Raw genomic sequence first — 56,935 nt, forward strand, 5'->3', positions numbered from 1 at the left:
GGTACTCCTCGAGGTCGCGCCGGGCCTTCTCGCAGCCGCAGTCCGTCATTTCTTCACTCCCGTGGCGGCGGTGTCGATGCCGCGCTCTCTCGCGTAATCGGCCAGCAGGTCACGCAGCATCCGCCTGCCTCGGTGCAGACGGCTCATGACCGTGCCGATGGGGGTTTTCATGATGTCGGCGATCTCCTGGTAGGCGAAGCCCTCGACGTCGGCGAGGTACACCGCCAGCCGGAAATCCTCGGGGATCGCCTGCAGGGCGTCCTTGACCACCGACGCCGGCATGTGATCGATTGCTTCGGCCTCGGCCGAGCGGGTGCTGATCGCCGTCGTGGATTCGGCGCCGCCGAGCTGCCAGTCCTCCAGCTCGTCGATCGCCCCTTGGAAGGGCTCGCGCTGCTTCTTCCGGTAGGTGTTGATGTAGGTGTTGGTGAGGATCCGGTAGAGCCACGCCTTCAGGTTCGTGCCCTGGGTGAAGCTCTTCCACGACGCGAACGCCTTGACGAACGTCTCCTGGACGAGGTCGGCGGCGTCGGCCGGATTGCGCGTCATCCGCATCGCCGCGGCGTACAGCTGGTCCATGAACGGCAGCGCCTGCTGCTCGAACTGCGTACGCGTGTCCTCGACGGAGGCTGGCTGGTCAGACATCACGCGCCAGTCTACGGCGGCGATCTCCTCGACGACCTGTGCGTCGGGCCGTTCGAGCGTGGCGATCATCCCGGCTCCTCTCGGTGGTTCGTTAGGGTAGAACCCGATGACACCGCCCGGGTATTCCCCCGACTCCGACGTCCGCGCGTGGGCTGCCCCGACGGCGGAGGGTCCGTTGCGCGCCGTCGTGACCGTCCCGGGGTCGAAATCCCTCACCAACCGCGAGCTCGTCCTCGCCGCCCTGGCCGACGGCCCGAGCCGGCTGACCGCGCCCCTGCACAGCGACGACTCGGCCCGCATGATCGATGCGCTGCGGGTGCTCGGCGTCTCGGTCGAGGCCGAGCCCGGTGAGGGCGATTTCGGCGACGATCTCCTCATCACCCCGACCTGGCCCCTGCACGGCGGCGGCGCGGTCGACTGCGGTCAGGCCGGGACCGTCATGCGCTTCATCAGCCCCGTCGCCGGCTTCGCCGACAACGACGTCGAGGTCACCGCCCACGAGACGGCGCTGCACCGCCCCATGGGCGCGATGATCCGGGCGCTCCGCGACGTCGGGGTCGACATCGACGACGCCGGCCACTGGTCGCTCCCCTTCCTCGTGCGCGGCCGCGGGCACGTCCGCGGCGGCGAGGTGACGATGGACGCCAGCGCCTCGAGCCAGTTCGTCTCCGGGCTGCTCCTGGCCGCTCCCCGCTTCGACGTGGGTCTGCACCTGATCCACTCCGGCGGCCGGCTTCCGAGCATCCCGCACATCGACATGACCGTGGAAGCCCTCGCGCGCCGCGGCGTCCACGTCGAACGCCCCGCGCCCGGCGAGTGGGTCGTGCCCGCAGGTCCGATCCGGGCGAAGGATGTCGCGATCGAGCCCGATCTCTCCAATGCCGCCCCGTTCCTGGCCGCGGCGATGATCGCGGGCGGGTCGGTCTCGGTGACCGGCTGGCCGCTGCACTCCACCCAGCCGGGCGCCATGCTGAGCGACATCCTCTCCCTGATGGGTGCCCGGGTGGTCCGCCGCGGAGGTGCGCTGACCGTCACCGCCGGCGACGCGATCGCCGGCGTCGACCTCGACCTGTCCGCGGCGGGCGAGCTGACCCCGACCCTGTTCGCCCTCGCCGCGTTCGCCGACGCCCCGACGACCCTTTACGGCATCGGACACATCCGCGGGCACGAGACCGACCGCATCGCGGCGCTGGTGGAGAACCTCCGCGAGCTCGGCGGTGAGGCGCACGAACTCGACGACGGCATCCGCATCGTTCCCCGGCCGCTGCGCGGCGGACTGTGGCGCGCGCACCACGACCACCGCCTGGCGACGACCGGCGCCCTCATCGGTCTGCGCGTCGCCGGGGTCGCGGTGGACGACATCGGCACGACCGCGAAGACCATGCCGCAGTTCCCGCAGCTGTGGCAGCGCATGCTCGCCGGTTCCCGCGGCGACGCCGCGGAGGGATGACCACGCCGTGAGCTGGCTGGACGACGCCGACGATGACGACGACCTCGCCTTCGACGAAGCCGACGTGCGCGTCCGGCCGAATCCGAAGGCCAACCGGCCACGCACCAAGCGCCGTCCGGCGCACGCCGACGCGCAGATCGGGCGGGTGCTCGGCGTCGACCGCGGCCGCTACGCCGTCCTCGTCGACGAGGACGGCGCCGACGAGCATGAGATCGTCGCGATGCGGGCGCGCGAGTTGCGGAAGGTCCCCATCGTCACGGGAGACCGTGCGCGCCTGGTCGGCGACACCTCCGGCGACGAGGGCACCCTCGCCCGGATCGTCGGCATCGAGGAGCGCTCCTCGCTCCTGCGTCGCAGCGCCGACGACACCGATCAGGTCGAGCGGGTCATCGTCGCCAACGCCGACCAGATGCTGGTCGTCGTCGCGGCGGCCGACCCCGAGCCGCGGGAGCGCCTGGTCGACCGCTATCTCGTGGCCGCGCTCGATGCCGGAATCCGTCCGCTCCTCGTGGTGACCAAGACGGATCTGGCCGACCCGGCGGAATTCCTCAGCCACTTCGAGGGACTCGACCTCGAGGTGTTCACCAGTGCCCGCGGCGAGATGCCCGTCGACCGCATCGGCGCGTCGCTCGCGGGCCATGCCACGGTGTTCGTCGGCCACTCCGGCGTCGGCAAGTCCACCCTGGTGAACGCGCTCGTCCCCGACGCGCGCCGAGCCACCGGTCACGTCAACGAGGTCACCGGGCGCGGGCGCCACACCTCCAGCTCCACCGTGTCGCTGCGCTACCGCGGGGAGGGGGGACCCGGCTGGGTGATCGACACCCCGGGCGTCCGCTCGTTCGGGCTCGGGCACGTCGACCCCGCGAACATCCTCCGCGCCTTCACCGAACTGGCCGAGGTGGCCGACGAGTGCCCCCGGGGGTGCACGCACCTTCCGGACGCCCCCGACTGCGCTCTGATCGAGGCCGTCGCCGAGGGGCGACTGGGCCCCACCGGCCCGGCTCGACTGGACTCCCTGCAGCGGCTCCTCGCGACCTTCGCCGATCGCGGTGATCGGACCGCACCGCGGCATCCCGTTCGTCCTAGGCTGGAGCCATGACGCGTCTGGAACCCGGAGACCTCGCCCCCGACTTCACCCTCAACGACCAGGACTCCTCGCCGGTCTCGCTCGCGGACTTCCGCGGCCGCGGCGTGGTGCTGTTCTTCTACCCCGCCGCGATGACGCCCGGATGCACCACCGAGGCGTGCGACTTCCGCGATTCGCTGGCCCCGCTCCAGGCCGCAGGATATGCCGTTCTCGGCATCTCGCGCGACGACGCCGCGACGCTGCGGCAGTTCCGCGAGCGCGACAGCCTGACCTACCCCCTGCTGAGCGACCCCGACCACTCCGTCCACGACGCCTACGGGGCGTGGGGCGAGAAGACGAACTACGGGAAGACCGTGCAGGGTGTCATCCGCTCGACGTTCGTCATCGACGAAGAGGGGCGCATCGCTCACGCTCTCTACAACGTCAAGGCCACCGGCCACGTCGCGCGGGTGCGCAGCATCCTGGGTCTGGCCGCCTGAGACGACTCCGCCTCAGGCCTCTGAACCCGCATCGTCCGCGGCATCCTCGCGGGGTGCCGACGTGCGCGTCGCCCAGATGAGGGTCGCGAGCACGACGAGCGCCGGCACCGCCAGCACGAGCGCGGAGAAGGGCTGCGCGTAGGCTCCGGTCGCGGCTCCCAGGGCGACGGCGAGGATCAGCAGCTGGGTGACGATGCCCCCCGATCGTCCCCATGACACCCGTCGCCACGTGGCCCCGGCGAACGCGAGGACGATCGCGGCACCGGCGAGGGTGAGCACGAGGAGGGCGAGCGCGGTCGAGAGAATCCCGGTGTCTCCGCCGACCAGCGCGACAACCTGCCATCCGACGAGGATCAGCAGTCCGATCCCCTCGAGAGCGAGCAGGAAACCGGCGATCCGGTGGGCGATGATGTCGCGCATGAACCTCTCTCGTTCCGGGGGGCGGAAGGAAACCTGGCCGAAACCACGACGTCGACTCTTGATTCCCTTCATATGCTATGGGACCATTGAACAAGCCGTGTGCTCCCACAGCGACGTGGGGCGAGCTTCCGCTCGCACCCCGACAGGGTATCGGCCCCGGAATCCGGGACATACCATTCCCCCACCCCTCTGCAACAAGGAGCACCACCATGGATTGGCGCGACAAGGCCGCCTGCCTCACCGTCGACCCCGAGCTGTTCTTCCCCGTCGGGAACACCGGCCCCGCCGTCGACCAGATCGAGAAGGCCAAGTCCGTCTGCGCCCGGTGCACCGTGACCGAGACCTGCCTGCAGTACGCCCTCGAGAGCGGTCAGGACTCCGGCGTCTGGGGCGGCCTGTCCGAGGATGAGCGTCGGGCCCTCAAGCGCCGCGCCGCGCGCGCCCGTCGCGCCAGCTGACCCCCGCCCCTTCGGCCCGCCGCGCACAACGGCGGGTTCGAAACACGACACCCCGTCGCATCGGGCGCCCCACCGGCGCGTCCCGCCGGATCCCCGCCGTCGTGAACGCCCGGCGGCGTGAGGCCGACCGTCGCGGGGCGCCTCAGCCCTGCATCCGCTCGATGTAGCGGAGGGGGATCTCGATGGTGACCTCCGTGCCGCTGCCGACCAGCGTGTGCCAGTCGATGGTGCCTCCGAGCTCTCCCTGGATGAGCGTCCGCACGATCTGCGTGCCCAGTCCCCGGCCGACGAGACCCTCCGGCAGGCCCACGCCGGTGTCACGGACGCGCACTTCAAGGCGCTCGTCCGTGCGATCGGCGAGGATCTCCACGTCGCCCTCCTGCCCGGCGAGGCCGTGTTCGACGGCGTTGGTGACGAGTTCGGTGAGAGCGAGTGCGAGCGGGGTCGCGTAGGCGCTCGGAAGGGTGCCGAACCGCCCGGTGGAGCGCGTCCGCGCCCGGGTGTTCGGCGCGGCCGCGACCTCGGCGACGAGCTTCAGCACGCGCGCGAAGACGTCGTCGAAGTCGACGCTCTGCGTGAGCCCCTCCGAGAGCGTGTCATGCACGACGGCGATCGCCGACACGCGCCGCATCGCCTGGGTGAGCGCTTCGCGGGCCTCCTCCGAGTGCGAGCGCCGCGCCTGGATGCGCAGCAGCGACGCGACGGTCTGCAGGTTGTTCTTCACCCGGTGGTGGATCTCGCGGATGGTCGCATCCTTGGTGATGAGCTCCTGCTCCTGGTGCCGGAGCTCGGTGACGTCGCGGCAGAGCACGATCGCGCCGATCCGGGTCCCGCGGTCGCGCAGCGGAATGGTACGCAGCGACACCGTCACCCCCTGCGCCTCGATATCGGCGCGCCACGGTGCACGGCCGGTCACCACGAGCGGCAGCGACTCGTCGAACTCGCGCCGGGTGGTGAGGATGCGGGTGGTGACCTCGACCAGCGACTCGCCCTCCAGCTCGTCGTCGAATCCCATCCGGTTGAACGCCGACAGCGCGTTCGGGCTGGCGAAGGTGACCACGCCCGCGGGGTCGATGCGGATGAGCCCGTCCGAGGCGCGCGGCGCCCCCCGGCGCGGGGCGGTGGGCGTGGACAGATCGGGGAAGTCGCCCGAGGCGATCATGCCGAACAGGTCGTCGGCGCAGTCGTTGAAGGTGATCTGCTGCCGGGACGGCGTGCGCGTCTCGCCCAGGTTGGTGTGCCGGGTGAGGACTCCCACGGTCTCGGTCACCTCGCCGGTGCGACGGACGATGGGCACGGCGCGCACGCGCGTGGGTGTCTCCTCGAACCAGTCGGGTGAGGCCGAGTCGACGATGCGCGCCGACACGAAGGCATCCCGCACCTGCGTCGCCCACTGCGGACGCACCCGGTCGCTGACGATGTCGCGGTAGAACAGCGTCGCCGCACCGCTCGGCCTCGTGTGCGCGACGGCGACGAAGGAGTCGTCGGAGGTCGGCACCCAGATCACGATGTCGGCGAAGGCGAGGTCGGCCAGGAGCTGCCCGTCGCCGGCGAGACGGTGGAGCCACTCGACATCCTCCGCCCGGGAGCGGCCCTGCGCGTACACGAGATCACTGAGTGTCGACACGGCTTCCAGCCTAGAGGCGGCGACGAAGACGGATGCTGCGCCTCAGCGCACCTCGGAGGCGGCGACCCTGCCGCGGCGGGCCGCGCGCCCCTCGCCTCCCTGAGCCTGCCGGCGATCGGGGCGTGGCGCGCGCCCCGATTCGGCAGAACCCGCGCGCCGCGCGCGCTCTCCACGGCGCGAGGCGCCGGGATGCGGCGGTGCGAGCGTCTCGCCGACGAACCGGCGGATGGCGGCGGCGAACGGCGAGCGCGGAGCCACCTCGGCGATCGGTCGCGCCGACAGCAGCGCCGCGTCCGCGGAACGGGCGTCGTAGGGCACGAACCACACGTCGCGGATCCCGGCGAACCGGTCGAGGGTGCGGCGCACCTGCCCGCGCGCGTCGATTCCCAGGGAGCCCGGGCGGAGGCGGTTCGCGAGCACCGCGACCGGGGTCGACCCGACCGTCGCGCGCAGTTCGGTGTAGCCGCGGAGGAACCGGGCGATGCCGACGGGGTCGGCCGCCGCCACCGCCACGACGCGGTCGGCGACCTCGAGCGCGGCCAGCGTCGCGGCGTTGCGCCGTGGTCCGTCGAGGTCGCTGACGATCTCCTCGTCGCGCTCGAGGGAGGCGGCGACGTCGACGACGGTGACCTCCGCCCAGGCCCGGCACGCCTCCAGCGCCGCCGTCACGCGGGAGTGCGAGAGCTCGGGCCACCGCGACGGTCGATTGATGCCGGTGAGCACGCGGACCGAGCTGCGCCCGAGCGGCGCACTGATGCGTTCAAGCTCCGCCACGGTGAGCTCGCCCCGACCCGCGTGACGACAGGCCGCAGCGAAGCCCGGTCCCTCGTCGGCGAGACCCAGGGCCAGGGCCAGGGCGGGCGCGTGGGTGTCGGCGTCCACGAGGGCGACTCGTCGCCCGCCGCGGGCGAGTTCGAGGGCGAGTTCGACCGCCACGGTGGAGCGCCCCGGCGACCCTGCGGGACCCCAGACGGCGATCACCCGCGGCGTGGGCTTTTCTCCACCCGCGCCGGGGTCGGCGGGGTCGGCGGGCGCGGCGGGCGCGGCGCGCGTCAGCTCGGCGAGGGTGAGCGTCTCGGCGATCCGCCACCCGGGGTCGGAGAGGGCCAAGGCCGAGGACAGCCCGTACGCGTCGACGAGGGGGCGGTCGGCGTCGTGGGCGCACAGTGCGAGGATCCGGACGCCGTGACGGTCGCAGAGCGCCACCGCCGCGGCGGTCAGAGTCCGTCGATCGGCCTGGAGGAGGACCGCCTCCACCTGTCCGAGCGCGGCCGCGGTCGTGCGTGCGTCGCTGCCGTAGGCGGCATCCTCACCGGCGAGCGCGAGCGCATCGGCGGCGACCACCGCCACCACCTCGACTCCCTCCGGCGCGAGCTCGTGAGCGATCGCTGCACCCCGCGGCTGATCCACCGCGACGAGGACCCTCATTGCGAGCCGCCGACGGCGGGTACGACCGAGAGCGCCGATTCGTCCGACATGGCCTCGAGCACGACGGCGACGTCGGCACGCGGGATCACGATCTCGAGAGCCGCCGCGCCGCCGCCGATCATCGAGTCGTCGCGCGTGACCGAGGCCACGGTGGCGTCGGCGACGAGGATGCGCGGCACGTCGTAGGTGCCCGGTTCCACCAGGGGCGCCGCCCAGACCTCGACCACCGACCCCGGCTCCACCGCCGCGGGGACATCGACCGAACTGCGCAGGACGACGGTGGTGGTACGGACGGCCTCGCTGGACTCGATGGCACTGCGGGGAACGAGCTCGTCGGAAGCGATGGTGCGCGTGGCCACCATTCCCTCGGTCAGCGATGTCCGCCACGAAGCCGGATCCAGATAGGCGTCCTCGAGGGCGCCCAGGGCGACCTCCTCGACGCGCACGTCCTCGGCCGAGACGACCTCGCCCGAGACGATCGTGCGCGCGGCGACGAAGACGGGCACCGTCTGCCGCGCGGAGGACACGACGAACCAGACGCCGGCGACGGAGGCGACGATGAGGAGGATGCCGAGGAGGAAACGCGCATCGGCCCAGAAGGCGCGATGGCGGCGGCCGGTGTCCACTGCGGTCATGGATTCATGGTCGCTCAGACGCGAAAACGTCCCCGCGCGTTATCCACAGCCGGCGTTATCCACAACGCCGCGCGGGCTCTGCCGTACGGCGGGGGGCGGGACGATAATGGGGGGCATGCCCGAATCCCCGTCTGCAGACGTGCGCATGCTCGCGCCCGCGCAGGTCGCCGAAGTGCTGGGGATCTCGGTCGACGAGGTGATCGCCCTGGTCCACGAGCGGCGCCTCCGCGGCGCCCGGGTGGGCGCTCCGGCCCGCTGGCGCGTGGAGGAGCAGAGCGTCGCCGAGTACCTCGACGACCAGGCCGAAGAGGCGCGTCGCATCGCCCTGTGGCACCAGTCCCAGGAGGCCAGCTTCCCCGAGCTGTGGGGAACGGGCTTCGTCCGCAACCCCGACTGATCCCGGCAGCGTCAGAGGACGCTCAGCCCGTCCTCGGCCCGCACCCATGCCAGAGCGGCGAAGGGCACCATCCGGTACCCCGTCACCTCCCCCGTCCGTCGCGGCGAGCCGGGGTCGTGCAGGGCGATGTCGAGGTGGTCGGCTCCGGCTCGGTCGATCGTCCCGGTCATCCCCCGTCCGGATGCCAGCTGCAGCGCCACTGCTGCGCGGCGGCGCACCAGATCACGGATGACGAAGCCGAACGTCATGCGACTCGACAGCCCGGAGCCTGCCCCGGCGTCCGGGCGGGCCGTGCGCAGGAGGTCGGGTTGGGTCATCCTGATCCCGACGATCGCCGTGAACGGGACGAGCGTGACCCCGGCCCGTGGGCGGGTGTCGCGAAGCGCCACCCAGTCGGCGCCGACGCCGACCGGTGCGGCGGTGACCGTCGAGCCGTCCGTCAGCTCCCACGACACGGCATCCTCGCCCGCCGGCGCCGGGAGGGCCGCAATGCGCTGACGCATCTCGAGGCGGGAGAGCCGCAGCCGCTCGGCCTCGGTGTCCAGGGCGGCGCGCTCGGCCTCCCACTCGGAGGCGAGCTGGTCTTCGAGGTCGTCGAAGAAGCGGTCCCATCTCACCCCGTGAGAGTAGAGCAGAACGTGAGGACTCGATGAGAACTTATCCCCAGGGCCCATCCGGGCTCTTTCTGGGAGTTGTCCGTGTGTTCTACTTTCGGCAACCGATGTCCTGACGAGATTGGCGAGAGATGGCACCGACGCCGCCGGCACCGGCCCGTGCACCCAAACCACCCACGGGTGCGCGAGAGCTTTCGGAGTACTTCGCGCCTCAGCGCACCTCCACCGAGGCCCTGCCCGATCCGCAGGTGTTCATCGAGAACCTCACCCGCGGGGTGCTGGAGGTCTTCGCCGGAGTGCGCGAGGTCGAGCAGCTCGCGCGCTGGCTGACCGAGGACGCCTACCGGAAGCTGCTGACCCGGGCGAACCTCGCGGCCCGTGCGCGCAGCGCCCGCGGGGTGCCCGCCAAGCGGCCCGTGCACCAGATCCTCACGATCCGCCACTCCTCCCCCGCCGACGGCATCATCGAGGGGGTCGTCGTGGTCGCCGGCCCGGCGCGCACCCGCGCGGTCGCGGTGCGCCTGGAGGGCATGGACGGCCGCTGGCGCACGACGTCGCTCGCGCTGCTCTGACTTCTCGCACCGCCTACTGGCGGTAGGACGACAGGAAGTTCCCGAGCCGCTCGATCGCTTCGCTCAGCACCCTCGCTTCGGGCAGCGTGACGATGCGGACATGATCGGGTGTCGGCCAGTTGAAGCCCGTTCCCTGCACCAGCAGAACGTGCTCGGCGACGAGGAAGTCGTAGACGAGCTTGGCATCGTCGCGGATCTCGTAGACATCGGGATCGAAGCGCGGGAAGGCGTAGAGGGCTCCCGCCGGACGCACGCACGTCACCCCGGGAATGGCCTCGAGCCCTTCCCATGCCGCATCGCGCTGTTCGTGCAGTCGCCCGGTGGGGGCGATCAGCGCATCGATTGACTGAATCCCCGAGAGGGCGGCCTGCACGGCGTGCTGGGCGGGGACGTTGGGGCAGAGCCTCGTCGAGGCGAGGAGGGTGATCCCCTCCAGGAAGCCCGCCGCGTGATCCTTCGGACCCGTGATGACGAGCCAGCCCGAACGGTACCCCGCCACGCGGTAGGTCTTGCTCAGCCCGTTGAAGGTCAGGCACAGCAGGTCGGGCGCGACGGCCGCCATCGGGATGTGCTCGGCGTCGTCGAAGACGATGCGGTCGTAGATCTCGTCGGCGAGGAGAAGCAGGGAGTGCTCGCGCGCGATGTCGGCGATCCCCTCCAGTACCTCGCGGGTGTAGACCGCGCCGGTGGGGTTGTTGGGGTTGATCACGACGATCGCCTTCGTGCGCTCGGTGATCTTGGAACGGATGTCTTCGAGGTCGGGCTGCCACCCCGCCGACTCGTCGCAGTGGTAGTGCACCGGCGTCCCGCCGCCGAGGCTCGTCATCGCGGTCCACAGCGGGTAGTCGGGCGCGGGGATGAGCACCTCGTCGCCCTCGTCGAGCAGCGACTGCATCGTCATCGTGATGAGCTCGGACACCCCGTTGCCGAGGTAGACGTCATCGGGGTCGACCTGCGGGAACCCGGGGGTCTGCTCGTATCGGTAGACCACCGCCAGCCGGGCGGACATGATGCCCCGGCTGTCGCTGTAGCCGTGGGCGTGCGGGACCGCGTCGATCATGTCGCGGACGATCTGGTACGGCGCCTCGAAGCCGAACGCCGCCGGATTGCCGGTGTTCAGCTTCAGGATGTTGTGACCCTCGGCCTCCAGACGCTGAGCCTCCACCAGTGCCTGGCCGCGGATCTCGTAGAGAACGTCGCGGAGCTTGCGCGATTGGTCGAGCGGTCGAAGGAGGGTCATCGGTTCAGGATAGCGGCGGCCGATCGGCCGCCCTCGACGGTCGGTGCCGTCCAATCGCCCGCCCGTGGACCGAGCGGGACCGTCAGCGCTTCTTGCCGGCCGCGCGGCGCTCCGCGCGGTTCTGCGGCGAGGGCTGCTGGGTCCCGGCGTCTCCCCCGGTCCGCTGTCCGAACGCCCCGCGCGGCGCTTCGGCCTGCGGCGGCTCCGCGACGGCCGTCGCCGCGGCCGCGGCCTGGCGGATGCGGTTGGTCGCCGCCTGCTGCACCTGGCCGCGCTCGTTGCGCACCTCCACCTCGCCGGCGTCGTTGGCTGCGGAGTACTGCAGCCGCTCGCCCTCGACAGGCACCGCGCCCAGGCCCTTGGCTTCGACCTCGGCGGGCTGGTCGCCCTCCCCGGCGCGACGGACCTCGACCTCCAGGTTGTAGAGGTAGCCGACCGACTCCTCCTTGATCTGGCCCATCATGGCCTGGAACATCTGGTAGCCCTCGCGCTGGTACTCGATCAGCGGATCGCGCTGCGCCATCGCGCGCAGGCCGATGCCGTCCTTGAGATAGTCCATCTCGTAGAGGTGGTCGCGCCAGCGGCGGTCGAGCACCTGCAGCACGACACGGCGCTCCAGCTCCCTCATCGCCGGGGACCCGAGCGACTCCTCGCGGTTCGCGTAGGCGATCCTCGCGTCGGAGAGCAGCTCGCGCTTGAGCACCTCAGGGGTGATCCGCCCCTTGTTGCCGGCCTCGGCCACGACCTCGTCGATCGTGACACCCACCGGGTAGAGGGTCTTCAGCTCGGTCCACAGCGCGTCGAAGTCCCAGCTCTCGGTGTGGCCCGACGAGGTGTGGTCGTCGATGACGGCGTTGATGGCGTCCTCGATGAAGTGCTGCACCCGATCGGCGATGTCGTCACCCTGGAGGATGTGACGCCGGTCGGCGTAGATCGCCTCGCGCTGGCGGTTCAGAACGTCGTCGTACTTCAGCACGTTCTTGCGGATCTCGGCGTTGCGCGCCTCGACCTGCGACTGCGCGCTCTTGATGGCGCGCGAGACCATCCCGGACTCGATGGCGACGTCGTCGGGGAAGTTCGTCCGGGCCATGATCGCCTCGGCCGCTCCCGACTGGAACAGTCGCATGAGGTCGTCGGTGAGCGACAGGTAGAACCGGCTCTCCCCCGGGTCGCCCTGTCGGCCCGATCGACCCCGCAGCTGGTTGTCGATGCGGCGCGATTCGTGGCGCTCGGTGCCCAGCACGTAGAGGCCACCGGTCTCGACGACCTTCGCCGCCTCCTCGGCGACGCGGTCGCGCACCGCCTCGTACACCGCGTCCCACTCGGCCTCGTACTCGTCGGGCGTCTCGACGGAGTCCAGGCCCTTGGCCTTCATCTCCTGCACGGCGAGGAACTCGGCGTTGCCGCCGAGCATGATGTCGGTGCCGCGGCCGGCCATGTTCGTCGCGACGGTGACGGCGCCCAAGCGCCCCGCGCGTGCCACGATCTCGGCCTCGCGCGCATGGTTCTTGGCGTTGAGCACCTCGTGCTTGACGCCCTTCTTCGCAAGGAGGCGGGAGAGGTATTCGCTCTTCTCCACGCTGACGGTTCCGACCAGCACCGGCTGACCCTTGGCGTGACGCTCGACGATGTCCTCGACGACCTGGGCGAACTTGGCCTCCTCGTTCTTGTAGACGAGGTCGGACTGGTCCTTGCGGACCATCGGCTTGTTCGTGGGGATGGGGACGACGCCGAGCTTGTAGGTCGACATGAACTCGGCCGCTTCGGTCTCCGCGGTACCGGTCATGCCCGAGAGCTTGTCGTAGAGGCGGAAGTAGTTCTGCAGGGTCACCGTGGCGAGGGTCTGGTTCTCGGCCTTGACCGGCACGCCCTCCTTGGCCTCGATGGCCTGGTGGATGCCCTCGTTGTAGCGTCGCCCGACGAGGATGCGTCCGGTGTGCTCGTCGACGATCATGACCTCGTCGTTCATGACCACGTAGTCGGTGTCGCGCTTGAACAGGGCGAGCGCCTTGATGGAGTTGTTCAGGAACGAGATGAGCGGGGTGTTCGCCGACTCGTAGAGGTTGTCGATGCCGAGGTAGTCCTCGACCTTCTCGATGCCGGGCTCGAGCACACCCACGGTGCGCTTCTTCTCGTCGATCTCGTAGTCCACGCCCGGCTCGAGCGTGCGCGCGATCTTGGCGAACTCGGTGAACCAGCGGTTGGCCTCGCCCGACGACGGTCCCGAGATGATCAGCGGCGTCCGCGCCTCATCGATGAGGATCGAGTCGACCTCGTCCACGATCGCGAAGAAGTGGCCGCGCTGGACGAGGTCCTCCTTCCGCCAGGCCATGTTGTCGCGCAGGTAGTCGAAGCCGAACTCGTTGTTCGTGCCGTAGGTGATGTCGGCGTTGTACTGCTCCCGCCGCACCTGCGGGTTCTGGCCCGAGACAATCGTTCCGGTCGTCATTCCGAGGGCGCGGAAGATGCGGCCCATCAGTTCGGACTGGTAGCTGGCGAGGAAGTCGTTGACGGTGATGACGTGCACGCCCTTGCCGGCAATGGCGTTCAGGTATGCGGGGAGGGTCGCGACGAGCGTCTTCCCCTCACCGGTCTTCATCTCCGCGATGTTGCCGAGGTGGAGGGCGGCGCCGCCCATGAGCTGCACGTCGTAGTGCCGCTGGCCGAGCGTGCGCTTCGCCGCTTCCCGGACGGCGGCGAACGCCTCGGGCAGCAGCTGGTCGAGGGTCTCGCCGGCCTCATGGCGGGCACGCAGCTCGGCGGTCTCGCCGCGCAGCTCCTCGTCGGTGAGCTGCGCGTAGTCCTCTTCGAGGGCGTTGACCGCCTTCACGATCCGCTGCAGCTGCCGCAGGATCCGGCCCTCGCCGGCGCGGAGCAGTTTCTCGAGAGGATTGGCCACGCAAATCTCCATACTGTCGGGCGAACCTCCCCATGTTATCCACCCGTGACCTTGGCGTGGGCTGGGCGCGGAGCGCGGCGGTGGAGATGTTGCCGGGTATGCATATACTCGAGCCGCCCCTGCAGCGAGAGCGAGTGACGGATGTCGGTACCGCAGAGCCTGCTCGCGATCCTCGACCAGGGTCCGTGCTACGGCTACCAACTGCGCGCCGAGCACGACCGGCGCACCGGCGCCGATCAGCCGCTGAATGTCGGACAGATCTACCGCACCCTCGAGCGTCTCGAGCGCGACGGACTCGTCGTCCGCGGCGAACCCGACGCGCAGGGCCACATCTACTGGAGCATCACCCCGGCCGGGTCGGCATCCGTCGCGGAGTGGTTCGGTTCCCCCGTCCCGCGGGCCCGGGCGGGACGAGAGGATGTCGCGGCGAAGGTGGCGCTGGCGGCGAGCCTCCCGGGGGTCGATGTCGACGGTGTCGTGTCGGCGCAGCGTCGCTCCACCACGGCCGAACTGGCCCGGGTGCGCCAGGAGGCGGCCGCCGCCGCGGAGGACGGCGCGCTTCCCCGCTCCCTCGTCCTCGCCGCCCGCCGGGAGGCGCTCGAGGCCGAGCTGCGGTGGCTCGACCATGCCGGTGAGGTGCTGGCGCAGCATCCCGATCATGTCCTGGCGGTGGCCCTCGCGACCCAGCGTCCGCGGCGCGGCCGTCCGCCGCGCCCGTGACAGCACAGCGGGTTACGCCCTGGGCGAAGCCTCCCCTCCTCGACGGCGTTCCCCAGCCGTTCTCCAGCGGTCCGCTCGAGCCGGAACCGTAGGATCGGACCATGGCCGGATTCTGGGGCAGTCGCAAGAAGGAACGCGAAGAACTCGCGGCGCAGGACGCCGATCTCGCGCGGCGGGCGCAGTCCGCTCTGGTCGCGACCGACGAGCGCATCCGCGTCACCACCGACGAACTCGCCTTCGCCGAGGCCGAGCTCGGCGCCGGTCCGACCTCCGACCTCCGCGAGGCGCTCGAGGCCGTGCGCACCCACATGGGCGAGGCCTTCCACCTCCACCAGCTCAACCACGACGAGATCCCCGACACCCCCGAGGAGCTCCGCACCCGCAACGCCCGGATCGTGCAGCTGTGCGAGTGGGCCGAGGAACTGCTGGATGACCGCACCGAGGCCCTCGCCGAGCCGATCGCCCGCGCCCGGCGAGCGCCGGAGATCATCGCCGGTGTACGGCGCGACGCCGAACGACTGCGGGGCCGCCTGCCTCAGGCCCGCGAGACCGTGACCCGTCTCGGCGCCCGCTACTCCGCCGACGCCCTGCGACAGATCGAAGCGAACCCGGCCGAGGCCGAGCAGCTGCTCGGGTTCGCCGAACACAGCGCGGGCATCGCCGAGCGGCGCCGCGAAGCCGGCCAGCGCGAGCAGGCCAACCTGGCCCTGGAGGCCTGCACCGAGGCCGTGCGCCGCGCCGAGACCCTGATCGACGCCGTCGAGACCTTCGAGGTCGAGGCGCTGCGCGCCGAGTCGACGCTCGCCGCGGTGGTGGAGGACTCGCGCGGCGACCTCATCGCCGCGCGCACCGCGCCGCAGACCGCGGGCGTCGCCGAGGCGATGGGCGAGCTGCAGGCGGCGCTGGCGGCGCTTCCGGCCGCGGGCGTCAACACCGACCCGTTCGCCCAGCTCACACGCCTGCGCGCGGCGAACATCGCCCTCGATGAGGCCGTCGCGAAGGCCCGCGAGCGCGCGGCGCGCCCGATCCCCGACATCGCGCATGTGCGGCACTCCATCGACGACGCCGACCGGCAACTGGCCGTCGCGCGCGACGTGATCGCGGGCCACCGGGGATGGATCGGCGCCGACGCGCGCACCCGGATCGCCGAGGCCGAACGCATCCGCATCGATCTCGACCGCTACCTCGGCACCTCCGCCTCCGCGGCGATCGACATCGACGAGGACCACCGCGAGCAGGCGATGACCATGTCCCGCCGCGTCGCGCACCTCGCCAGCGAGGCCCTCCAGCTCGCCCAGCGCGACATCGACTCCTCCCGTCCGCAGAACGGTCCCGACCAGTGGGGCGGCGGCTGGGGCGGCGGGCGAGGCAACAGCGGAGGAAGCGGCCTGATGGGCGGCATCCTCGGCGGCCTCGTGATCGGCAGCCTCCTCGACGGCTTCATCGACTGACGCCACCGCGGCTCCGGCGCGGTGCCGAACGAGCGGATGCCCCGGGCTGACCTTCGCCCGGGGCATCCGTCTTCCCGTCAGGGGGTCAGGAGACCAGCTCCGCCGGCTGCGCCTGGGTGGTCAGCGAGATCACGCCGTAGTCCCATCCCTTACGCCGATAGACCACGCTCGGGTGATCGGTGCGCACGTCGATGAAGAGGAAGAAGTCGTGCCCGACGAGTTCCATCCGGTCGACGGCGTCTTCCACCGTCATCCATTCCGCCTCGAATTCCTTCGTGCGGATGACCACGGGGGTGTAATCCTCCTCGTCTGCCTCGCTGTTCACGATCGGCACCTCGCCCGTCGCGACGGCGCGGAGAACATCGACGGAGGCGGGCTCGACGTCGATCCCCGCCAGTGAGCCGGTCCCCTTCTCGAACTTCGGGCCCCGCGGATGGTTGCGCGCATCCACCCGCTTGTCCTTGGCACGGCGCAGCTGCTCGCAGAGCTTGTCGACCGCGAGGTCGAGGGCGGTGAACTTGTCGGCATCCGTCGCCTCGGCCCGCACCAGCGGGCCCTTGCCCGTGACGGTGAGTTCCACCGTGTGGTCCTCGATGTGACCGTTGCGGTACGTGCGGTGGGTCACTTTGACGTCCAACCGCTGCGCCCGCGGCGCGAGGTGTTCGATCCGGGGCGCCTTCTCCTCGACGACCGAGCGGAACCGATCGGTGATACCGACCCCCACGCCGACGATGCTGCTCTCCATGTCAGACCTCCTTGATCCGGTCCGCCCGGACAAGGGCGGACCATCAGTCGCCTCTGTTTACACGGCAGTGTGCGTGTGTCCCCAACGTAGTGCCGGGGCGCCGATGTGTCACGCGTGACGGGCGTTCGATCACCTGTGAGTTCCCGACGTGCGTCGAGGCGTGGCGGCGACGGTGGCGGCCGCGACGACGGTGAATCCCGCGGATCGGAGGGTGCGCGCGGCCTCGAGGAGGGTCGCGCCGGTGGTGAGGACGTCGTCGACGATCACGACGGGGCGGCCACGCACCGCCTCGGCGTGTCGGGCGCGCACGCGCATGCTCCCCGAGACGTTGACCGCGCGAGCCTCGCGGTCGAGCCCGCGTTGGTCGGCGGTCACCCGGTGAGGCGCCAGCAGCGGGATGCCACGGAAGCCGGCGCGATGCAGGAGAAGGGGTGTGACGGCGAAGCCGCGACGGCGGAACGCGGCACGCGAGGACGGCACGGGAACGAGCACAGCGCCCTCGGGGGGACCGGCGGCACGCACGGCTGCCCGCAGCGCCCGCCCGAGCGGCGAGGCGAGGCCCGTCCGCCCGTCCTCTTTCAGACAGCGGATGACGCGGGCGGGCACCCCTTCGAAGACGAGCGCGCTGTGCGCCCACACCCCGTCATCGAGGCGACGGCGCGCCGCCCGCGGAGCGAGTGCCCCGCGGCATCCCTCGCACAGCGCCACATCCTCGAGGTCGCACCCGGCGCACTCGACGGGGAGGACGAGGGCGAGGGCGTCGGCGAGTGACGTGCGGACAGCAGCGGCGAGGGTGGCGGACCGGGAGGACGGGCTCGGCATGCGGCCAGCCTGGCGCGCCCGTCGACGGGGAAGCCGGCCCGCGGGCCGATCGGTGGACAACCCGCGGCCGGGCCGGCCTGGGGAGGAATCAGCGCGGCGACCCCTGCTGGGTGGCGAGCACCGTGACGCCCTCGGCCGTCTGGGTCCAGTTCGCACCCCGCCGGATGAAGAGCCCTCCCTGATCGGTGTGGACCCGCAGGGTCGAGGCGGAGTTGCCGCCGGCCAGCGTGTCGGCACCGGAGGGCGCCGCGGATTCGGTGCCCTCACCGCCCACGACCTGCTCGCGCAGACGCGGCTCGGTGCCGGCGTCGACGAGGGCTGCGACGGAGGAGTCGTCCAGCCACGCGACGGACGAGACCGGTCCGTCCAGATCGCCGAGGACCGCGGGGTCGCCCAGACCGCTCGGCACCCCGTCGCCGTCGCGGATCACGCCGGCGACGCTGAGAGTGGTGCGTCCGCCCGCGGTCACCGCGGCGGCCATGCGCGTGCCGTCGCGCGAGAGCGCCATCGCCGAGATCGTCGCCGCCCCGGGCCACGCGCCTGCGATCTCGATCACTCCGCTCGGAACGATGGCGCGAAGCGCCGTCGGCGAGGTCGCGGGCACGCTCCAGACGTACCCGAAGGGGTCGATGGTCGGCGCGAGGAGCCCCGGGCGCTCGTCGAACACCTGGACGTCGCCGTCGGCATCGACCCGGCCCACCGACGCGTCGGTGGCGAAGCGCACGGCCGCGAACGCCCGGTCGGGTGAGAGCTGGAGGTCCTCCACCGGAGCCGCCTGCGCGAGCGCGTCGGACAGCCCCGGCACGGGCTCGAGCTCGTCGCCGGTGAGGAAGCCGAACCGTTCGTCGGCGGTGACCACCAGCGGTTGCGCCGCGACGCGCGTCGAGCGGACCGGCACGGTCCCCGCGTCGACATCGGAGGACCCCACCCGCATCTGCACCTGCGAGACGCCGGCCGAGGCCAGGCTCTCGTCGAGCTGGGTCTGCATCCGGTCCAGGGTCAGCTGCTCCACCGTCAGGGCAGCCTCGTTGAGGCTGACCTGCGCTTCTCCCGCCGAGACGGGCACCGCGGTCGGGCTGAGCGCCACGCTGTCGGGGAAGGCCGAGACCACCGAGCCCGCGAGCCACTCCGCCGGTGATCCTTCGATGAGAGCCGCGGCGATGCGGGTGGGCGCGTTCGTGGTCGGGAACCAGCGTTCGTCGGGCACGAGGAATCGCCAGCTGGGATCGAAGAAGGCCAGGGTGTAGCGGTCGAAGGCCGTGACGAACGAGTCGCGATCGAGCACGATGCCGTCGGGGGCCTGGCTGATGCGCCACTCGCCGTCCTCCTGCTGAAGGAGCTCGAACCGCAGCGGCGGGGTTCCGCCGGTCGCCGGCTCGTAGACGCCGGTCGCATCGACCGTCGCCGTCGGGGCGACCGCCACCTCGACCGCGTTCTGGCCGACGGCGACGGGCGTGCGGGTCGTGCCGGTGGGCTCGATGATCACCCCGGCCGTCGGGTCCCACGTGTCCCGGAGCGCCGGGGCGAGGAACTCCCGTGCCCGCGCCCAGTCGCTGACCGGCCCCGCGCCCGCGCGGAGGAATCCGTCGACGATCTCCTCGGGTGTCGCGCCGGGCTGCGGCCGGTCGGGAAGGCGCAGGAAGTCGGGGCCCGGGAGCTGCTCCCCCACCGAGCGCCCACCCTGGACCGTGCCGGTCAGCGGCAGCCCCGCGCACGCGGTGAGCGCCAGACCGGCGACGGCGACGACCGCCAGCGCCCGCAGCACGCGGGCGACCCTGCGAAGGGCGGTCATGAGGCGCCGCCCGATCCTCGGTCGTCCGCGGATGCCGCGCCGGCGGCGCTTTCGGAGAGCACCTGGATCGGCTGGGTGAGCCCGAGGGCGTCCAGCGGCGCGGTGCTGTCGTCGCCGGGGTCGAGGGCGATCGGCGAGGGGCCCTGCAGACCGTGGGGAAGGCGGGGAAGGGTGAGGACGAAGTGCGACCCGCGCCCGAGCTCCGACCAGACCCCGAGTTCGCCGCCGTGCAGGCGCGCGTCGCCGAGGGCGATGGAAAGGCCCAGCCCGGTGCCGCCGATCGTGCGCTTGCGCGACGGGTCGGCGCGCCAGAACCGGTCGAAGACGTGCTCGACCTCCTCGGGTCGCATCCCGAGACCGAAATCGCGGACCCCGAGCGCCACGGCCTGATGGTCGCTGTCCACGGTGACGACGATCGGACGCCCCTCCCCGTGCTCGATCGCGTTGCCGAGGAGATTGCGCACGATCCGCCGCACGCGCCGGGGGTCCATGTCGACCGAGGAGTACCCGCCGGGCGCGACCAGGCGGACGTCCGAGCCGTGCTGCTCGGCGAGCTGGCTCATCGACTCGATGACGTCGCCGGCGAGGTTCGCCAGACTCGTCGGCTCGAGCTCCAACTGGATCGACCCGGCGTCGTAGCGGCTGATCTCCAGGAGGTCGGTGAGAAGGGTCTCGAACCGCTGCACCTGAGCGTTCAGCAGTTCGGCGGCGCGGGCGGTGGCCGGGTCGAACGAGTCGCGCTGGTCGTTGATCATGTCGGCGGCCAGTCGGATGGTCGTCAGCGGCGTCCGCAGCTCGTGCGAGACATCGGAGACGAACCTCTGCTGCACCAGCGACAGTTCGGCGAGCTCCTTGATCTGCGACTCGATGCTGTCGGCCATCGCGTTGAAGGACTGACCGAGCGTGGCCAGCTCATCCTGCCCCCGCACCGGCAGGCGCACGTTCAGCTCACCGCTGGCGAGTTTCGCGCTGGTCTCGGCCGCCTCGCCGATGGGGGTGGTGACCGAGCGGAGCACGAACCACGCGATGAGGCCGATGAGGAGCACGAGGCCCACGCCCACCACCCACAGCGTGCCCTGGATGAAGGACAGGATCTGCGATTCGCCGGCGAGGTCGTAGGCGATGTACACCTCGTACGCGCCAACGACCGGGAAGGAGATCTGCTGGCCCACGACGATGCCGGGCACCGTGCTGCCGTCCTCGGCCCGCAGGGCGACGGACTGCCACCACTGCTGCACGTCGCCGTCGGCGCGCACCTTCTGGCGGAGCCCCTCGCTGAGGACGTCCTCGGGGAGTCCGGGGGTCACGAGGTCCTGCGGTGCGATGCGAGAGGCCCGGTCGATGCGGAAGATCGCGATGCGGTCGCTGCCCGACTGCTGGGCGAGATCGGTGCTGAGGGTCGTCATCAGCAGCTGCAGCTGCACGGGATCGTTCCCTGGTTCAGCGGAATCGAGCCGCTCCTGCGCCGACTGCGTGGCGCGGAGCGCGCCGCTCTGCGCCTGATCGCGCCCCGCGGTGAAAAGATCGTGCTGGATGGCCAGGGCCATCCAGACACAGGCGACGAGGATCGTCAGGGCCGTCAGCGCCAGCGTGATCAGGACGGTGCGGAACCGCAGCGAGCGCCGCCACAGATTCGTCAGGCGGTCGGGCCACGACCGCCAGTCGCGCCACTGCGCCATCCGTCGCCCGAGCGCGGTGGACCCGGTGTTCGTGCCGATCGTCGGCGCCGCGCTGGTCACGGTGCGCGGAGCCGAGCCGGTCGTCATGGGGCCCTCACATCGGCTCCGTCACGCAACGGCGCCCGCGCGGTAGCCGACGCCGCGCACGGTCGTCACGATGCGCGGGTTGTCGGGGTCGCGCTCGACCTTCGCGCGCAGGCGCTGGACGTGGACGTTCACCAGCCGCGTGTCGGCCTTGTAGTGGTATCCCCACACCTGTTCGAGCAGCATCTCGCGCGAGAACACCTGCTGGGGCTTGGAGGCGAGGGCCACGAGGAGTTCGAATTCCAGCGGGGTCAGCGCGATCGGCTCGTCGCCGCGGCGGACCTCGTGGGCCGAGACGTCGACGGTGAGGTCGCCGATGCGCAGCACGTCGGGGGTGGTCTGGGATGCCGGGCGGAGCCGGGTGCGGATGCGCGCGACGAGCTCCTTGGGGTTGAAGGGCTTGACGATGTAGTCGTCGGCGCCCGACTCCAGCCCCCGGACCACATCGGCGGTGTCGGTGCGGGCGGTGAGCATGATGATCGGGATGCCCGACTCCGCACGGATGCGCGTGCACACCTCGATGCCGTCCATGCCGGGGAGCATCAGATCCAGCAGCACGAGATCGGGCCGCTCCTCCCGCCACGCGTCGACCGCACGGGCGCCGTCGGCGCAGAAGGCGGTCTCGAAGCCCTCCGTGCGCAGCACGATCCCGATCATCTCTGCCAGAGCGGTGTCGTCGTCGACAACCAGGATCCGTGATGTCATCGGGTCTTTCGTCCTTCGGGTCCGGTCGGGCTCGGCGAAACGCCACGGGTGTCGAACGCTCTGAGCAACACTAGTCGACGGCGCCTGGGGGCGCACCGAGGATCGGCCGGGAGTCCGGAGGCGCCCGCGCGTCGATATGACACGATGGAACCGGTGCGGCGCGACCGCGACCGCATGGCCGCAGACGCGAGGAGGACCGCCCCGTGACGTCGTATCCGGCGTGGACGCCGGCATCCCGGCCCGGCATCATTCCGCTGCATCCCCTGACCTTCGGCACGATCCTCGGCAGGTCGTTCACGGCGCTGCGGCACAACCCCAAGGTGCTGCTCGGCTTCGCCCTGGGCATCCAGGCCGTCACGTACATCGTGGTGATCGTCGCGATCGGCGCGATCGCCATCGCCGCCTTCTCGCGCCTGGACACCCTGCGCCCGGGCACCGAGGAGTTCGACACGGTGCTCGCCGGGTCGATCGCGCTCGTGGTGGTGGCGGGCATCGTGCTGGGGCTCCTCGCCGGAGCGGTCGGGGTGATCGTCCAGGGCGTCGTGGTCACCGAGGTCGCCCGCGGCGCCGTGGCCGAGAAGCCGACACTCGGCGCGATCTGGGCTCAGCTGAAGCCCGTGGTCTGGCGGTTGGTCGGCTACGCGTTCCTGCTCGCCGCTGCCGGGGTGCTGGCGGTGACCTTCGTCGTGCTGATCCTCATCGCCATCGGGTTCGCGGTGCTTCCGGTGGCCATCGTCCTGTCGGTGCTGGCGGTTCTCGGCGCGATCCCGCTCGTGCTGTGGCTGTCGACCAAGCTGATGCTCGCGCCGTCGGCGATCATCCTCGAGCACGCCACCATCCGCGGGGCGATCGTGAGGTCGTGGACCCTGATCCGGGGCCGATTCTGGGTGGGACTCGGCGTGCTGGTGCTGGTCTCCCTCACCTTCTCGGTGCTCGCGCAGCTGGTGAGCGTGCCGTTCAGCCTCCTCACCAGCGGCGTCACCACGATCATCTCCCCGACCGGGGACCCCGAACCCGGCGCGATCGTCGCCCTCATCTTCGGGCTCATCCTCACCCAGGTCGTGACCCTGCTCATCCAGGCCGTGGCGGTCGTGGTGCAGTCCACCGCCTCGGCGCTGGTGTACATCGACTGCCGGATGCGCCGGGAGGGGCTCGACCTCGACCTGCAGAGCTATGTCGAGCAGCGCGATGCCGGACGCACCGACCTCCCCGACCCCTACCGCCTCCACGTCGGCCGCGCGATCGCCCCCAGGCCCGTCGCGCCGGCGTACCCGGCCTACCCGGGCCCGCAGGGCTACGGACCGCCGCCGGGATACCCCGCGCCCCAGGGCTACGGCCCTCCGCCGGGGTACGCCGCGCCGCCGTCACCCGCAGCGCCGTCACCCGCAGCGCCGTCACCCGCAGCGGCCGCACCGCCCGCGCCCGTGCCGCCCGGCCCGAGCTCGCCTCCGCCGCCCGTCCCTCCGACGAGCTGGGCGGCACCCGGCGGCGCGCCCGAGCGCGACGCCCCGTGATCGCCGGCGTCGGACGGATCCTCGCCGCGACGCCCGTCACGCCCGACGGTGACGAGGCGCGCGAGTGGGCGGAGCGGGAGCTGTCCGATCCCGCCTACGCCGAGGCGCAGCCCACCGCGTTCGATCGCATCGCCCGCGCCATCCTGGAGTTCCTCGGGTCGCTGTTCTCCACCGACGTCTCGGGCGGGTGGGGGTCGACCTTCGCCCTCATCGCGGCGATCGCGGTGGCGGCGCTGATCATCGTCGCCCTGCTGGTGTGGGGACTGCCGCGCGCTCGGCGCCGGGCTGCCGCGCCGGTGGCGACGCTCTTCGGCGAGTCCGACGAACGCGGCGCCGACGATCTGCGCCGAGCCGCCGCATCCGCCGCCGACGCCGGACGATGGGATGAGGCCCTCATCCTGCGCTTCCGCGCGCTCGCGCGCGGGCTGGCAGAGCGCGGCGCCGTCAGCACACCGCCCGGCGCCACGGTGCACGCCTTCGCCCGGTCGGCCGGACGCGTCTTCCCCGCCGCCGCCGACGAGCTCGAGTCCGCCGCCTCGGCGTTCGACGACGTCCGTTATCTGCGTCGCCCCGGGTCCCGCGACGACTACGAGCAGCTCCGTCGCCTCGATGAACAGCTGATGGCCGCCCGGCCGGTCGCCCCTGTCCGGGTGGGGGCGAGCGGATGACCGCGGCGCCGCCCCGCACCGACGCCGATGCCTCCGGCCGCGCACCGGGGCGCTCACGACGACGCCGGATCGGCGGCTGGATCATCCTCGTCGTCGCCCTCCTCGCCGTCGGAAGCGTCGGCGCCCTCCTCTCGGGGCTCGGCGAGTGGGCGGAGCGCGACGCGTTCGACCCGGAGTCGGCGGGCCCGACCGGAACGCGGGCCCTGGTCGAAGTGCTGCGCGACCAGGGGATCGAGGTCGAGGTCGCCCGCAGCCGCGCCGCGGCCGAGCGCGCCCTCGACGGCGCGCCCGAGGGGGCGACGCTCGTGCTCCCCGACACCCCGGCACTCTCCGACGAGGGGTTGGCGGAGCTCGCGGCGCCCGCCGACGACGTCGTGCTCGTCGATCCCCGGTCCCGCGCGCTCAGGCTCTTCCTCCCCGGCTCGACGGTCGGCGGGCGCGCGGACACGCTGCTGGATCCGCAGTGCGACCTTCCCGACGCCGAGAGGTCGGGCGCAATCGCTCCCGGTGCGGTCTTCGACGCCGGCGACGCAGCGGTGGGGTGCTACCTCACCGGCGACGGGGCCGCGGGCCTCCTCGTCTCCGAACGCGACGGTCAGCGCGTCGCGGCGATCGATGGACGCGCTGTCCTCCTCAACGAGGTGCTGGCCGACGACGGCAACGCCGCCCTGGGGGTCAACCTGCTCGGCCGTCACCCGGTCGTGGTCTGGTACGACCCGGTGCTCGGCGACACCGACCTGGAGAACACCGACCCCTCGCTCGGCGAATCCACACCGCCGTGGGTGAGCCCCGCCATCGCCCTCCTGATCCTCGCCGCCGTGGCCGCGGCCGTGTGGCGCGGTCGCCGCTTCGGTCCCCTCGTCCGCGAGCGCCTGCCCGTCACCGTGCGCGCCGCCGAGACCGCCGAGGGCCGCGCGCGCCTTTACGCCCAGACCCGCGACGCCGGTCACGCCGCGGACGACCTTCGGATCGCGGCCCTCCGACGGATGGCGCGCCTCCTCGGCCTCGGCCCGAACGCCGCCGCGGACGAGATCGCCGATGCCGCCGCCGACCGGCTGAGCGCTGATCGACGGGTCGTGCGCGGCATCCTCCTCGACGATGTCCCCACCGACGACGCCCAACTCACCGTCGTCGCCTCCCGCCTGCGCGAGCTCGAAGGCGCCGTCCGCGACGCCGTCCGTCCCGAAAGGAACCGCCCATGACCGATCAGCCGCCGCCCGCACCCGCACCCGCCGCACCCGACGACGCCGCCCTGCGCGAGGCGATGCACCGGGTGCGCACCGAGGTCGGGAAGGCCGTGATCGGCCAGGACGGGACGGTGACGGGGCTTCTCATCGCCCTCCTGGCGCGCGGTCACGTGCTGCTGGAGGGTGTGCCCGGAGTGGCCAAGACCCTCCTCGTGCGCGCCTTCAGCACGGCCCTGGGCCTGGACACCAAGCGCATCCAGTTCACCCCCGACCTGATGCCGGGCGATGTCTCGGGGTCGCTCGTGTACGACGCGCGCACCGGTGAGTTCGAGTTCCGTCCGGGCCCGGTGTTCAGCAACATCGTGCTGGCCGACGAGATCAACCGCACCCCGCCGAAGACCCAGGCCGCACTTCTGGAGGCGATGGAGGAACGTCAGGTCTCCTCCGACGGCGTGACACGGCCGCTTCCCTCTCCGTTCCTTGTGGCGGCGACCCAGAACCCCATCGAGCAGGAGGGCACCTACACCCTGCCGGAGGCGCAGCTCGACCGGTTCCTCCTGAAGCTCATCGTCGACCTCCCGCCGCGCGAGGCGGAGCTGGCGGTGCTCCGCCGCCACGCCGAGGGATTCGACCCTCGGAACCTCGGCGCCGCGGGTCTCGCGCGGGTGATCGACCCCGAGGAGATCGTCGCGGCCCAGCACGCCGCGGCGCGGGTCACGGCGACCGACGACGTGCTGGGCTATGTCGTCGACCTCGCCCAGGCCACGCGTCAGAGTCCGTCGGTGCAGCTCGGGGTGAGCCCCCGCGCGACCACCGCGCTCCTCGCTGCCGCGAAGGCCTGGGCATGGCTCGGCGGCTACCCGGCGATCACACCCGACCACGTGCAGACCCTGCTCGTCCCCACGTGGCGGCACCGGATCCGGCTGCGCCCCGACGCCGAGCTGGAGGGCGTGTCGGTCGACGCGGTGCTCACCGCGGTGGTGCAGCAGACGCGCGTGCCGGTCTGAGCGTGTACGTCACCGGTCGCCTCCCCCTGTTCGTCGGCCTCGGCGTCGTGCCCGTCGTGCTGCTGTCGATCGCCGGGGTGAACGCGTGGCTGGCCATGCTCGGCTGGGCGGTGCTGTCGACGGCGCTGGCAATCGGGGATGCCGCGGCCGCGCCAGATCCGCGGCACCTCGACGTCGTCCGCGACATCCCCCGGCGAAGCCTTCTCGGCCAGCAGGTCGAGACCGGCGTGACCCTGCGCAACACCGGCGCCCGGACGCTGCGCGGCCGGATGCGCGACGCGTGGCAGCCGACCGCCGGGGCACCCCTCGAACGCCTCGCCCTCGACATCCCTCCGGGCGAATCCCGCCGGGTGCGGGTGCCGCTCCTCCCCCGCCGGCGGGGTGAGTTGCGCACCGCGTTCGTCGTCGTCCGAGGTGCCGGGCCGCTCGGCCTCGCGGGTCGTCAGCGCCGCCTGGATAGCCCGGGGGCGCTGCGCGTCCTGCCGCCGTTCACCTCGCGACGACACCTTCCCTCGCGTCTCGCCCGCCTCCGCGAGCTCGACGGCAACACCAGCGTCCAGGTGCGCGGGCAGGGCACCGAGTTCGACAGCCTCCGCGAGTACGTGCGCGGCGACGATGTGCGCTCGATCGACTGGCGCGCGACAGCCCGGGCCGGCACGACCATGCTCCGCACCTGGCGGCCCGAGCGAGACCGGCACGTCGTGATCATCATCGACACCGGCCGCACCGCCGCCGCCCGCGTCGGCGACGGGGTGCGGATGGATGCCGCGATGGAGGCGGCGCTGCTGCTGTCGGCCCTTGCGTCCCGAGCCGGGGATCACGTGCACCTGGTCATGTTCGACCGGCTCGTCCGGGCACGGGTCACCGGCGTCGACGGTCCTGGGCTCCTCCCCGCGCTCGTCGACGCGATGGCGCCCGTGGACCCGCAGCTGATCGACACCGACTGGGACGCAGCGATCGCGCAGGTGCGACGCCTCACCTCCCGTCCCTCGCTGGTGGTGCTGCTGACGGCGCAGGACGCCCCCGAGGCCGCGCGCGGGTTCCTCGGTTCGCTTCCCGCGCTCACCGCGCGCACCCGCGTCGTCGTGGCATCCGTCACCGACAATCCGGCCCCGGTCGACCCCCGCCCCGACGCCGACGAACTCTACCGGCAGGCGGCGTACGCGCGGGCGGCGCGTGACGCCGAACGCGTCGCCGCCGCCGTGCGGCGCGCGGGCGCCGAGCCGATCGCCGCGTCGCCCGACGACCTCCCGCCCGCCGTCGCCGACCGCTACCTCGCTCTGAAGGCCGCGGGCCGGCTGTGACCGGTCCGCTCGTCGTCACGCGCTGCCCCGCCGGGCGTGTCACCCCGCGTCACCTGCCGCGTGTTCGGGCGTGCGCACCGGCGCCCGGCGCTACGCTCGGCGCGGAGAGAGGAGTCCGCCATGACGGATGACACGAAGGATCTGCGTCCCGCCGAATCGGCCCATGGCGCCCCCACGACCACCACGAAGCTCGTCGCCGAGGCCCTGGGAACCTTCCTCCTCGTCTTCGGTGCGATCTCTGCCGCCCTGTTCGCCGCCGATTTCGGCGCGAGCGAGAACGGCACGTCGCTCGGCATCGGTTTCGTCGGCGTCTCGCTCGCGTTCGGTCTCGCGCTCATCGCCGGCATCTATGCCTTCGGTCCCCTCTCGGGCGGTCACTTCAACCCGGCCGTGACCCTCGGGCTCGCCGCGGCCGGCCGCTTCGCCTGGCGCGACGTGCCCGGCTTCCTCATCGCCCAGATCGTCGGTGGACTGGTCGGCACGACCCTCATCGTCCTCATCGGTCTGTTCGGCCCGGGCGACTGGCTCGCCCAGGCCCAGGACGGCGGCTTCGCCAGCAACGGCTTCGGAGAGCTCTCCCCCGGCGGCTTCGGCCTGGGAGCTGCGATCATCGCCGAGGTGCTGTTCACCGCGATCTTCGTCATCGTGATCCTCGGCGTCACCCACCCGCAGCGCGGCACCGCAGGCTTCGCCGGGCTCGCCATCGGGCTGACCCTCACCCTCATCCACCTCGCGACGATCCCGATCGACAACACCTCCGTCAACCCGGCGCGATCGATCGCGACCGCCGTGTACGGCGGGGCCGAGCCCTTCCTGCAGCTGTGGGTCTTCGTGGTGTTCCCGATCGTCGGCGGTCTCCTCGCCGGGTTCCTCCACCGGGCGCTGTTCGAGAAGACGCCCGCGCCGCCGGCGCAGAAGGAGGCCCGGACGCGCTGACGCAGGCCCGCGTCATCCGCTTTCCGAATGCTTCGCAGACCACGGGCCCGCCCTCCTGAGGAGAGCGGGCCCGTGGTCTGCGCGGGATGCCGCGGCGCGAGCGTCAGACGAGGTCGAAGCGATCGAGCTCGGTGACCTTGGTCCAGGCCGCGACGAAGTCGCGGACGAACTTCTCGGTGGCGTCGTCGCTGGCGTAGACCTCGGCGAGCGCCCGCAGCTCGGAGTTCGAGCCGAACACGAGGTCGACGCGCGTGCCTATGCCGACCGACTCGCCGCTGCCGTCACGGCGGCCCTGGAAGGCGTGCGATCCAGGGTCCAGCGGCTTCCAGGTGACGCCGAGGTCGAGCAGGTTCACGAAGAAGTCATTCGTGAGCACGCCCGGCCGATCGGTGAAGACGCCGTGGTCCGAGCCGTCCCAGTTCGCTCCGAGCACTCGCAGGCCCCCGACGAGCACCGTCATCTCCGGCGCGGTCAGGGTGAGGAGGTTCGCGCGGTCGAGCAGGTGGTACTCGGCCGGGAGCGTCGCGTCGGGTCCGTAGTAGTTGCGGAAGCCGTCGGCGACGGGCTCGAGCCAGGTGAACGAGTCGACGTCGGTCATCTCCTGCGTGGCGTCGGTGCGCCCCGGACGGAAGGGCACCTCGACGGTGACACCCGCGTCGGCGGCCGCCTTCTCCACACCGGCGTTCCCGGCGAGGACCAGCACGTCGGCGAGCGAGACGCGCTTGCCACCGGTCTGCGCCTCGTTGAAGCGCTGCTGCACGCCCTCGAGGGCGGGCAGCACCTCGGCGAGCTGCGCCGGGTTGTTCACCGCCCAGTCCTTCTGGGGAGCGAGGCGGATGCGCGCGCCGTTGACGCCGCCGCGCTTGTCGCTGCCGCGGAAGGACGACGCCGCCGCCCACGTGGTGCCGACCAGCTGCGAGACCGTCAGGCCCGACGCGAGGATGTCGGCCTTCAGCGCCGCCGCGTCGGCGGCGTCGATGAGGTCGTGGTCGACCGCGGGGACGGGGTCCTGCCAGAGCAGCACCTCATCGGGAACCTCGGGGCCGAGGTAGCGATCGCGCGGACCCATGTCGCGGTGGGTGAGCTTGAACCAGGCGCGCGCGAACGCGTCGGCGAAGGCCTCGGGGCTCTCGAGGAACCGGCGCGAGATCTTCTCGTACTCGGGGTCCATCCGCAGCGCCAGGTCGGTGGTGAGCATGCGCGGCTCGCGACGCTTCGAGCCGTCGTGTGCGAGGGGGACCATGTCGGCGCCGGCACCGTTCTTCGGACGCCACTGGTGGGCACCCGCCGGGCTCTTCATCAGCTCCCACTCGTAGGCGAAGAGGATGTGGAAGAACTCGTTGTCCCAGCGCGTCGGGTGGTAGGTCCAGGTGACCTCCAGGCCCGAGGTGATGGTGTCATCGCCCTTGCCGCTGGCGTGGGAGCTGCGCCACCCGAGACCCTGCTCCTCCAGGGGCGCGGCCTCGGGGTTGTCGGCGAGCGCCGAGTCGGGTGCTGCGCCGTGGGTCTTGCCGAAGGTGTGACCGCCGGCGATGAGGGCGACGGTCTCCTCGTCGTTCATCGCCATGCGGGCGAAGGTCTGACGGATGTCGTGGGCAGCCGCGATCGGGTCGGGGTTTCCCTCGGGGCCCTCGGGATTGACGTAGATGAGCCCCATGTGGGTGGCGCCCAGCGGCTTGTCGAGCTGGCGGCCTTCGCCCGAGAAGCGCTTGTCGCTGCCCATCCACTCGGTCTCGGCGCCCCAGTACACGTCGTCGTCGGGCTCCCAGACATCGGCCCGGCCACCGGCGAAGCCGAAGGTGGGGAAGCCCATGTCCTCCAGCGCTACGTTGCCGGCGAGGATCATGAGGTCTGCCCACGAGATGCTCTGGCCGTACTTCTTCTTCACCGGCCACAGCAAACGCCGTGCCTTGTCGAGGTTGACGTTGTCGGGCCAGCTGTTCAGCGGCGCGAAGCGCTGCTGCCCGGCACCGCCGCCGCCCCGACCGTCGGTGACCCGGTAGGTGCCGGCGCTGTGCCACGCCATGCGGATCATGAGCGGACCGTAATGTCCGAAGTCGGCCGGCCACCAGTCCTGCGACGTGGTGAGCAGCTCGGCGATGTCACGCTTGACGGCGGCGAGGTCGAGGGCTTCGAATGCGGCCCGGTAGTCGAAGTCGGCACCCAGCGGATCGCGCTCGGTGGGGTTCTTCGCGAGGATCCGCACGTTCAGCTGGTTCGGCCACCACACCCGGTTCGCCGAGCCTGCGGTGGGGTGCGGCATCGCGGTGTGCACCACCGGGCAGGAGGCTGCCTGCTGCTCGGGCTCGTCGGTGACGGTGACGGCCTGGTCGACCTCCGTCTCACCGCCGATGCCGGTGGCGGCGTCGATGTCGGTGTCGGTGGCGGTGCTGACGTCGTCGTGATGCGTCATGTGTTTCCTTCCTCAGGGGGTGGGGCAGAGCGGACGGCGGCTGATGGCGAGAGGACGGATGCCGGGCCGAAGCCCGCGTCGTCACCGCAGCGTCGTCGGGGGGTGCGGCGCCGGTGCCGCGGGAGCGGTGTCGCCGGCGGCTGTGCGTTGGGCCAGACAGTCCGCGCACAGCCCCCAGAACGTCACCTCAGCGGTGTGTACGGCGAACCCGTGCGTCGATGACGGGACCAGGCACGGCGCCTCGCCGGTGACGCAGTCGACGTCGGCGACAGCGCCGCACGCCGTGCAGACGAGGTGATGGTGGTTGTCGGCGACGCGGCGCTCGTAGAGGCCGGGATGCCCGGCCGGCTCGATCCGCCGCGCGATCCCCGCCGCGACGAAGTCGGCCAGGGCGTTGTACACCGACTGCAGATGGGTCTGGGGGGTGCGCTGCGCGACGCGCCGATAGAGCTCGTCGGCGCTCGAGTGCGGCGCCTCGGTGAGCGCGTCGAGCACCGCGCGACGCGAATCGGTGACCCGCAGACCCGCCGCGCGCAGCGCGTCGGCGGAGGTCGGTGCGGTGGAGGATGTCACGCTTCCACACTAGTGCGTTCTTTTGACCGATTCAAAAGAACGCACGCTCGGGCGCGCCGCCGCACGACCGTGCCGCGGCCACGTGGCCGGGGCGCGGTGGGGGTGGCACAGATGGTCGCCTCGCGCCCCTGCGACGACCCCTTCCGCCACCTCGATCAGCCAGGCGCCAACGAAGTGGCACAAATGGTCGCCCCGCGCCCCGCCACGCGACCACCTCCGCCACCCCGATCACCCCGACACCATCGGAGTGGCACAAATGGTCGCCCCGCGCCCCGCCACGCGACCAACTCCGCCACCCCGATCACCCCGACACCATCGGAGTGGCACAAATGGCCGCTCCGCGCCCCGCCACGCGACCACTCCCGCCACCTCGATCACCCCCACGCCATCGGGGTGGCACAAATGGCCGCTCCGCGCCCCGCCACGCGACCACTTCCGCCACCTCGATCACCCCGACACCATCGGAGTGGCACAAAGGGTCGCCCCGCGCCCCGCCACGCGACTGATAACGCCACTCGGCAGCATCCTCTCCCACCGACGTGACGCACATTGCGACCTTCGGAGGCGCAACGCCACCATCTGCGCCACCTTCGCGCCCGCGCCCGACGCAGAAGTGACGCAGATTGCGACCTTCACGCGCCCGAGGCCACCATTTGCGCCACCTTCACCGTCCCGCGCCCCGCCACGCGACCAATCTCGCCACTCGGTCGCATCCGCTCCGACCAAAGTGGCGCACATTGCGACCTTCACACGCCCAAGGTCACCATCTGCGCCACCTTCGCGCCCGCGCCCACGCGCGCCGGCCCGCCCGCGCGCGCCCCACACGCGCGCCGCGCCGCACCCTCAGCCGGCGACGAGCGTGGGCGTGCCGGTCTCGAACTCGGTCATGTCGCCGGTCTCACCCAGCCGCTCCGCGCGACGGCCGACAACCAGCATGTACGCCAGGAACGCACCGAGCGCCAGCGCGCCGATGCCGATCTTGACCGGCCACGGCCAGGGCTGCGCGGTGACGAATCCCTCGATGACGCCCGCGACGGCGAGCGCGAGCACCAGTCCGATCGCGACGGTCGCGAGCGACCGCCCGGCTGCGGCCAACGCCTCTCCCCTCGGGCGGCGGCCCGGCGCGACCCAGGCCCAGAAGATGTGGAGCCCCGCTGCACCGGCGACGAAGATGCACGTCAGCTCGAGCAGACCGTGGGGAAGGATGAAGAGGATGAAGACGTCACCGCGGTCGAACGCGAGCATGATCGCCGCGGCCGTACCCACGGCGACGGCGTTCTGCACCAGCACCATCACGGGCCAGACCCCGGTGATGCCGAACATCACGCACTGCGCGGCGATCCAGGCGTTGTTGGTCCAGACCGTCCCGGCGAAGGCGGCGGCGGGGTTCTCACTGTAGTACGAGGTGAACTGCTCCTCGGCGTAGTACTCCAGCTGGGCCTGCGGCCCGAGGGTGGCCACGAGCGCCGGGTCGGAGGAGATCCAGAACGCCACGACCGCGCCGACAGCGATGAAGGACAGCGCAATCACGAGCGTCGTCCACCGCAGCCGGTACAGCGCGGCGGGAAGCTGCAGCAGGAAGAACCGGGGAATCTGGCGCAGCGGATTCTCCCGCCCCCCGGTCAGGCGCAGCCGAGCGCGCGCGAGGATCGTCGAGACATGGTCACCCTCGGGGGTCCGGCCCGCCGTGGTTTTGATCTCGGCGAGATCGGCGGATGCTGCGCGGTAGCGGTCGACGAGTTGGTCGACCTCGGCCCCGGTCAGCCTGCGGCGCCTGCTGAGCTCGTCCAGCCGCGCCCACTCCTCCCGCCGGGCAGCGGTGAGGGCGTCGAGATCCATGTGTTTCACTGTAGTCATGCCCTCCGACGGCTCGGCGACCACGTCTTCCCCGCGCGCCGGAACCGATCCGCGAACGAGCGCGGCCACCCGCCCGCAGATCGTGGAGATCGACCAGGACGAGATCCTCACCGGCGAAGCCGTCGCCCTCGACGTGCAGCCCATCGGCTTCTTCCTGCGTGCCCTCGGAACCCTGATCGACGTGCTCATCGGCGCGGCGATCCTCATCCTCTTCGCCATCGCGGCGGGGTGGCTGACGGCGTCCGGCGCACTGGACCCGGTCGTGACCCCGATCCTCACGATCGCGGTGATCGTGATCGTGCTCGTCGTCGTCCCCACCGTCGTGGAGACCGCCACCCGGGGCCGGAGCCTCGGCAAGCTCGCGGTCGGCGGACGCATCGTCCGCAGCGACGGCGGCGCCTCCGGCTTCCGGCAGGCGTTCATCCGCGCCCTCGTCGGGGTGCTGGAGATCTGGTTCACCCTCGGCGCCCTGGCCGCGATCGTCGGCGCCTTCACTCCGCGTTCGCAGCGCCTGGGCGACCTGCTGGCGGGAACCTACGCCGAGCGCACCCGCACGCCGCGCCTCCCCGCCCCGGCGCCCGGGATGCCGTCGGCCCTCGAGAGCTGGGCGGGTGTCGCGGATGTCGCGCGCCTCCCCGACCCGCTCGCGCGGCGCATCGCGCAGTTCGTCCGCAATGCCGTGAACCTGGAGCCCGCCGCCCGTGCGCGCGTCGCGGCGTCACTGGCGAACGAGGTGGCCGCGCATGTCTCGCCGCTCCCGCAGACCGACCCCGAGACGCTGCTGCGGGCGGTGGCGAGCATCCGGCGCGACCGCGAGTTCCGCGCGCTCACCCTGGAGGCTCGGCGGGTCAGCGCGCTGACGGCGGGTGAGACCGCCGCGCCCCGAGGATTCCCGGAGCGCTGACCCGCGTCATCCGCTGCCGGGCTCAGTACCGGTAGTGATCGAGCTTGTACGGGCCCTCGACGGGCACCCCGATGTAAGCCGCCTGCGCCGGCGAGAGCTCGGTGAGCTCGACGCCCAACGCCGCCAGGTGAAGACGCGCGACCTTCTCATCCAGCGCCTTCGGCAGCACGTAGACGCCAGTCGGGTACTCCTCGCGACGGGTGTAGAGCTCCAGCTGCGCGAGCACCTGGTTGGTGAACGACGCGCTCATGACAAAGGACGGATGCCCCGTGGCATTGCCCAGGTTCATCAGGCGCCCTTCGCTGAGGACCAGAACGCTCCGCCCGTTCGGGAGGCGCCACTCGTGCACCTGCGGCTTGATCTCCACGCGCTCCGCGCCCGGAAGCGACTCCAGTCCCGCCATGTCGATCTCGTCGTCGAAGTGACCGACGTTGGCGACGATCGCGAGGTGCTTGAGCCCCAGCAGGTGATCGACCGTGACGACGCCGGTGTTGCCGGTTCCGGTCACGATGATGTCGACCTGGTCGAGCACCGACTCCAGACGCGCCACCTGGAAGCCGTCCATCGCGGCCTGCAGGGCGCAGATCGGGTCGATCTCGCCGACGATCACGCGGGCACCCTGGCCGCGCAGCGCCTCGGCGGCGCCCTTGCCGACATCACCGTACCCGGCGACGAAGGCGACCTTGCCGCCGATGAGGACGTCGGTGGCGCGGTTCAGCCCGTCGGGCAGCGAGTGGCGGATGCCGTAGACGTTGTCGAACTTGGACTTCGTCACCGAGTCGTTGACGTTGATGGCCGGGAAGAGCAGCGTGCCGGCGGCGGCGAGCTCGTAGAGGCGGTGCACGCCGGTGGTGGTCTCCTCGGTCACGCCGATGAGGTCGCCCGCCATCCGGGTGAAGCGCTCCGGGTCGCGGGCGAGGCTGCGGCGGAGCGTGTCGAGGACGATCCGGTACTCCGCCGACGCCGACTCCTCCGGCTCGGGAACGGCGCCGGCCTTCTCGAACTCGACGCCCTTGTGGACGAGGAGGGTGGCGTCGCCGCCGTCGTCGAGGATGAGGTTCGGACCCGCGAACCCCTCGGCCGACCAGTCGAAGATGCGGTCGGTGCACGCCCAGTACTCCTCGAGCGTCTCGCCCTTCCAGGCGAACACGGGCACACCCGCGGGGCTCTCGACGGTGCCGTCCGGCCCGACGACGACCGCGGCGGCGGCTTCGTCCTGGGTGGAGAAGATGTTGCAGCTGGCCCACCGCACCTGGGCGCCGAGGGCGACCAGAGTCTCGATCAGCACCGCGGTCTGCACGGTCATGTGGAGCGATCCGGCGATGCGGGCACCGCGCAACGGCTGCGACGGACCGAACTCCTCGCGCAGGGCCATGAGGCCGGGCATCTCGTTCTCAGCGAGGCGGATCTGGTGGCGTCCGGCCGCCGCGAGCGACAGGTCGGCGACGGCGTACTCGACCCCGGTCGCGTTTCCGGCGGCGTCAGCGGGGGCGGTGGACTCGGATGCCGCGGGCGCGGCGGCGACGGTGGGAGTGGCCATTGGCCCATTCTCCCACGGCCTCGCTCTCCCCGGCCGGCCGCGCGCGGCCCGGGTGGCGGGTGTCGTCAGACGCGCAGCGTCTCGTGCCGGACGACGACCCAGCCCTTGGGCACCGACATCCGCTCGGTGTGGATCGCGCAGAGGTCGTGCGCGTGAGGATCACCGGTGCGTCCGAGCGGCCCGAGGGCCGCCATCTGGTCGCCGTAGTCGTAGGTCAGTGTCGACGTCGCCTCACGGGCGCAGCCGACCTTGGAGCAGAGTCTGTCGCGCATCGTCCCTCACGCTAGTCACGACCGCAGACACCGACCGGATGCCGCGCCGTAGGATGAACGCATGGCCTGGCGTCGAGCACGGAGCGCGCAGGCGTACGCCCGTCCCGACCGTCACGGACGGCACGGGCGTGAGGGTCGGAGCCCTGTGGTGCGCCCGCCGCTTCCGCCGCTGGACACCCGGGTCGACCGCTTCGACCTCGCCGTGGGCTCGGTCGCCGAGTTCCTGCGCTCCGCCTGGCCGGAGCTGCGGGAGGTCAGCTTCGAGATGGCCGACATGCCGCCCGCGACCGATGCCGACGGCATCCCCCGGTGGGTCGTCTCCCGGGAGCGCAAGCGCATCATCCTCTACCGCATCCCCATCGAGCGCCTCGGCCACCTGCACCGCAACGACGATCTGCACCGCCGCATGATGATCGAGAGCTGCGTCTTCCGCGCCGCGGCGGAATACCTCGACCGCGACCCGTGGGACCTCGGGCCGGAGCGCTTCCGCTTCCTCTGACGGAACGAGATCAGGGGTAGACGATGGTCGGCGGCGCCGCGGCATCGGACGGCCACACCGGATAGCCGGCGAGCGCGTTGTCACCTGCGAGCGACAGACCGGCGTGGATCACGCCCCCGGAGGTCTCGATCACCGACACCGAGCGGGCATCCACGGGCACCACGGCCGACGCACCCGCGGGGAGGTCGACGGCCTGGATCACGGCGCCGTCGAGGGTGGAGACGGTGACACCGGCCACATCGTCGCCGCTGTTGAACAGGCTGAGCACGGCGGGCGGCCCCGCGGGCGCCGCGACGAGCGCGGTGGCGCCGAGGACCGGGGCCGAAGTGAACCACGCGAAGTCGCTTCCCTGCACGAATCCGCTCGTGTGCCATGCCGCCGCGACGACGGGGGCGTTCGCGTCGACGCGGACGATGTACTCGCCCTCGGTGAGCCCTGTCACCTCGGCTTCCAAGGGGACACCGGGCTCGAGCGGCACGCTCACGGGCGACCCGACGCTCGCGCCGGTGGCCGCGTCGACCGCGGTCACGGTCGCCGAGATCGGACCGGCCTCGCCCGCGGCGGGAGCCATGACGCGGACGATCGTCTGCGCTCCCTCACCGGCACCTTCACCCTGGGTCGGAGCGGGCACCGCCACTCCCGCGATGACCTGCTCGGTCGACGGCGCCACGATCGGGCCGATCTGGTCGATGCCGGCGGCCTGCAGGGTGCGGGTGACGCTGGTCTGCAGCGACGCCTGAATGGGCGCGCCGGTGGCCGTCACGCGGATGACCGGGCTCTGCTCACCCAGGAGCAGCCCGGCGAGGGGGACGATGCGCTGGGCGCCGGCACGCACGACGATGTCGGCGCCGCCGGCGGGCTGCTGCTCGCCCGATGCGCCGAAGAGGGTGAGCTGCACGGTCGCGGGGACGGTGCCGGGGTTGGTGAGGATGACGAGATCGGCGGCCCCCGTCGTGCCCGACCCCCCGACGAGCCACGACTCGGTCAGGGGCGGACGGCAGGCGGACGCGGCGAAGCCGGAGAGATCGGGATCCGAGACCGTCGCCGCCCCCGCGGCGGCGAGGAGCGCGGGCTCCCGGTTCTCGGGCTCGGCCGCGTAGGCCTCGGGACCGGCGGCCTCGGGCACCTCGGTCTCCAGGACGCGGGGCGCCGCCGCCGCGGCATCCGGTCGCCCGCCGCTCGTGACCGACGCTGCGGCCGCCTGGCTCAGCCCGAGCGCGTTCTCGGCGGTCCGGCCGAGGGCGACGAGGCCGCCGGGGCAGGCGAGGGTCACGGTGTCGGGCTCGGGGGTCACCGACAGCGCGAGCGGCGCCCGCTCCACCGTCGGCCACGGCACGGCCGACAGGGTCACGACGCCGACGACGAAGCCGGCGGCGGCCAGGGTGCCTGCCAGCATCCGGGCGCTCGTCGCGGCCCAGCGGAATCTACGGCGATCGCTCATCGGTCCTCCACGGCGCCGGGCCCCCTGGTTCCGAATCCGACGATGCGCGGCGTCCGTCGCGCGGCCCGGCGCGAGGCGCGCGTGGGAACGGCGAGGAGGAGCGCGACGGCGAGAACGGCGAGGTTCGCCCACAGGATCAGACGCGACAGGTCGGCGGCCGATGCCGGCAGCCCCGGGCGCTCGGCGACGTCGCCGGTGACCCGCCACAGCTCGCCCTTCGGGGTGGCGCCGGCGTTGTCGAGCCCGCCGCGCTGGTCGAGGGCGAGCACGGCGTCGAGGCGGAAGGCGCGGGCGGCATCCGATTCGGGCGCGGCGGCCGGGGCGAGCACGACGAAGCCGATACCGTGACCGGCGAGCTCGGCGACCGAGCCCTCCCCGGTGGTGGAGATGAGGTCCACCGCCAGCGTCGCCACGGTCGCATCGTCGGGGGTCGGCGTCGCCCGGGTGGCGGCCACGGTGCTCTGTCCGCTGAGCGTCTCGCTCTCACCCCACACCACCGTCGCCGCCACACCGCCGGAGTTCTGGGGTGTGAGCACCAGGGTCCCGACATCGGGGTCGTCGCCGCCCTCGGCGGCGATGAACGCCGGCAGCGTGCTGTCGGGCCCGTTCATGAGCTGCGACGCGCCGCGTGCGAGGGCGGTCAGCTGCGGCACCGCGAGGACGGCGATCGCGAGTCCCGCCGTGAGGGCGACGGCGACGCGCGCAGCGCGCATCCGTGGCGCGAACCCGGCGTCCAGTGAGACGAGAGCGCCGCCGACCATGCCGACCCACGCGAGGGACAGGCCGGGGCCGGGCCACAGCGGCACGCTCTGGCCCTGCACCACCGAGACCGAGATGCCGACCGCCACGAACGCGGTGACGATGCCGAGGGCGGTGATGACGAGCAGGCTGATGCCGGTCGCCCACCGCGGGGTGAGCGGGGCCAGCAGCGCGAGCACAGCGAGCGGGGCGACCAGGAGCGGCACCCACCACACCCAGACGCCCTCGAGCATCGTCGCCCATCCCGCGGCGTCGGTCGACGGCAGGCCCGCGATCAGCAGGCTCCGGCCGACGACGTCGGCCCCGACCTGAGGTCCGGGCCACGGCAGACCCGGGTCGGCCACGAGCGCCCACCACTGTCCGGCCATCCCCTGCCACCAGACGAGGGGCGCGACCATGACCACGGTGGGGACGAGCGTCCACACCAGCTGCGCGGTTCCGCGCCCCGACCGGACGACGATGGACAGCAGCAGCGCCAGCACCCAGAGCGCGACGAATGCGGGCGCGAGCGAGGGCGCGCAGGCGATGACGGCCGCGAGGAGCAGCGAGGCGACCCCGGCTGCTGCCCACGAACGGTGGGCGACCGAGCCGGTGTAGAACAGCCAGGGCAGAAGAAGATGAAGGATGACCGCGGCCGGCCGTCCGTCGGTGAGCGCGGCCAGGAACGCCGGGGCGAGGGCCCAGAGGGCGCCGCCGAGGATCCGCAGCCCCGCGCGCTCGGTCAGGCGTGTGGCGGCGAACCAGCCGCCCGCGGCGGCGAGCGGCAGCGCGAGGACCCACAGCAGCACCAGCGCCCGTGACGGGTCACCCGGCCAGAAGCTGCCGAGGACGGCGAGGATCGTCACGAACGGGTCGGCGGGGCCGACGACGTCGAGGCCGAGCTGGCGCCGCCCGAACGCCGCGTCGGTCCAGAGCTCGGTCAGCGTGGTGCGCAGCGGCAGGAGGCCGCCGCCGCCGAGGACGGGCCAGGCCAGGAGCGCGGTGAACGCCGCGACCGAGACGACGAGCGCGCCGAGCACGAGCCACGCCCCGCCGCCGGTGAAGAAGTGCAGGTCGCTGCGGACGTAGACTCCCGCGTCGGTGGCCGCCTCGGCGTCGGCCTCGTCGTCGAGGCGCTCGCGCAGCTCGCTCTGGGAGATCCGGAGCGCGGACAGCTGCAGCCACGACGCCCGACGCGTGCGGCGGATGCGACGGCGAGCCCGCACCACATGCGGGATGCGCACGAGGGCCATCACCGCAGCCCCCCATTCGGGGAGCACCCGCTCGGGCTGTTTGGTGACGAGGTGCGCGGCGGTGCGCCACACCGCGATGGGGAGGATCGTCACCCACAGGGCGAGCACCGCGGCCGGGTGGGCGTACACCAGGCGCCGGTGCAGCTCGGCGGCGCGCGTGGCGAACGCGCGGCGGCGACGCCGGCGCCCCGTGGTGGGTTCGGGAAGACCGGCGACGCCGTCTCCCGCGGTGGCGACGAGGGCTGACGGGACGATCGAGACCCGAGACCCGGCCAGGCGCGCGCGGATGCCGAGGTCGAGACCCTCGTCGGCGCCGCTGAGCCCTGGGTCGAGCCCCTCGAGCTGTCGCCACGCGTCGGCGCGGACGAGGAGGCCGCGCACGTCGGCGCCGAGCACATCCTGGCGCGCGTCGTGCTGGCCCTGGTCGAGCTCGCCGTCGGCGAGTCCCACCGTCCGGCCGAGACGGGTGAGCGTCGTCCCGAGGGAGACGATCTCGCTGCGGTCGTCCCACCGCACGAGCTTCGGAGCGACGAAGGCCACCGACGGGGCGAGCTCGAGAGCGCCGACGAGCTGGCGGAGCGCATCGGGTTCGGGCGCGGTGTCCTGCGCCAGAAGCCACACCGCGTCGCCGTCGAGCCGGTGGGAGGCCAGGGCGGTGGCGGCGGCGAACCCGGTCGAGGCCCCGGCGGTGATCACCGATTCGGCGCCCGAGGCCGCCGCGATCTCCGACAGCCCGGCGCTCTCGCCGCACAGCACGATCGTCAGCACGTCGACGGGGCGAGACTGCTGCCGCAGCGCCGCCAGCGTGCGACGCAGGTGGGGGGCCGCCGTCGTCCGCCCGTCGGGGCGCACGACGAGAAAGGCGTGGACTCTCGCGGGCATGACCTGGTCAGCCTAGGCGGGGAAGCCGACGGGCCGCGTCGCACGCGCCGCGAAGACGACGAAGGGGACGCCGCAGCATCCCCTCGTCATCGTCGTCAGCCGGCCCTCCGCTTGAGCTTGCGGCGCTCCCGCTCGCTCAGCCCGCCCCAGATGCCGAACCGCTCGTCGTTCTGCAGCGCGTACTCCAGGCATTCCGTGCGAACGTCGCACGAGGAGCAGATGCGCTTGGCATCACGGGTCGAGCCGCCCTTCTCGGGGAAGAACGCCTCGGGGTCGGTCTGTGCGCACAGCGCGTCGGTCTGCCAGCTGAGCTGGGTCCCTTCGTCTTCGACGACGGGGCGACGAACGCCCGGGACCCCTAGTTGAACCGGATCGACGAACCAATTGTCGGGAACGCCGGAACGGTATTGCGCCGCCATCTCGTTCTCCCACCTGTCACCCACGCCCTGCTGCGTGTACGAGTAATTACACCCGTGTAGTTCCCCGCGGTCAAGTCGCAGATCGTAAACCCTCAACCGGCGGGTGAATCTTCACGACGCGCCGTCGGCGTGTCGCGGTTCGATCTCATCCCGCGGAAACCCGCGGCAGATGAGAGAAGTCTCACCGACCGGGCTCGGCGAAGTAGACGCGGCCGGTCCCGTGCAGCACGACGGCGCTCTCGTCGGGCGCGACGAGGACCGCGCGCCCCGGGCGCAGCGGCACGGCGTCGCCGCCGCCTCCCGCCACCGTCACGTCGCCCTCCGTCGCGACGACGAGCGCCGTGCCCGACAGCGGGACCTCCACCGCGCTCCCCCGCACCTCGACTGAGGTCAGCGCGAAGTCCGCGACCGGCACGTCGTAGCGACCGATCCCCTCGCCATCGGGGCGTGGGCGCACCACGCGGGCGGGGCCCGGCGTCGTGTCGACGATGGAGAGCAGTTCGTCGACGTCGATGTGCTTGGGCGTGAGGCCCCCGCGCAGCACATTGTCGCTGGCCGCCATGATCTCCACCCCGAGTCCGCGTACGTAGGCGTGGAGCACCCCGGCGTCGACGAACAGTCCTTCGCCGCGACGGAGGGTGACGAGGTTCATGAGGAGAGCCACGACGACGCCCGGGTCACCCGGATGCTCGGCGATGAGCCGGCGCGCGTTGTCCAACTCGGCGGCGAACTCGTCCGAGCGCGCGGAGTGCACCGCCGCGAGGAACGCCGAGAGGTCGTCGGGCGTCGCACCCGAGAGTGCCCAGACGAGCGCCCGACGAAGTGCGGTCTCGGGATCGGATGCGGCGAGCGCGGCCGACAGCGGCGCGGCGGCGTCGCCGAGCGCCGCCAGCAGGCGACGGGTGTCGCCGACCTCGCGAAGCCCCGCGAGGGCGACGAACTCGTCGGAGACGGCGACGATGAGCTCGGGCTTGTGATTCAGGTCGCGGTAGGTGCGGTGTGCGGCATCCACCGGGACGCCCGCCGCATCCTCGCGGGCGAAGCCCTCCTGGGCCTGCGCGATGGTCGGGTGCGCCTGGATGGACAGGGCGGATGCCGCGGCGAGGAGCTTCAGCAGATAGGGGAGGCGCTCGGGCGCTCCGGCCGCCCGGCCCTCCGCCGCGAGCCAGGCATCAAGCGTCCGCCCGTCAGCGACCCGGGCGGGTGAGCCGGGGTGGTCGCCGAACCACACCTCCGCCTCCGGGCGGCCGGAGGGCTCGCGCCCTTCGAGGTCGGCGAGGAGGGTGGTCGATCCCCAGGCGTAGTCACGGGGATCGTTCGCGATCGGCACCAGCATGGGTCCAGCCTAAGAGCGTCGCCGCAGGTAGCCTGAATGCACCATGGCCGTCCACACGAAGCATCCGGTCGCGGCACGCCCCGGCCCGCCTGTGCGCGAGAAGACAGGCCATCTGCTCCTGCGCGCGTGGTGCATCTTCGTGCTCGCCTCGATGCTCGCCGGCGTCGGCTGGGTCAACGTGCTCGGCGACGCCGGCGCCGGGGTGCTGATGATCTCGGCCGGCGTGGTATCGGTGATCGCGTGGGTCGTCATCCGTCCCCCCTTCCAGTGGCGACGGCTGCCCTGGTTCGCGGTGGCGTACGTCGCGTGGGCGGCGCTGTCCCTGACGTGGTCGGCGTGGCTCGGGACATCCGTCCTCACCTGGCTGCTTCTGGCCCTCACGAGCCTCCAGGGCCTGTTCGTCGCGGCGATGCTGACCTGGCGAGAGATCGTCCGCGCCGTCGCGTCGGCCCTGAAGTGGGTGCTCGGGCTGTCGCTGCTGTTCGAACTGGCGGTGTCGCTCTTCGTGCAGGGGCCGCTCCTTCCCGGCTTCGTGCTCCCCGACCCGAACGTCGACTACGACCCGATCGTCTACTGGTCGCGCGACAACCTCTTCGACGGCGGGCGCCTCCAGGGCCTCATGGGCAACGCCAATCTCCTCGGCCCCGTGGCCCTCCTCGGCATCATCGTCTTCGCGATCCGCTTCGCCGCGCGCGCACCGCGGCGGGTGCTGCTCATCGGGTGGATCGCGCTCGCGGCATTCCTCTACGTGCGGGCGGCCTCGGCGACGGCCTTCCTCGCCGGGGTGCTCGCCCTCATCGTCCTCATCACCGTTCTCCTCATGCGGCGCACGCGCCGACCCGGGGAGCGCACGCGCTGGTACATCGCCTATGCCGTCATCGCGATCGGCGGGGGGCTCGCGCTGTGGTTCTTCCGCGACGCGCTCTTCCGCGCCGTCGGCCGCGAGAGCGACCTGACGGGACGCCAGGGCATCTGGCAGGCGGTGCTCGAGCGGGCGAACGAGCGTCCCGTCGTGGGGTGGGGTTTCGCCACGCCGTGGCTGCCGTCGGAGCCGCTGTTCGACCGCTGGATCGTCGACCACGGCGAGACCGTGATGCAGGCGCACAACATGTGGCTCGACGTCTACCTGCAGCTCGGCATCATCGGCGTCGTCCTTTTCGCCGCCGCCCTCCTCGCCTTCATCTGGCGGGCGTGGTTCTTCGCCGTGGACCGTCCCCGCTGGGACCTCCGCGCCGACCGCCCCTACTCCCCCCTCACCCTCCTGCCGACGCTCGTCGGCGCGATCCTGCTCGTGCAGGGGGTGGCCGAGTCCACGCCGCTGCTGATGTGGGGCTGGATGTTCCTGGTGATGCTCGGCGGCAAGATCAAGCAGACGCCGCACGTCGGCGTGGGCCCGACCGAGCGGTCGCTCGCGATCGAGCGCGGCGAACTGATGCTCGACACCGTCCGCACCGAGAACCCGCGCCCGCGGTCCCGCGCGGTGCCGCTCGCCGAGGGAACGCCTGCGAAGGGGGTCGCCGCCGGTGGCTCCGCGCCGGGCAACTCGCCCTCTGACGGCACGGCGCGGGGCAGCACGTCGCCTGGCAACGGGCCCGCCGACCGCACCCGCGCCGACAGCGCCGCGAAGCCGACGCCGTGACCGCCGCGGAGGCCGGCGCCGTGCAGCACGGGTGGTTGTCGCACCTGCTCGGCTCCGCCGCTTTCGCCCGCGCCTATTCGCTGTGCGTCCTGGGTGCGGTCTTCTCCGGCTTCCTCATCGAGCGGATGACCGGACGGGTGACCTACGTCACCATCATCGCCGTGCTGTGCCTGTTCGGCGGCGCCATGCTCTTCGTCCGCCGCGGCGAGATCTCGCTCCTGCGGCTCGTGCCGACGACGCTGGTCGTCCTGGCCGGGTGGGCGTTCGTCAGCATCTTCTGGAGTTCCGACCCGGCGGGCTCGTTCTGGGGCTGGCTGTCCTTCGTCGCGATCGCCTTCCTGGCGGTGACGCTCGGCCACGTCCGCGACACCCTGCAGACCGCCCGCGCCCTCGGAGACGTTCTGCGGGTGCTGTTGACGGTGTCGCTCGGAGTCGAGATCCTCAGCGGCATCCTTCTGGACACCCCCTTCCGATTCCTCGGGATCCAGGGGAACATCGCCCAGCTCGGTCCCATCCAGGGCATCTTCGGCACCCGCAACGTGCTGGGATTCGTCGCCGTGCTCGCCCTCATCACGTTCCTGATCGAATACCGCACGCAGTCGGTCAGACCCGGGATGTCGCTGTACTCGGTCATCCTCGCCGGAACCCTCGCGGTGCTCAGCGACTCCCCCACCGTGCTCGTGCTCGCGGTGGGCGTGGGCCTCGCCACCGCCGCGCTCGCGCTCGTGCGCCACACCGCGCCCGCCAGGCGGGGAGCGGTGCAATGGGCACTCGGCGCGCTGGTGGTCATCGGCATCGGCGTCGGGTACCTCGCCCGCCAGCAGATCGTGACGCTCCTCGGAGCCGGCACCGACTTCTCCATCCGCGTGGAGCTGTGGAACCGGATGGTGGATCTCATGCGGTTCCGTCCCGTGCAGGGGCAGGGCTGGTACGGCCCGTGGGATGTCGAGGAGTGGCCGTTCAACGCGCTGAACGCGCTGACCCGCACAACCCACGCCACCGGGCTGAACGCCTATCTCGACGTGCTGCTGCAGGTGGGCTGGGTGGGGCTTCTGCTCTTCCTGGCGTTCTGCACCGCCGCCCTCGTGCGCGCCTGGCTCGACGCCAGTGAGCGCCGATCGGTCATCTACGCCTGGACGCCGCTCATCCTCGTGGCGCTGCTGATCGACTCGCTGTTCGAGAGCTTCACCCTGTTCGGCATCGGCTGGCTGATGCTCGTCCTCTGCGCGGTGCGCGCGGGTCACTCCCGCTCCTGGCGCGAGCGCCTGGACACGCCCGACGATGTCGGCCCGGGGCTGCCCATCTTCGACGTGCCGCGGTAGCGGGGCGTTCACCCGGAGTTCGGATGCGCCGCTGTTAGAATCCTCGCGCCATGACACTCGCCGATGCACGCCCGGAACAGACCGTGACTGAACAGTTCTCCCCGGCGACGGCGACCATCGCCATCGTGACCTTCAACCGCTCAGGACTGCTCTCGCGGCTGCTCGAGAGCATCGAGCGCATGGACCCCAAGCCGGGCCACGTCGTGATCGTCGACAACGCGTCGACCGACGACACCGGCGACGTCGTGGAGTCCTTCCGAGAGCGCATCGGCACCCAGCTCGTCTATCGCCGAATGGACACCAACACCGGCGGATCGGGCGGGTTCAGCGAGGGGATGCGGGTCGCCTACGACCTCGGCTCCACCTGGATCTGGCTGATGGACGACGACGTCGAGGTCATCCCCGACGGCCTGGCGAAGATGGGCAAGTGGGCGCCGCGCTTCAAGAGCATCCAGGGGCGTCGCTACGACTACGACGGCAGCGAGTTCTACTGGCAGTACCGGATCGCCGAGCCCCTCGCCATCCCCATCCCCTTCGCTCCCGCGAGCTTCGACGCCTCCGGCTACAAGGAGATGAACTCGGGATGCTTCGAGGGGATGTTCATCCACCGAGACATCGTCACCCAGATCGGCCTCCCGGACCCCCGGTTCTTCATCTACTGGGATGACCAGATGTATGGATGGCTGGCGTCGCGGGTGACCACCTCGGTGATCGTCGACGAGTTCGTGCTGCGCCGCACGCGCGAGATCCGGCAGTGGGACATGGGCATCCGCCACATGAACGCCTCGAGCAACGCCTACCGGTACTACATCATGCGGAACCGGTCGCACATCAAGCGCTATTACCGCTCCCTCGGCGTCTACAACCCGGTGCTGTTCGGTCTCGGCACCGCGCTGACCTTCGGCAAGGAGCTGATCCGGCTGCTCTTCGTCGAGCGGACGGTGCGCGGCACCTCGCACCTTTTCCGCGGCCTTCGCGACGGCCGGAAGATCGCCAACGACCGCTCCTGGTCGCCGATGCCGCCGCTTTCTGCCCCCACTGCCCCCGGTCGCTGAGCGAGCGCAGCACGTCGGTCGTTGAGCGAGCGCAGCGAGTCGAAACGCGTCAGCCGCCGTTGTAGTCAGCGTTGTACCTGTCGAGCACCTCACCGATCGACGCATCCATCGACAGCCGCCCCTTGTCGAGGTAAAGCCCCCGCTCGCAGAAGCGCCGAAGATCGCGCTCGCTGTGCGAGACGAAGAAGAGGGTCCTGCCGTCGGCCAGCAGCTCGTCGATGCGGGTGTAGCACTTCTCGCGGAACGCCTTGTCGCCCACGGCGAGCACCTCATCGACGAGGAGGATCGGCTCCTCCAGCTGCGACACCACGCTGAAGGCCAGGCGCACCTTCATCCCGTTGCTCAGGTGCTTGTACGGGGTGTCGACGAAGTCGTCGAGCTCGGCGAAGTCGATGATGCCGTCGAAGCGGCGCGAGACCTCGGCCCGTGGCATCCCGTGCAGTCCCGAGGTCAGTCGCACGTTCTCGCGAACCGTCAGGTCGCCGACGAAGCCACCGGTGATCTCGATCAGCGGGGCGACGCCCCCGTTGACCCGCACCGAACCCTCATCAGGGAGCAGCACGCCCGCGACGAGCTTGAGCAGCGTGGACTTCCCCTGTCCGTTCCGGCCCACCACACCGATCGACTCGCCGGGCGCGACGGTGAAGCTCACGTCGCGGAGTGCCCAGAACTCGCCGGGCCTGGAGCGCCGGTTAGAGCCGGCGAACAGGTCTTTGAAGCTCCGGCTCCCCCGGCGGTTCCGTCGGAACCGGACTCCGAGATCCGCCACCTCGATCGCGTGCGTCATCACAGCTCCTTCAGCACAGGGCGCTCGAGACGGCGGAAGACGAAGAGTCCGAGCGCGAGGATGCCCACGCTCATCGCCACGCCCACGATCACCGAGAGGGTGTCCCACACCTCGGGGAAGAAGCCGACGCGGTAGAGGGTGAAGATGCCCGACAGCGGATTGAATGCGGCGAGCTGGGGGAAGATGCCCGGCAGGTCGGAGACGGAGTAGATGATCGGCGAGGCGTAGAAGAGCACCCGGAGGATGAGCTTGGTCGTGCGCTCGAGGTCGGAGTAGAGCACGCACAGGGGCGCGACGATGAGCCCCAGGCCGACGAGGAGCATCGTCTGCAGCAGGATGGCGACCGGAAAGAGCAGAAGACCCCAGTTCAGCGACACCGGCGTGGTGCTCGTGAATGCGGCGACGATCACGAACCCGACGAGCACCGGAAGCGAGCAGAGGAACTCTACGCCCTTGCTGAGCACGATGCGGTTGACCCAGATCGACCGTGGGATCGCCGTTGATCGGACAAGGCGGGCGTCTTTGTTGAACGCCCGTGTGAAGTCCGACACCGCCGCGTTGAACCACACCCAGGGCAGCAGAGCGGTGATGAGGAAGACGATGTACGGCTCGTGCCCGACCGTGCGCTGGAACACCTGCGTGAAGACGAACCAGTAGATGAGGCTCATCACCAGCGGATCGAGCACCGACCACAGGTATCCGAGAGCGCTCGTGGCGTACCGCACCCTGAGGTCGCGCGCCGACAGCAACCACAGCGAGTGGAGGTAGCGGCGCGGAGACCCGGGGGCACCGACGGTCGCTGTGGTCACGGGGAAAGTCTATGGGCGGCGGGCGCCGTGTCTGCGCGCCGGATCGAGGTGGGTTCTGTCCGGGGCTACGCTGAGTCAGCCGTGCTGCAGGAGGAGTGAACATGGTGACGAACGCCGCCACCGGTGTGCGCCGGTCGCCGGTCGACGAGCCACCAACCCCGACCGGCGTCCGCCCTGAGATCCAGGCTCTGCGGGCCGTCGCAGTGCTCGGTGTCCTGCTCTTCCATCTGTGGCCGCTCCGCCTTCCGGGAGGCTATGTCGGGGTCGACGTGTTCTTCGTGGTCTCGGGATTCCTCATCACCGACCACCTGGTGCGCGATCACGTCCGCCACGGACGTATCTCGCTCCCGAACTTCTGGGCGCGACGCGCGCGCCGGCTGCTGCCCGCATCCCTCCTCGTCCTCGCCGTGACGGCGATCGCCGTGTACGTCCTCGTGCCGATCACGAGATGGCCGCAGTTCGGCTTGGAGATCATCGCCTCCGCGTTCTACGTCGAGAACTGGGCGCTGGCGGCGCAATCCGTGGACTACATGGCACTGTCGAACGTCAAGTCGCCCGTGCAGCACTTCTGGACCTTGGGAGTGGAAGAGCAGTTCTACATCGTCTGGCCGCTGCTGCTCATCGGGGGCGCGTACCTCGCCGGCCGGATGCGGCGCAGTGGGCTCCGGGGAATGGCGGGGGCCGTTCTCGTCGCGACCGTTGCGAGCTTCATGTTCTCGGTCGTGTACACCGCCCTCGTGCCGACGGTCGCGTACTTTTCGACCGCGACGCGCGCGTGGGAGTTCGGCGCGGGCGCGCTCCTCGCGCTCGTCTTGCGCCGAATCCCCGCTCCGATCACCGGCGGCGTCGCCGCCGCAGCGTCTTGGGCGGGCTTCGCGGTCCTCGCGATCGCCATGCTCGTCTTCACCGGCGCGACGCCCTTCCCTTCCTACACTGCTCTGATTCCCGTACTCGGGACGATCCTCGTGATCGTGGCGGGGGCCCCGCGCGCCCGTTGGGCACCGACGGCGCTCTTTTCGGTCCGGCCGGTACAGTTCGTGGGCGACGTGTCCTACGGCGTGTACCTGTGGCACTGGCCACTCATCGTCCTCGTCCCCTACGCGCTTCTCGCGCCGCTGAACACGTGGCAATCCGTTCTGATCGGCATCGTCTCGATTGCACTGGGATGGGCCTCGAAGGTTCTCGTGGAGGATCCGGTGCGCTCGCATCGCTGGCTGGCCTCCGGGCGACCGCGGCGATCCTTCCTGGCGGCGGGGGCCGGAATGCTCCTCGTGGTGGCGTTGAGCCTCCCGCTCGCTCTGTCGACGGTGCCGCCGGCTCCGCAGGTGCCGGCAACCCTCCCCGCCTGCTGGGGCGCGGCGGCGATGACGGATGAGCAATGCGGCGGCCCTTCAGCGGCTGCCTTGCGGGCGCCCGCGCCCTCGTTCGCTGGGGATCTGCCGACCGCCGAGGTAGCGGCGTGCGAGCTCACCGTTGAACTCGCGACGTATCGGCGCTGCGATCTGCGAGCGACGGGCGGAGACAGGACCATCGCGCTCGTGGGCGATTCGCACGCGACCCGGTGGGTCGAGACCTTTGAGCGGGCGGCGGAGAAGGAGGGGTGGGGATTGTCTACCTTCCTCGTCTCTGGATGCCCTCTGGTCTCGCTCGAGCCACTCGGTAGTGCATGGGGATACGATCCGGTCGGCGCCCAGCTGTGCCCCCAGCCGACGAGAGCGGTTATCGACGAGATCGTGGCCGATCCTGTCATCACCGACGTCGTGCTCACGAACCGCACACGACTGTATGTCTCCGACGATCCCGCTAATCGTCCACTCTCTCCCAACGCCGTCGCCGCTACAATCCGCACGCTGCAGGATGCCGGGAAACACGTCATCGTGCTCGCCGACTATCCCGAGACCGCGCGCATCCCGGTACAGGGCGGGGCCAGTGCACCCGACTGTCTCACGGCGGGTGATGCGCGCAAGTGCGCGATGCCGCGTAGTGATGCGGATTTTGCGGATCCGATGCGGACAGCGGCCGTCGACTCCGGAGCCGATCTGATCGATCTCACAACGCAATTCTGCGACGATGAGCGTTGCTACTGGCAGATCGGCGGTCTCGTGGTTTACACCGACGACAATCACCTGACGCGGTCGTTCGCAGCGACTCTTGCCCCTGCGCTCGCAGATGCCCTGTCGACATCGGGTCGGGATGAGGAATGAGAGACCCGGGTCAGCCGGCTCCGATCACGCCCGCGGCAGCGAGTTCTCGAGCGAGTAGAGGGGCCAAGGTCGCCGAGTACATGTGGGTGAGGTGATTGTCGTCGCGATAAACCGCGATGTTGCCGATGACCGGAAAGCACACGCCGTCCGGGCAGAGGTGATCGGAGAAATCCACCACATGGGCGTCTCCAGCCAGACCACGCGCCGGATTCCAGCGGGCGAGCGCATCGGTTCGGTCAGCACGGCACAGGACCGAGTCGGCGCCATTTTCGACGACGCACTCGAAGATGTCCTCAGTGAAGCGCGGATTGTCGCGAAACAGCACCACCTCGGCGCCGGTTGATGTCAACTTTTCCACCGTCTCCTCGAGGCCACCCAATACCCGCTCGCCCGGACCACCGGGTTCGGTCTTCGTGGCCATCCCGAAGACGACGTCCGGCTGGAGCCGCTGGATGTAGCGATCGGCGGCGGTCCGCCACCGCTCGCAGTCGCGCGATCCGGGCACTGGCGGCTCGTCGACGGCGAAGGAGCAGCCGCCCTTCAGCAGCGCGACGACGTTCCACCCCTGCTCCCGCGCGATCGGTAGCACCGCTCCCATCCACTGCTGCGCGTGCGAGTCGCCGACGACGACGACCGTGCCCGATGCTTCACCGGCCGACGTCAGTTGGGCGCATGTACGGGCCACCACAGGGGAGGTCGGACGAAACGATCCCGCGCACTCGGCCTCGAGCGCCACCCACTCGTCGTCGATCGATGTTGGATCGGGCAACAGCGGCACGTCCTCCCTTACTGGGATGCCTTCACCGAACGGAAGCGCCGCCGCGCCCGGGTAGTCGTTTGCGAACTCTGCTGCGGCAGCCTCCACCCGAACTCGCTCGGCGATCTGCCACACAGCTAGTGGGACGGCGACTGTTGCGATACAGGCCGCGATGACGACACCGCTGAGGAGGGGTCGTGCGTCCAGCCCGGGGAGTCGCCGCATCGGGTTCTCGACGCCGGCCGCGACGAGGCGAGCGAGCACGAGCGAGACGACGATGATCACCAGCCCGTCAAGCACGCCGACGCTCGTCTGCTCCGTCACGATCAGCCACGTGATGAGGACCGGCCAGTGGACGAGGTACAGCGCGTACGCGTCCCTGCCGAGGAAGCGCAGAGGTCGCGACGAGAGCAGGGCGGTGGGTCCACCTCGCGCGGGTGCGACTCCTCCGAAGATCACGGCGGCGGTGCACAGCACCGGCCAGAGAGCGAGGTAGCCGGGAAAGCCCCCCTGCACGTCGATGACGATGCCGCATGCGACGATCCCGATCAGTCCCGCCCAGCCGAGGCCCGCGCGCAATGCTGCTGGTGCCCGGAAGAAAGGAAGTGCGAGGGCGACGAGCGAACCCGCGGCGAACTCCCACAGCCGAGTGCGAGTGTCGAAGTATGCGAACACCTGGTTGGTGGTGGTCTCGTGGATGGAGAAGGCGAGCGAAATCGCGAAGATGACGCCGAAGACGATGGCGAGGAGCAGTTCGGCGCGAACTCGCCTGCGTCGGGCGACGAACGCCACTACAAGGAAGATGAGCGGCCAAAGCACGAAGACCTGCCCCTGAACGGACAGAGACCAGAAATGCTGTAACGCACTGGGAACGACTTCGGCACGCGCGTAGTAGTCGACCTCCGAGAACGCCAGCTCCCAGTTCTGCGCATAGAACAACGACGCCCACGCCTGCCGCCAAATCGTCGTCCACATCGTCGGCGGGTAAAGCAAGTACGCGGTCCCGAGCACTCCGAGAAGCGTCACGACCGCAGCAGGGAGAAGCCGCCGGAACTTGCGAAGCCAGTACGTGCCGACGCGCATGCGAGCGCCATGCTTCATGCGACGCGCAAAAGAGGCGGTGAGGAAAAAGGCGGAAATCATGAGGAAGACGTCCACGCCTCCCGACACCCGACCCAGCCAGACGTGGTAGACCACGACCAGCACAATGGCGAGCGCCCTCAGCCCGTCGATGTCCGCCCGGTACGCCACAGAGCCGTCGGCGGATAGCAGGGCCGGCGGCGACGCACCCTGCTGAGCCGACGTAGAGGGTCTCAAGGCCTCGACGAACGTGGCGCGAGAGTTCACAAGTCCGTTTCGGCAGCCAGCTGGTTGTTCCACATCGACAGCGCCGACCCAATTGCCATGTGCATGTCGAGGTACTGGTAGGTGCCGAGTCGGCCGCCGAATAGCACGTCCTTCTCACCCTTGGCCAACTCCCGGTAGGCCAAGACACCGGCGCGATCTTCGGGGGTGTTCACCGGGTAGTAAGGCTCGTCATCACGCGTGGCGAACCGGGAGAACTCTCGCATGACGACCGTCTTGTCGGTGGGATAGCGGTCCGCACGCTCGGGGTGGAAGTGCCTGAACTCATGGATGCGCGTGTAGGGAACGTCGGCATCGGCGTAGTTCATCACCGAAGTGCCCTGGAAATCGCCCACCTCCAGCACCTCCTCCTCGAAGTCCAGGGTGCGCCAGGAGAGGGCCCCCTCTGCGTAGTCGAAGTAGCGGTCCACCGGGCCGGTGTAGACCACCGGCAGCTGGCCGACGACAGCCTTCTTGTTGAGCGGCTGCGACTCGTCGAAGAAGTCGGTGTTGAGGCGCACCTCGATGTTCGGGTGGTCGGCCATGCGTTCCAGCCACGCGGTGTACCCGTCGGTCGGCAGGCCCTCCCACGTGTCGTTGAAGTACCGGTTGTCGTAGGTGTAGCGCACCGGGAGCCGGCTGATGATCTCCGCCGGAAGCTCGGTCGGGTCGGTCTGCCACTGCTTGGCGGTGTAGTCCCGGATGAACGCCTCGTAGAGCGGCCGGCCGATGAGGGCGATGGCCTTCTCCTCGAGGTTGCGCGCCTCTTTGACATCGAATTCGCCCGCGAGCTCGTGGATGAGCGCCCGCGCTTGGTCGGGCGAATACGCCGCACCGAAGAACTGGTTGATCGTGCCCAGATTGATCGGCAGCGGGTAGACCACACCGCGGTGATTGGTGTAGACGCGGTGCACGTAGCCGGTGAAGGCGGTGAAGCGGTTCACGTACTCCCACACGCCGGGGTTGGAGGTGTGGAAGAGATGGGCACCGTAACGGTGGACCTCGATGCCGGTTTGCGGCTCATCTTCGCTGTACGCGTTGCCGCCGATGTGATGACGGCGGTCGATGACCGTGACCTTGCGACCATCCGCCGCGGCCCGTTCTGCGATCGTGAGGCCGAAGAATCCGGAGCCGACGATGAGGAGATCCATACGTGAGGACGCTTTCGTGGGGACGGGAGGCCCGTTCGGGCACGCAATGCCGGGCGGGGGCACCGGGCACGAGCGGACAGTCTACCCAAGCCGCCTGAGGAGTCCGCCGTGTGTGCGGCCGTCGCGCCGCTGACTAGTCGCGAGGCGTACCCAGGTACTCCAGGAGGGACGCACGGCCGTCCGAAGGCGCGAAACCCGTCCCGGTGATGCGGGCAAGATCGAGGACGCTGTTCCGTGGGCGCGGCGCGACGGGACCGGTCGCCGTACCGAAGTAGTCCTCGGTGCTCACTCCGGTCACCCTCGTCGGATCGTTTCCCGTGAGAGAGAACACGGCACGGGCGACGTCCGCCCACGACATGGCGTCCCCTGACGAGGTGATGTTGTAGGTACCGGCCGGGGCGTTCGTGTCGAGGAGGTGACGGATGCCGTGGGCGATGTCGGCGGTGAAGGTGAGGCGCCCGATCTGGTCGTCGACGACAGCAGGGTCGATCCCGCGCTCGGCGAGCGAGGCCATGGTGCGGACGAAGTTCTTCCCTTCACCGATGACCCACGAGGTACGGACGATGTAGTGACGAGGCACCGTGGACACGATCGCATCGCCGGCGGCCTTGGTCTGGCCGTAGACGCCGAGCGGGCAGATCGGGTCATCCTCCCGGTAGGGGCGGTCGAGCGTCCCGTCGAAGACGTAGTCGCTGGAGATGTGCACGAGGGTGAGACCGTTCTCGGTCGCGAGCCGCGCCAGCGTCGCGACGCCGGTGACGTTCGCAGCCCACGCGTCACGCCGACCGTCGGGCGTCTCGGCGAGGTCGACGGCGGTGTACGCGGCGGCGTTGACGATCGCGCCGTAGTCACGCCAGTGACGCGCAGCTGCGATGCCGGGGTCTGTCAGGTCGAGGTCGGCACGCGTGGTGAACTCGACGTGGCCGGCACCGGCGAACTCCTGGCGCAGGGCTGTGCCGAGCTGACCGGAGGCGCCGACGACGAGGATCTTGCGCGGCGTGATCGGCGCCACGTCCGCGAGGCGCGGATGCGCGAGGTCCTTGGCCGAGATCTCTACGTCCGACAGCGGGATCGGCCAGTCGATGGCGACCGTCTCGTCGGCGAGGTTCAGGAACGAGTACGGCGCGTTCGGCGACCAGTGGTCGTTGACGAGGTAGGTGTAGGCGGTGTCGGCTTCGAGCGTCTGATACGAGTTGCCCACCCCGCGGGGGACGAAGATCGCGCGGGAGGGGTCGAGCTCAGTGGTGAAGACGGCTCCGAAGGTGGGTCCTTCGCGCAGGTCGACCCAGGCGCCGAAGATGCGTCCGGTCGCGACGGAGACCCACTTGTCCCACGGTTCGGCGTGGATTCCACGGGTTGTTCCGACTGCGTCGTTGAAGGAGATGTTGTTCTGCACCGGTCCGAAGTCGGGCAGTCCCAGCGTCGTCATCTTCTCGCGCTGCCAGTTCTCCTTGAACCAGCCGCGGGAGTCGCCGTGGACAGGGAGTTCGTAGACGACCAGTCCGGGGATGGGAGTTTCGATCTCGGTCAGCTGCTTGCCGAACTCGGTCACTACTGCCCCTTCGATGCGTAAAAGGCCTCTACGCCGTCCTTGGCCGGTGCCCACCAGTCCTCGTGTGCGCGGTACCAGTCGATGGTGGCGCGAAGGCCCGCCTCGAAGTCCTGGTAGCGCGGCTGCCAGCCGAGCTCGGTGCGCAGCTTGGTGGAGTCGATCGCGTAGCGCAGGTCGTGACCGGCGCGGTCGGTGACGTGGTCGTAGGCGTCGGCGGGCTGTCCCATGAGGGTGAGGATGAGCTCGACGACGGTCTTGTTGTCCTTCTCGCCGTCGGCCCCGATGAGGTAGGTCTCTCCGATCCTGCCGCGCTCGAGGATGGTGAGCACGGCGGACGAATGATCGTCGGCGTGGATCCAGTCGCGCACGTTCTCTCCGCGGCCGTAGAGCTTGGGGCGGATACCGCGCAAGACGTTCGTGATCTGCCGCGGGATGAACTTCTCGACGTGCTGGTAGGGACCGTAGTTGTTCGAGCAGTTCGAGATGGTCGCCTGCACACCGAACGAGCGCACCCACGCCCGCACCAGCAGGTCGCTGCCGGCCTTGGTCGATGAGTAAGGGGAGGAGGGGTTGTACGGGGTCGACTCGGTGAAGCGGGCCGGGTCGTCGAGCTCCAGGTCGCCGTATACCTCGTCGGTGGAGATGTGGTGGAAGCGCGTGCCGTGACGACGCGCTGCTTCGAGCAGCGTGTAGGTCCCGATGATGTTGGTGTCCAGGAACGGACGCGGGTCGTGCAGCGAGTTGTCGTTGTGCGACTCCGCCGCATAGTGGACGATCGCGTCCACCCCGACCGCGAGCTTGTCGACCAACTTCGCGTCGGCGATGTCCCCCTGGACGAAGGTCAGCCGATCTTCGGGAAGGCCCGCCAGAGAAGCGCGGTTGCCGGCGTAGGTGAGCTTGTCGAGCACGGTCACGCGGTGATCGGTGTGCTCGAGCACGTGGTGCACGAAGTTGGAGCCGATGAATCCGGCTCCGCCGGTGACGAGCAGGTGAGTCATCAGCGTCCTCTCTCCAGAAGCTCGAGCAGGTACGTGCCGTATCCGGATTTCACGAGACCCTCGGCGCGGCTGCGCAGTTCCTCGTCCGACAGGAAGCCCTGGCGCCAGGCGACCTCTTCGGGAACACCGATCCGCATCCCGGTGCGCCGCTCGATCGTGCGCACGTAGTCGGCGGCATCCGTCATCTGATCGAAGGTGCCGGTGTCGAGCCACGCGGTGCCGCGCGGCAGCACCTGCACCTGGAGCGCGCCGCGTTCGAGATAGGCGCGGTTGATGTCGGTGATCTCGTACTCGCCGCGGGCGCTCGGCTTAAGATCGCGGGCGATTCCGACCACATCGTTGTCGTAGAAGTACAGTCCGGGTACTGCGTAGTTGCTCTTGGGCTGGGCCGGCTTCTCCTCCAGCGAGACTGCGCGTCCGTCGTCGTCGAACTCGACCACCCCGTAGGCCTGGGGCTCCGCGACCCAGTACGCGAAGACGGCACCGCCGTCGATGTCGGTGTAGCGCTTGAGCTGCGTGCCCAGTCCGGGTCCGTACAGCAGGTTGTCCCCGAGGACGAGGGCGACCTTGTCGCCGGCGATGAAGTCCGCTCCGATGGTGAACGCCTGAGCCAGCCCGTCGGGCG

Annotated in this window: 50 protein-coding genes (2 of these 50 only partly in view); 20 read left to right on the plus strand and 30 right to left on the minus strand. The window is 70.9% G+C overall.

Annotation, left to right across the window (positions count from 1 at the left end; all coding sequences use genetic code 11):
* Together MA875_RS06320 and MA875_RS06325 are read right to left on the minus strand one after the other, a co-directional pair.
* On the minus strand, window positions 1-49 hold the beginning of the coding sequence (locus MA875_RS06320; RefSeq protein WP_124292770.1) for a zf-HC2 domain-containing protein. It extends 194 nt beyond the left edge of the window; only the first 49 of its 243 coding nucleotides appear in the window; its start codon is at window positions 47-49; the stop codon falls past the left edge of the window.
* Window positions 46-714: a sigma-70 family RNA polymerase sigma factor gene (locus MA875_RS06325; protein WP_282448730.1), complete on the minus strand. Its 669-nt coding sequence runs from the start codon at window positions 712-714 to the stop codon at window positions 46-48. The genes MA875_RS06320 and MA875_RS06325 overlap by 4 nt, the downstream gene beginning before the upstream one ends.
* A 37-nt stretch (window positions 715-751) precedes the next feature.
* On the opposite strand from MA875_RS06325, the gene aroA reads away from it, so the two are divergent.
* The 3 genes from aroA to bcp are packed head-to-tail and all read left to right on the plus strand — an operon-like array spanning window position 752 to window position 3,661.
* Window positions 752-2,095 carry a 3-phosphoshikimate 1-carboxyvinyltransferase gene (aroA, locus tag MA875_RS06330; protein ID WP_248241136.1) on the plus strand — a complete coding sequence of 448 codons (1,344 nt, stop codon included), beginning with the start codon at window positions 752-754 and terminating at the stop codon, window positions 2,093-2,095.
* A gap of 7 nt (window positions 2,096-2,102) precedes the next feature.
* A complete protein-coding gene (gene rsgA / locus MA875_RS06335; RefSeq protein WP_248241138.1) occupies window positions 2,103-3,194 on the plus strand; it encodes a ribosome small subunit-dependent GTPase A in 1,092 nt (363 codons plus the stop codon).
* Window positions 3,191-3,661 carry a thioredoxin-dependent thiol peroxidase gene (gene bcp, locus MA875_RS06340; RefSeq protein ID WP_248241140.1) on the plus strand — a complete coding sequence of 157 codons (471 nt, stop codon included), beginning with the start codon at window positions 3,191-3,193 and terminating at the stop codon, window positions 3,659-3,661. The genes rsgA and bcp overlap by 4 nt, the downstream gene beginning before the upstream one ends.
* A gap of 12 nt (window positions 3,662-3,673) precedes the next feature.
* Here bcp and MA875_RS06345 read toward each other — a convergent pair whose 3' ends face one another.
* Window positions 3,674-4,081, minus strand: coding sequence for a histidine kinase (locus tag MA875_RS06345; protein ID WP_248241142.1), 408 nt, complete (start codon window positions 4,079-4,081; stop codon window positions 3,674-3,676).
* Between the two features lie 209 nt (window positions 4,082-4,290).
* Here MA875_RS06345 and MA875_RS06350 point away from each other — a divergent pair, with 209 nt between their 5' ends.
* Window positions 4,291-4,539, plus strand: a complete 249-nt coding sequence (locus MA875_RS06350; protein WP_124292764.1) for a WhiB family transcriptional regulator — start codon at window positions 4,291-4,293, stop codon at window positions 4,537-4,539.
* A gap of 142 nt (window positions 4,540-4,681) precedes the next feature.
* On the opposite strand, the gene MA875_RS06355 is transcribed toward MA875_RS06350, so the two are convergent.
* Genes MA875_RS06355 through MA875_RS06365 form a run of 3 tightly spaced genes read right to left on the minus strand, consistent with a single transcriptional unit; the run spans window position 4,682 to window position 8,229 of the window.
* Window positions 4,682-6,166 carry a sensor histidine kinase gene (locus MA875_RS06355; RefSeq protein WP_248241144.1) on the minus strand — a complete coding sequence of 495 codons (1,485 nt, stop codon included), beginning with the start codon at window positions 6,164-6,166 and terminating at the stop codon, window positions 4,682-4,684.
* 42 nt (window positions 6,167-6,208) lie between these two features.
* Window positions 6,209-7,594, minus strand: a complete 1,386-nt coding sequence (locus tag MA875_RS06360) for a CpaE/TadZ family protein (RefSeq protein WP_248241145.1) — start codon at window positions 7,592-7,594, stop codon at window positions 6,209-6,211.
* Window positions 7,591-8,229: a flagella basal body P-ring formation protein FlgA gene (locus MA875_RS06365; protein ID WP_248241147.1), complete on the minus strand. Its 639-nt coding sequence runs from the start codon at window positions 8,227-8,229 to the stop codon at window positions 7,591-7,593. The genes MA875_RS06360 and MA875_RS06365 overlap by 4 nt, the downstream gene beginning before the upstream one ends.
* Window positions 8,230-8,344: 115 nt before the next feature.
* On the opposite strand from MA875_RS06365, the gene MA875_RS06370 reads away from it, so the two are divergent.
* Window positions 8,345-8,626 carry a helix-turn-helix domain-containing protein gene (locus MA875_RS06370; RefSeq protein ID WP_248241149.1) on the plus strand — a complete coding sequence of 94 codons (282 nt, stop codon included), beginning with the start codon at window positions 8,345-8,347 and terminating at the stop codon, window positions 8,624-8,626.
* Window positions 8,627-8,637: 11 nt separating this feature from the next.
* Here the strand turns inward: MA875_RS06370 and MA875_RS06375 are convergent, their stop codons facing one another.
* Entirely contained in the window at window positions 8,638-9,243 is a 606-nt protein-coding gene (locus MA875_RS06375; protein WP_248241152.1) for a hypothetical protein, read from the minus strand.
* A 128-nt stretch (window positions 9,244-9,371) separates the two neighbouring features.
* Between MA875_RS06375 and MA875_RS06380 the strand changes: the two genes are divergently transcribed.
* On the plus strand, window positions 9,372-9,812 hold the full coding sequence (locus tag MA875_RS06380) for an Rv3235 family protein (protein ID WP_248241154.1): 441 nt from the start codon (window positions 9,372-9,374) through the stop codon (window positions 9,810-9,812).
* Window positions 9,813-9,825: 13 nt separating this feature from the next.
* On the opposite strand, the gene MA875_RS06385 is transcribed toward MA875_RS06380, so the two are convergent.
* Together MA875_RS06385 and secA are read right to left on the minus strand one after the other, a co-directional pair.
* A complete protein-coding gene (locus MA875_RS06385) occupies window positions 9,826-11,052 on the minus strand; it encodes a pyridoxal phosphate-dependent aminotransferase (protein ID WP_248241156.1) in 1,227 nt (408 codons plus the stop codon).
* An 82-nt stretch (window positions 11,053-11,134) separates the two neighbouring features.
* Window positions 11,135-13,951, minus strand: a complete 2,817-nt coding sequence (gene secA, locus MA875_RS06390) for a preprotein translocase subunit SecA (RefSeq protein ID WP_248241158.1) — start codon at window positions 13,949-13,951, stop codon at window positions 11,135-11,137.
* 141 nt (window positions 13,952-14,092) lie between these two features.
* Here secA and MA875_RS06395 point away from each other — a divergent pair, with 141 nt between their 5' ends.
* Window positions 14,093-14,671 (plus strand): PadR family transcriptional regulator, encoded by a 579-nt coding sequence (locus MA875_RS06395; RefSeq protein WP_248241160.1) that lies wholly within the window; start codon window positions 14,093-14,095, stop codon window positions 14,669-14,671.
* 101 nt (window positions 14,672-14,772) lie between these two features.
* A complete protein-coding gene (locus MA875_RS06400) occupies window positions 14,773-16,122 on the plus strand; it encodes a hypothetical protein (protein ID WP_248241163.1) in 1,350 nt (449 codons plus the stop codon).
* 85 nt (window positions 16,123-16,207) lie between these two features.
* Here the strand turns inward: MA875_RS06400 and hpf are convergent, their stop codons facing one another.
* From hpf to mtrA, 5 genes are all read right to left on the minus strand, one after another.
* Window positions 16,208-16,867: a ribosome hibernation-promoting factor, HPF/YfiA family gene (gene hpf / locus MA875_RS06405; RefSeq protein ID WP_248241165.1), complete on the minus strand. Its 660-nt coding sequence runs from the start codon at window positions 16,865-16,867 to the stop codon at window positions 16,208-16,210.
* Between the two features lie 129 nt (window positions 16,868-16,996).
* Window positions 16,997-17,689: a ComF family protein gene (locus MA875_RS06410; RefSeq protein WP_248241166.1), complete on the minus strand. Its 693-nt coding sequence runs from the start codon at window positions 17,687-17,689 to the stop codon at window positions 16,997-16,999.
* Window positions 17,690-17,777: 88 nt separating this feature from the next.
* Window positions 17,778-19,481: an LpqB family beta-propeller domain-containing protein gene (locus tag MA875_RS06415; protein ID WP_248241168.1), complete on the minus strand. Its 1,704-nt coding sequence runs from the start codon at window positions 19,479-19,481 to the stop codon at window positions 17,778-17,780.
* Complete coding sequence (gene mtrB, locus MA875_RS06420) at window positions 19,478-21,247, minus strand: MtrAB system histidine kinase MtrB (RefSeq protein WP_372492536.1); 1,770 nt, start codon at window positions 21,245-21,247, stop codon at window positions 19,478-19,480. Before mtrB ends, MA875_RS06415 begins: the two co-directional genes overlap by 4 nt.
* A 21-nt stretch (window positions 21,248-21,268) precedes the next feature.
* A complete protein-coding gene (mtrA, locus tag MA875_RS06425) occupies window positions 21,269-21,949 on the minus strand; it encodes an MtrAB system response regulator MtrA (RefSeq protein ID WP_124292751.1) in 681 nt (226 codons plus the stop codon).
* A 203-nt stretch (window positions 21,950-22,152) separates the two neighbouring features.
* On the opposite strand from mtrA, the gene MA875_RS06430 reads away from it, so the two are divergent.
* The 6 genes from MA875_RS06430 to MA875_RS06455 all read left to right on the plus strand — a co-directional run bounded on the left by MA875_RS06430 (window position 22,153) and on the right by MA875_RS06455 (window position 28,565).
* The gene (locus MA875_RS06430) at window positions 22,153-23,463 is read left to right on the plus strand and encodes a glycerophosphoryl diester phosphodiesterase membrane domain-containing protein (RefSeq protein ID WP_248241170.1); all 1,311 of its coding nucleotides are present in this window, start codon (window positions 22,153-22,155) and stop codon (window positions 23,461-23,463) included.
* Window positions 23,460-24,131: a DUF4129 domain-containing protein gene (locus MA875_RS17750; protein WP_248241171.1), complete on the plus strand. Its 672-nt coding sequence runs from the start codon at window positions 23,460-23,462 to the stop codon at window positions 24,129-24,131. Before MA875_RS06430 ends, MA875_RS17750 begins: the two co-directional genes overlap by 4 nt.
* The gene (locus MA875_RS06440; RefSeq protein WP_248241172.1) at window positions 24,128-25,333 is read left to right on the plus strand and encodes a DUF4350 domain-containing protein; all 1,206 of its coding nucleotides are present in this window, start codon (window positions 24,128-24,130) and stop codon (window positions 25,331-25,333) included. Before MA875_RS17750 ends, MA875_RS06440 begins: the two co-directional genes overlap by 4 nt.
* Window positions 25,330-26,325 carry an AAA family ATPase gene (locus MA875_RS06445; RefSeq protein ID WP_248241175.1) on the plus strand — a complete coding sequence of 332 codons (996 nt, stop codon included), beginning with the start codon at window positions 25,330-25,332 and terminating at the stop codon, window positions 26,323-26,325. The genes MA875_RS06440 and MA875_RS06445 overlap by 4 nt, the downstream gene beginning before the upstream one ends.
* Before the next feature lie 2 nt (window positions 26,326-26,327).
* The gene (locus MA875_RS06450) at window positions 26,328-27,629 is read left to right on the plus strand and encodes a DUF58 domain-containing protein (protein ID WP_248241178.1); all 1,302 of its coding nucleotides are present in this window, start codon (window positions 26,328-26,330) and stop codon (window positions 27,627-27,629) included.
* A gap of 120 nt (window positions 27,630-27,749) precedes the next feature.
* Window positions 27,750-28,565: an aquaporin gene (locus tag MA875_RS06455; protein WP_248241180.1), complete on the plus strand. Its 816-nt coding sequence runs from the start codon at window positions 27,750-27,752 to the stop codon at window positions 28,563-28,565.
* 103 nt (window positions 28,566-28,668) lie between these two features.
* Here MA875_RS06455 and katG read toward each other — a convergent pair whose 3' ends face one another.
* The 3 genes from katG to MA875_RS06470 form a co-directional block, all read right to left on the minus strand.
* Window positions 28,669-30,978 carry a catalase/peroxidase HPI gene (gene katG / locus MA875_RS06460; RefSeq protein ID WP_248241182.1) on the minus strand — a complete coding sequence of 770 codons (2,310 nt, stop codon included), beginning with the start codon at window positions 30,976-30,978 and terminating at the stop codon, window positions 28,669-28,671.
* Between the two features lie 81 nt (window positions 30,979-31,059).
* Window positions 31,060-31,551 carry a Fur family transcriptional regulator gene (locus tag MA875_RS06465; RefSeq protein WP_248241184.1) on the minus strand — a complete coding sequence of 164 codons (492 nt, stop codon included), beginning with the start codon at window positions 31,549-31,551 and terminating at the stop codon, window positions 31,060-31,062.
* A gap of 843 nt (window positions 31,552-32,394) precedes the next feature.
* Window positions 32,395-33,390 carry a stage II sporulation protein M gene (locus MA875_RS06470; protein WP_248241186.1) on the minus strand — a complete coding sequence of 332 codons (996 nt, stop codon included), beginning with the start codon at window positions 33,388-33,390 and terminating at the stop codon, window positions 32,395-32,397.
* A 16-nt stretch (window positions 33,391-33,406) separates the two neighbouring features.
* Between MA875_RS06470 and MA875_RS06475 the strand changes: the two genes are divergently transcribed.
* Window positions 33,407-34,312 carry an RDD family protein gene (locus MA875_RS06475; protein WP_248241187.1) on the plus strand — a complete coding sequence of 302 codons (906 nt, stop codon included), beginning with the start codon at window positions 33,407-33,409 and terminating at the stop codon, window positions 34,310-34,312.
* Between the two features lie 22 nt (window positions 34,313-34,334).
* Here MA875_RS06475 and ahcY read toward each other — a convergent pair whose 3' ends face one another.
* Both ahcY and MA875_RS06485 read right to left on the minus strand, forming a co-directional pair.
* Window positions 34,335-35,852 (minus strand): adenosylhomocysteinase, encoded by a 1,518-nt coding sequence (gene ahcY / locus MA875_RS06480; RefSeq protein ID WP_248241189.1) that lies wholly within the window; start codon window positions 35,850-35,852, stop codon window positions 34,335-34,337.
* A 65-nt stretch (window positions 35,853-35,917) separates the two neighbouring features.
* A complete protein-coding gene (locus MA875_RS06485) occupies window positions 35,918-36,124 on the minus strand; it encodes a DUF3499 family protein (protein ID WP_248241193.1) in 207 nt (68 codons plus the stop codon).
* Window positions 36,125-36,185: 61 nt separating this feature from the next.
* Between MA875_RS06485 and MA875_RS06490 the strand changes: the two genes are divergently transcribed.
* On the plus strand, window positions 36,186-36,623 hold the full coding sequence (locus MA875_RS06490) for a metallopeptidase family protein (RefSeq protein ID WP_248241195.1): 438 nt from the start codon (window positions 36,186-36,188) through the stop codon (window positions 36,621-36,623).
* A 10-nt stretch (window positions 36,624-36,633) separates the two neighbouring features.
* On the opposite strand, the gene MA875_RS06495 is transcribed toward MA875_RS06490, so the two are convergent.
* From MA875_RS06495 to manA, 4 genes are all read right to left on the minus strand, one after another.
* On the minus strand, window positions 36,634-38,064 hold the full coding sequence (locus MA875_RS06495) for a DUF5719 family protein (protein WP_248241196.1): 1,431 nt from the start codon (window positions 38,062-38,064) through the stop codon (window positions 36,634-36,636).
* A complete protein-coding gene (locus MA875_RS06500) occupies window positions 38,061-40,937 on the minus strand; it encodes a glycosyltransferase family 2 protein (protein ID WP_248241198.1) in 2,877 nt (958 codons plus the stop codon). Before MA875_RS06500 ends, MA875_RS06495 begins: the two co-directional genes overlap by 4 nt.
* A gap of 95 nt (window positions 40,938-41,032) precedes the next feature.
* The gene (locus tag MA875_RS17455; RefSeq protein ID WP_282448781.1) at window positions 41,033-41,356 is read right to left on the minus strand and encodes a WhiB family transcriptional regulator; all 324 of its coding nucleotides are present in this window, start codon (window positions 41,354-41,356) and stop codon (window positions 41,033-41,035) included.
* Between the two features lie 181 nt (window positions 41,357-41,537).
* Window positions 41,538-42,692 (minus strand): mannose-6-phosphate isomerase, class I, encoded by a 1,155-nt coding sequence (gene manA, locus MA875_RS06510; RefSeq protein ID WP_248241200.1) that lies wholly within the window; start codon window positions 42,690-42,692, stop codon window positions 41,538-41,540.
* A gap of 43 nt (window positions 42,693-42,735) precedes the next feature.
* Here manA and MA875_RS06515 point away from each other — a divergent pair, with 43 nt between their 5' ends.
* From MA875_RS06515 to MA875_RS06525, 3 genes are read left to right on the plus strand one after another with little or no spacing between them, the layout of a single operon-like run.
* Window positions 42,736-44,331 (plus strand): O-antigen ligase family protein, encoded by a 1,596-nt coding sequence (locus MA875_RS06515; protein ID WP_248241201.1) that lies wholly within the window; start codon window positions 42,736-42,738, stop codon window positions 44,329-44,331.
* Entirely contained in the window at window positions 44,328-45,653 is a 1,326-nt protein-coding gene (locus tag MA875_RS06520; RefSeq protein WP_248241203.1) for an O-antigen ligase family protein, read from the plus strand. Before MA875_RS06515 ends, MA875_RS06520 begins: the two co-directional genes overlap by 4 nt.
* Window positions 45,654-45,703: 50 nt before the next feature.
* The gene (locus MA875_RS06525; protein WP_248241204.1) at window positions 45,704-46,708 is read left to right on the plus strand and encodes a glycosyltransferase; all 1,005 of its coding nucleotides are present in this window, start codon (window positions 45,704-45,706) and stop codon (window positions 46,706-46,708) included.
* 49 nt (window positions 46,709-46,757) lie between these two features.
* Here MA875_RS06525 and MA875_RS06530 read toward each other — a convergent pair whose 3' ends face one another.
* Both MA875_RS06530 and MA875_RS06535 read right to left on the minus strand, forming a co-directional pair.
* On the minus strand, window positions 46,758-47,495 hold the full coding sequence (locus MA875_RS06530) for an ABC transporter ATP-binding protein (protein ID WP_248241205.1): 738 nt from the start codon (window positions 47,493-47,495) through the stop codon (window positions 46,758-46,760).
* Window positions 47,495-48,304, minus strand: coding sequence for an ABC transporter permease (locus MA875_RS06535; RefSeq protein WP_248241207.1), 810 nt, complete (start codon window positions 48,302-48,304; stop codon window positions 47,495-47,497). The genes MA875_RS06530 and MA875_RS06535 overlap by 1 nt, the downstream gene beginning before the upstream one ends.
* A 101-nt stretch (window positions 48,305-48,405) precedes the next feature.
* Between MA875_RS06535 and MA875_RS06540 the strand changes: the two genes are divergently transcribed.
* The gene (locus MA875_RS06540; protein ID WP_248241210.1) at window positions 48,406-50,508 is read left to right on the plus strand and encodes an acyltransferase family protein; all 2,103 of its coding nucleotides are present in this window, start codon (window positions 48,406-48,408) and stop codon (window positions 50,506-50,508) included.
* A gap of 10 nt (window positions 50,509-50,518) precedes the next feature.
* On the opposite strand, the gene MA875_RS06545 is transcribed toward MA875_RS06540, so the two are convergent.
* The 5 genes from MA875_RS06545 to rfbA form a co-directional block, all read right to left on the minus strand.
* Entirely contained in the window at window positions 50,519-52,645 is a 2,127-nt protein-coding gene (locus MA875_RS06545; RefSeq protein ID WP_308221504.1) for an acyltransferase family protein, read from the minus strand.
* A complete protein-coding gene (glf, locus tag MA875_RS06550; RefSeq protein ID WP_248241212.1) occupies window positions 52,609-53,760 on the minus strand; it encodes a UDP-galactopyranose mutase in 1,152 nt (383 codons plus the stop codon). The genes MA875_RS06545 and glf overlap by 37 nt, the downstream gene beginning before the upstream one ends.
* Window positions 53,761-53,893: 133 nt before the next feature.
* Complete coding sequence (locus MA875_RS06555; RefSeq protein ID WP_248241214.1) at window positions 53,894-55,312, minus strand: sugar nucleotide-binding protein; 1,419 nt, start codon at window positions 55,310-55,312, stop codon at window positions 53,894-53,896.
* Window positions 55,312-56,310, minus strand: a complete 999-nt coding sequence (gene rfbB / locus MA875_RS06560) for a dTDP-glucose 4,6-dehydratase (protein WP_248241216.1) — start codon at window positions 56,308-56,310, stop codon at window positions 55,312-55,314. Before rfbB ends, MA875_RS06555 begins: the two co-directional genes overlap by 1 nt.
* Window positions 56,310-56,935: the 3' portion of a glucose-1-phosphate thymidylyltransferase RfbA gene (rfbA, locus tag MA875_RS06565; protein WP_248241217.1), read on the minus strand. Its footprint extends 244 nt past the window's final position; only the last 626 of its 870 coding nucleotides appear in the window; its start codon lies beyond the right edge, outside the window; its stop codon occupies window positions 56,310-56,312. The genes rfbB and rfbA overlap by 1 nt, the downstream gene beginning before the upstream one ends.

This window comes from Microbacterium kunmingense (assembly GCF_023155745.1).
Lineage (GTDB): Bacteria > Actinomycetota > Actinomycetes > Actinomycetales > Microbacteriaceae > Microbacterium > Microbacterium kunmingense.

Excerpts from the sequence above, each read along its gene's own strand:
- bcp (WP_248241140.1), top strand. The coding sequence starts at position 3,191 with ATGACGCGTCTGGAACCCGGAGACCTCGCCCCCGACTTCACCCTCAAC.
- MA875_RS06350 (WP_124292764.1), top strand. The coding sequence starts at position 4,291 with ATGGATTGGCGCGACAAGGCCGCCTGCCTCACCGTCGACCCCGAGCTG.
- MA875_RS06470 (WP_248241186.1), bottom strand. The coding sequence starts at position 33,390 with ATGGATCTCGACGCCCTCACCGCTGCCCGGCGGGAGGAGTGGGCGCGG.
- MA875_RS06415 (WP_248241168.1), bottom strand. The coding sequence starts at position 19,481 with ATGACCGCCCTTCGCAGGGTCGCCCGCGTGCTGCGGGCGCTGGCGGTC.
- rfbB (WP_248241216.1), bottom strand. The coding sequence starts at position 56,310 with ATGACTCACCTGCTCGTCACCGGCGGAGCCGGATTCATCGGCTCCAAC.
- MA875_RS06345 (WP_248241142.1), bottom strand. The coding sequence starts at position 4,081 with ATGCGCGACATCATCGCCCACCGGATCGCCGGTTTCCTGCTCGCTCTC.
- MA875_RS06500 (WP_248241198.1), bottom strand. The coding sequence starts at position 40,937 with ATGCCCGCGAGAGTCCACGCCTTTCTCGTCGTGCGCCCCGACGGGCGG.
- MA875_RS06410 (WP_248241166.1), bottom strand. The coding sequence starts at position 17,689 with ATGCCGAGCCCGTCCTCCCGGTCCGCCACCCTCGCCGCTGCTGTCCGC.
- MA875_RS06475 (WP_248241187.1), top strand. The coding sequence starts at position 33,407 with ATGCCCTCCGACGGCTCGGCGACCACGTCTTCCCCGCGCGCCGGAACC.
- MA875_RS06380 (WP_248241154.1), top strand. The coding sequence starts at position 9,372 with ATGGCACCGACGCCGCCGGCACCGGCCCGTGCACCCAAACCACCCACG.
- MA875_RS06515 (WP_248241201.1), top strand. The coding sequence starts at position 42,736 with ATGGCCGTCCACACGAAGCATCCGGTCGCGGCACGCCCCGGCCCGCCT.
- manA (WP_248241200.1), bottom strand. The coding sequence starts at position 42,692 with ATGCTGGTGCCGATCGCGAACGATCCCCGTGACTACGCCTGGGGATCG.
- MA875_RS06525 (WP_248241204.1), top strand. The coding sequence starts at position 45,704 with ATGACACTCGCCGATGCACGCCCGGAACAGACCGTGACTGAACAGTTC.
- MA875_RS06325 (WP_282448730.1), bottom strand. The coding sequence starts at position 714 with ATGATCGCCACGCTCGAACGGCCCGACGCACAGGTCGTCGAGGAGATC.
- MA875_RS06385 (WP_248241156.1), bottom strand. The coding sequence starts at position 11,052 with ATGACCCTCCTTCGACCGCTCGACCAATCGCGCAAGCTCCGCGACGTT.
- hpf (WP_248241165.1), bottom strand. The coding sequence starts at position 16,867 with ATGGAGAGCAGCATCGTCGGCGTGGGGGTCGGTATCACCGATCGGTTC.
- MA875_RS06445 (WP_248241175.1), top strand. The coding sequence starts at position 25,330 with ATGACCGATCAGCCGCCGCCCGCACCCGCACCCGCCGCACCCGACGAC.
- MA875_RS06530 (WP_248241205.1), bottom strand. The coding sequence starts at position 47,495 with ATGACGCACGCGATCGAGGTGGCGGATCTCGGAGTCCGGTTCCGACGG.
- glf (WP_248241212.1), bottom strand. The coding sequence starts at position 53,760 with ATGGATCTCCTCATCGTCGGCTCCGGATTCTTCGGCCTCACGATCGCA.
- MA875_RS06365 (WP_248241147.1), bottom strand. The coding sequence starts at position 8,229 with ATGACCGCAGTGGACACCGGCCGCCGCCATCGCGCCTTCTGGGCCGAT.
- MA875_RS06495 (WP_248241196.1), bottom strand. The coding sequence starts at position 38,064 with ATGAGCGATCGCCGTAGATTCCGCTGGGCCGCGACGAGCGCCCGGATG.
- MA875_RS06360 (WP_248241145.1), bottom strand. The coding sequence starts at position 7,594 with ATGAGGGTCCTCGTCGCGGTGGATCAGCCGCGGGGTGCAGCGATCGCT.
- MA875_RS06440 (WP_248241172.1), top strand. The coding sequence starts at position 24,128 with ATGACCGCGGCGCCGCCCCGCACCGACGCCGATGCCTCCGGCCGCGCA.
- MA875_RS06485 (WP_248241193.1), bottom strand. The coding sequence starts at position 36,124 with ATGCGCGACAGACTCTGCTCCAAGGTCGGCTGCGCCCGTGAGGCGACG.
- MA875_RS17455 (WP_282448781.1), bottom strand. The coding sequence starts at position 41,356 with ATGGCGGCGCAATACCGTTCCGGCGTTCCCGACAATTGGTTCGTCGAT.
- MA875_RS06370 (WP_248241149.1), top strand. The coding sequence starts at position 8,345 with ATGCCCGAATCCCCGTCTGCAGACGTGCGCATGCTCGCGCCCGCGCAG.
- katG (WP_248241182.1), bottom strand. The coding sequence starts at position 30,978 with ATGACGCATCACGACGACGTCAGCACCGCCACCGACACCGACATCGAC.
- ahcY (WP_248241189.1), bottom strand. The coding sequence starts at position 35,852 with ATGGCCACTCCCACCGTCGCCGCCGCGCCCGCGGCATCCGAGTCCACC.
- mtrA (WP_124292751.1), bottom strand. The coding sequence starts at position 21,949 with ATGACATCACGGATCCTGGTTGTCGACGACGACACCGCTCTGGCAGAG.
- MA875_RS06540 (WP_248241210.1), top strand. The coding sequence starts at position 48,406 with ATGGTGACGAACGCCGCCACCGGTGTGCGCCGGTCGCCGGTCGACGAG.
- MA875_RS06455 (WP_248241180.1), top strand. The coding sequence starts at position 27,750 with ATGACGGATGACACGAAGGATCTGCGTCCCGCCGAATCGGCCCATGGC.
- mtrB (WP_372492536.1), bottom strand. The coding sequence starts at position 21,247 with ATGACGACCGGCTCGGCTCCGCGCACCGTGACCAGCGCGGCGCCGACG.
- aroA (WP_248241136.1), top strand. The coding sequence starts at position 752 with ATGACACCGCCCGGGTATTCCCCCGACTCCGACGTCCGCGCGTGGGCT.
- MA875_RS06395 (WP_248241160.1), top strand. The coding sequence starts at position 14,093 with ATGTCGGTACCGCAGAGCCTGCTCGCGATCCTCGACCAGGGTCCGTGC.
- MA875_RS06400 (WP_248241163.1), top strand. The coding sequence starts at position 14,773 with ATGGCCGGATTCTGGGGCAGTCGCAAGAAGGAACGCGAAGAACTCGCG.
- MA875_RS06490 (WP_248241195.1), top strand. The coding sequence starts at position 36,186 with ATGGCCTGGCGTCGAGCACGGAGCGCGCAGGCGTACGCCCGTCCCGAC.